A 57,671-nucleotide genomic window follows, 5' to 3' on the forward strand; every position below is an offset into this window, starting at 1 on the left:
CGGCGCCTGCTTACAGTTCTATCTCAGCCGCGCGCCGCGCGCACCCTTCGGCGCTCGTGCTGCGTTTACAGCTAGTAGGAGGCCGGTTTCGGCCATGGCGCGCCCGAAGAGAGGCCCGCAGCATGACGCAGCAATCCACACATACATCCTCGATCAGGCGCCGTGGCTTTTTGGCGGTGCTGCTGGCGCTGGCTGCGCTGCTTGGCGGGCTGGCCGGGCTGGTATTCTGGGCCTACAGCGTGCTCGACGCGCTGCTGGCGCCGCTGCTGGGCGCGCAGCTGTGGCTGGGCGCGCAGAACGTGGCCTACGGGCTGGCGATCGACCTGGTGCCCTATGCCGGCGGGCTGCTGCTGGGCATGCTGCTGCTGGCCTGGCTGCTGGCGCGCTGGGTTGCCCGGCCGCTGCGCCAGCTGATCGCCTCGGCGACGGCGCTGGCCGAGCGCGGCGACGGCGGCCGCCTGCCCGTGCGCGCGGCTGGCGAGGTCGGCGAGCTGGCGCGCAGCTTCGAGGCGCTGGCGCAGTCGTTCGACCAGTCGGCGCGCGAGCTGCGCGACCAGAACCAGTCGCTTGAGGCCAGCGTGCGCCAGCTGGATGGCCTGCTGCGGATCAGCCGCGAGCTGAACGCCTCGCTCGACCCCGACCTGCTGGCGCGGCGCTTCGCGGCGGCGCTGCGCGACACCTTCGGCTACGAGCATGTGGGCGTGGCGCTGGCTGCGGGCGACGTACTGCTGCACCACTTCAGCGACAACGCCGGCGAGCACATGTTCGCGCCGGCGCTGCGCGCCCCGCTTGTCGACACCAACGCGGCCGGGCGTGTGGCGCTCACCGGCGCGCGGCTGCGCATCGGCGACATCCAGCTCGAGCCGGCGCTCGACGCCTCGCCGGGGCTGCCGGCGGCGCGCGCCGAGCTGGCCGTGCCGGTGAGCTACGAGGGCCAGCTCAGTGCGGTGATCGTGCTGCAGAGCAGCCGGCCCTACAGCTTCGGCCCGGCCGACGAGCAGCAGATCGAGCTGCTGGCCACGCCGCTGGCGATCGCGCTTACCAACGCCGGACTGTTCCAGGGCGAGCAGCTGCGCCGCCAGCTGGCCGAGGCGATCTACCGCGTGTCGCAGACGCTGAGCGCCGCGCTGACGCCGGCCGACGTGCCCGAGCTGATCCTCGACCAGCTGGCCCAGGTGCTGCCCTACGACCGCAGCGCCCTGCTGGTGATCGACGGCGACGTGTTCGCGATCGCCGCGACGCGCGGCTACCCGGCCGCCCATGCCGCCGAGCGCACCCGCGCCCGGCTGGAAGATGCGCCGCTGATCGCCCAGATTGCCGAGCACGAGCGGCCGATCATCATCGACGAGGTGCGCCACGACTCGCGCTACCGCCCGATTGTCGGCGGCGCGGCGGCGGGCGAGCCGGTGCGCAGCTGGCTGGGCGTGCCGCTGCTGGGCCAGGGCCGGATCTATGGCGCGCTGATGCTCGAGAGCGAGCAGCCCAACCGCTACGGCGACGAGGAGCTGCGCGCGATCGCCGCGCTGGGCAACCAGGCCGCCGTGGCGATGGGCAACGCCCGCCTGTACGCCGAAGCCCAGGAGCGCACGCTTCAGCTTGAAGTTGTGACCCGCGTGACCCAGGAGGTCAGCACGCGCGATGTCAGCCGCGAGCTGCCCGGCATCCTGCGCACGATTATCCACCAGATCCGCCGGGTAGTGCCCTGCGACTACGCCGCGCTGGCGCTCTACAGCCCCGACGACGACGACTTCGCGTTTGAGACGGTGTACGATTTCGCGGTGCGCGACTGGGCCGAGCTGCCGCCGGGCAAGCGCGAGCCGGCCGAGGGCACGCCCTGGCAGACGGCCTGCCGCACCGGCACGGCGCTGGTGCAGAGCGAGCTGGTGCGCAGCTCGTTCGCCTACGACCGTGGCCTGGCGGCGGGCGGCCTGCGCTCGGGCGTGGTAATGCCGATCGTCGGCGCGAGCCGCGCGCTCGGCACGCTCGATTTCGCCAGCCGCGAGCCGAATGCCTATGGCTCGACCCAGGTGGCCACGCTGCGCGAGCTTTCGCACTACCTCGGCACGGCGCTGCACAACGCGCGCCTTTCGCAAGAGCGCGAGGAAACCGCCGCCAAGCTCGCGCGCACCCAAGAGCACCTCAACCTTGTCGACAAGGTGCGCGCGGTGGGCCAGCTGGCCTCGGGCGTGGCCCACGACTTCAACAACCTGCTGGCGGGCATCCTCGGCAACGCCCAGCTGCTGCTGTTCGAGGCCGCCAGCGACGACCAGAAAGAGATGCTCAGGGTGATCGAGCGCGCCGCCAAAGACGGCGCCGAGACGGTGCGGCGGCTGCAGGGCTTCGCGCGCATGGAGCACGACTCGCCCATGACCGAAGTGCGCCTGGACATGCTGGCGCGCGACGCGATCGACATCACCCGGCCGCGCTGGCGCGACGTGGCCCAGAGCCGCGGCGCGTCGATCGAGATTGTCAAGCAGCTCCAGCCGGTGATGCCGCTGGCCGGCCGGCCGGCCGAGCTGCGCGAGGTGCTGACCAACCTGATCATCAACGCGGTCGACGCGATGCCCAAGGGCGGCAAGCTCACCGTGGCCTGCTACGACGACATGGTTGGCGACGCGGCGGACGGCGCCGGGCAGAGCGTGGTGGTTGAGGTGGCCGACACCGGCGTGGGCATGGACGCCGAGACGCGCGCGCGGATCTTCGACCCGTTCTTTACCACCAAGGGCGAGGGCGGCACCGGCCTGGGCTTGGCGGTGTCGCTGAGCATCGTGCAGGGCCACGGCGGCCAGATCGACGTCGAGAGCGAGCGCGGCGCCGGCACGCGCTTTAGTGTGCGCCTGCCAGTGCGCAACACCGGCCCGGCGGCCAAGAGCGGCCAGCCGCGCCTGCCGCAGCTGGTGCAGCCCGGCCACATCCTGTTTGTCGAAAGCGAGGCCATGATCCGCGACGCCACCAGCCGCCTGCTCTCCCGCTGGGGCCACAAGGTCGAGGCGGCCGAAAATGGCGCCGAGGCGCTGGCCAGGTTCCTGCCCGACACATTCGACCTGGTGATCTCCGACCTGGGCATGCCCGACATGAACGGCTGGGAGCTGCTGGCGCAGATCAAGGCGCGCGACCCGCGCGTGCCGACGGTGCTGATCACCGGGTGGGGCCGCCAGCTCGCCGAAGACGAGGCGCGCGCCGCCGGGGCCGATTTCGTGATCGAGAAGCCGTTCGACCAGGACGATCTGCGCGATATTCTGGCGCAGGCGCTGGGCTAGAAGCTATGCGGTCGGCCTGCCGAGCCGCTGTTCCTCAAATACAGAAGTTTACGCGGTGCGCGTTTTTGCCTTCGGCAGAGCGGTACTTTTTGATGGATGGTGCTCAGATTTTCGCGCAAAGCGCGAAAATCTGAGCACAAAAGAAAGTACAGTACCATGCTGCCGCAGGCTCAATGGTGTATTGGTGCCAGTGCCGGTTTTCGCAAGATACCGGCAATTTTCGGGCCACGCAGCGGCGCCGCGCTACAGCGCCATGCTCGGCCGGGAGGGATGCGATGAGGGCAATGAGGCTAGGCAAGGGCGCGATGGACGGTATCGGGGGCCTCGAAAATACGCCTGGCGTCTGCATCAAGGGCAATCGCGCCCAGTGGCATGCGCAAGAATGCTGTCCACGACGCTTGCGAGCGGTGCCGTGGCATCGATAACGAGCGCGCGCTTGGGAAGGCCCCCTTTTGTCGCATGCTGTAGCCGCGCAAAGGCTTCGCCTTCCTGTGCTGTCCCGCCCCACTCGGTTTCAGGCCGGTTGGTGGGGGTTTGTGGGCGGCTTCGCCGCCCCCAAATTTCTTATTGTGTGGCACGACGTGGCGAAGCTACGTCGTGCCACACAATCGATACGTGATCAAGCGAACAGGGTATTACAGGAGCATAACCTGATAGGGCGGGCCGGCTACACTGGCGCGGGTGCTCCCAGTTGCGATCTCGACGCTTGCCGGCGCCATCTCCGCTGGCTTGTTGGTATCAGGAAACCAGATGCGCCCGCGCTTGACCACAATGAAGAGCCCCGATTCGTCGCCAACCGCAGTAAAGTCATCGCTTCCAGCCCCCTGATAACGCGATACCCCCAGGCGCGTGCACAGGAGATCGACGGTGGCGAGCACGTTGTCCGTTGCGAGCCCAATTTCACTGACACACAACAGGCTCTGCGCGGTGAATGGCGGGGGTGATTGGCTGGCGAGGGTATGCCGGGCGATCAATTCCACAATGTTTCCGGCCGGGTCGGCAAAGTAGAGCGCATGCGCATTCCAAGCCTCAAAATAGAATTCATCTGCGCCAGTATGATCGGTCAGAAGCGCTACCCGGCGTGCTATCCATGCTTTCGCATCAGCAAACTGCTGCTGTGGCACATTGATCGCAAAATGATACCGCTGGGGCGCATCCAATGCTGCTTGGGTGAAGGTGAGCTGTGAGGTACCAATCTGTACGGTCAAACGTTCAGGCGTGGCAATCGATGCAGTGAGTGACAGGGCGTGGATATAAAAGTCGCGTTGCAGAGCGAGATTGCTGGTGACAAGGTGAAGTTCTCGGATTTCCATCTGCTAGCTCCTAGGCGCTGAGGCGTGCGGCGTATCCATACAGCGGTACGCCAAGCTGTCTTTTGTGATGAGACCGGACGGAGCACCTCGGTAAAGATAAACTTATGGCAGGAATTGCGAAAGGCATCCGGTGTTTTCTGCTCTGTGACAGATACCTCACAAGAGGAGGTTGAGCAGCTACGAGGTGAGGATGCCGTCCAACGGGTGGGCGTTTAGCCGCTGCCCGCGCGATCGTGTTCGCCGCGCAGCGGCGTTGGGTGATGCGCTTGTTCGGCGACCTGATCGATCTCCGAGTCAGCGCGCGCGCCGGTAGTGCATGGCGACCACGCCGCTGCGGAGCGGTTTCGCCGAGACCAGCTCGAGCCGTCGCGTGCCAGGGAGCCCGCTCTCGTACAGGGTCGGGCCGTGGCCGGCGATCATGGGGTGGACGAGGAACTTGTACTCGTCGATCAGATCCAGGCGGTCCAGCTCGGTCGCGAGCTTGCCGCTACCGAGGAGCACGCCGTCCGGGGTCGCGTCCTTGAGCTTCTGCACGCCCGCGCGCAGGTCGCCGGCGACGTGGTGGCTGTTGGTCCACGGGAAGTCCTTTCGCGTCGACGACACCACGTACTTCGGCTTGGCCTCCAGCTTGAGCGCCCACTCGCGCATCGCTGGCGGCGCTTCCACGTCGCCACGGGCGACCGCCGGCCAGGAGCTTTCCATCATCTCGTAGGTGACGCGGCCCCACAGCATTGCCCCGCCCTCGTCCATAAGGCGGGTGAAGAAGGCGTGTGTCTCGTCGTCGGCGATGCCTTCCTGGTGGTCGACGCAACCGTCTAGGGTGACGTTGATACTGAAGGTTAAGAGTCCCATGGTGTCCTCCGTTCGAGATACTCGGCGAGCCGCCCGGCCGCCTGGCTCCAGCTGATCGCTGCAAGGTTCCGATTTGGGGTGCAAAAAGCTTAGCTTCTCTAGATTGGAATAACCGTCGAGTTGAAACTATGTTCCAAAACCGGCACGATCTTCCAGCCACGTAGCGGCGCCAGGTGCAAGCGTTGGTTAGGCTGAACTGACATCCAGAAACCAACGGTGGCGATCTTGCTGGAACCCAACTCTTTGGAACAAGGTGGAATGTCCCCGGTGCGTAGATGAGTTACCTGCGGTATCAAAGGGATATGCTTCGATGATCTTGGCACCTTTTGCTTGAGCACACGAAATTGCGCCTTCCAAAAGTGCCTGAGGAACTGCTTTGCCCCGATAAGCTCTGGCAACAAAGAAGCAAAGTATAACCCATGTAGGAATGTCTGCCGGTGTCGCGCGTGGCATTGCGCGGGAGCGATTGAGCCTCAAGTAAGTTTCTCGGGGCGCAATTGAACACCATCCCGCCGGCTTCTCTCCATCGTAAGCAAGCACGCCAACTGGAATGGCCTTTTGCACCAACCGACACATCGCCTCCTTCTTTTCCGGGTTACTCAGATGAGGCTGGCTCGGGAGGCGATAAATCGTGCACCAGCAATAGTGAGGCCCACCGCGAGCTTCAAATAGGGCTACGAAGTCAGCCCAATTTGTGGAAGTGACGGGACAGATGACGAATTCTGCCATTGTAGAGATTCTCTCGATATTCTCGTTTGTTGAAGCACAGGCGCTAAAGGCCACCGCCAATCAAGGCCTACTGATCCTAGCACAGGCGTGCGCAGGATGCAATACACCATACGTGGGCTGTCATGCTGTGTTATACTAACTCCGTTTGATTACTTGTGTTTTCTTGTGCGCCCGGCTTTGCCGGGCGCTGCGAAGAAATTTCGGGGGCGGCGAAGCCGCGAACCCCCACCATAATCCAAGCGATCAGCCGGATTTGGTATTATGGGTAGTGAGGATGGAAGGGAGCCACCGAACACCTGACTGCCAAAATGCGCCTGATGTTGAGTGCATCTACATAGTCAGGTTCGATTGGCGATTGGAATGACCAGTTTCAAGCCCGACCAGGTGGTATCAACAGCGCAAACCTTCACATCGACAAGTCCCTCACTCAGCGCAAGCTGCCGTATCAGATCTTCAGTCAGGTCAGTTGCGATCTTCGCTGCTCGCTTCGGCCACGAGACCCAAATCATGCCATTCGTAACGATCTGCGACTTCACCAAAGGCAATTGTTGTTCAAGCTCGGCAAAGGTGTGGGCAAACAGATGAATACAGTTCAACGCACCTTCGTGTGCTTTGTGAAAGGTTACTGCATCAGGGAGCGGAGCGACCAATGCCGCATAGTTCGCTGGCGGATTGAGCAGAGCGACACGAAAGCCTGGTTTGATACCGAGTTTCTGGGCGAGTGGCTTTGCGGAATAGCCAGCGGTCATATGATCCTCGTCTGACGCGTTCGGGCCGATAGGCTCACCTGTGCGAGTATAGCCGATGGTGAGAGAAAGGCAAGTGCAACAATGGCAAGGCAGTACACATGGATTGGATGGTAGCGAGCTAACAGCTTGGCGCATCAGCCGCCGCGAGTGCGGCACGCAGTTGGATGAAATCGCCGCGATCTCGCGCGCGAAGCGGCCGGCTGATGCGCGTGTTGGGCGGCATCGCTCCTGTTTAGAACTCGCTGGCTTCCTCTTGTGCTAAGGCTCGTATAAAACTTTCCGGCGCGGTGGTATATTTTAGGTTTTTGAAAGCACTGTGGGCCATGTACTTTTCTAAGATGGGTATACTTGCTTCGATATCATTCGTTCTGTTTCCAATAATCGGATCGACTAGTATGTCAAAACCAAAATCAGCATAGAGTTTTATGGCCCGATAGCTCCCCGGCTGGGTGTGCAAGTACACTGGATACTCGTCAGCGTTCAACGCGCTCATCACTCGAGACAAAAGCGCCCGACCAATACCTTTTCCCTCATAGGCTTTGACGACTTTGAGCCAATGGATGGTGGTGAAGGCATCATAGGCTTTCCAGGCAAAGGCAGTCGCAATAGGTCTGTCCTGACTATCACACACAAAAAGGCAACGTTCATAAAAAAGGCGACCTTTTCGTGCATACACTCGCGAAAAATAATCGGTCATAGAGTCTTGGTAGGCCTGTGCCTCGGTTGGCGTATCGAACGGCATAGCTTTCCAGAGCGCTAATTCCTCCTCTCGGCAGGTGCGTATATGATAGTCTCGCGAGAGCGTGCTTAATGCCTGTGGGTTAAGCCGTCGGCATATCATAAACACGTTCGCATCGAGCAGAGAGTCTTCTGTTTGAGGTGCTCGTTGTGGTGCTCTATCTGTCACGGCCGTATCCTTATGGTGTGGTGTATCACAACGCTTGAGGTGTCAGTATAAGAGTGCCGTTCGCATTTGGTCAATACGTTTCACACCTTATTATCTACTCCTATCGCTGTATGAAGCGTAGTAACCGTATGGTACTGGTATAACGGCGACACACCGCCCAACTCACTATGAGACGGACTATTACACCTTTTTCGCCGGACAGTGACGACTATTGCATACTCATGGGTAGAAGTATAAACAGTCGCGCCCTACCGCAACCCCACATGCACTCACTCGGCAAGCGAAACGTTGTGAGCTCACATGGTGATGCGCATTGGGCACGGAGCCAAGCATAGCACGGATTTGCGTCATGGCAAGCGGTATGGTGTAAAGCTCTGCATCGGAAATGGGGGAGCCGGAGGGGCGTATATGGTAGCAAAGCTACCATATACGCCCCTCCGGCTCAAGTATGGGGAAGCTTATGCATCTGTTATATCTTTATCCCACTCACTAAATACATAAGTACACCCCCGCCTTCGTCATATGTTTGTGCTGCGAGCGCCTCTTCCAGTTGTGCTCGTTTTCGTACCTCACGCTCCCAATGCTCTGCGAAGATTGCTGGATCACCTCCGCCTGCACGATACCGCTCTTCTACGGTTTCTCGCGAAAAGTCCAGTGAAGATGCGAACCATGCCTGTTGATCCGCGATCATCGCGCGTTGCTCATCGCTTTGATAGGGCGGATACAGCGGTATTGCTTTGTCGGAAAGGTAGACATGAATGTTTGTAAGCGACGCTTCGGAAAGCAAACGTGGGAGCCGACCCCCTAGTGAATGATTGCCAAGACCAAGCGCGATTGTTCCGCGATGCTGGGCGAGTACAAACGCAAAGCGGTTTGCCTCCTCCGCCAACGATGCAGTATCAACAAGCGCATTTTGGCTGGCAAACGTTCCAAAATTATCTGGCTCAACGCAAAGCAGGAGACCACCGGGAGCTAACACGCGACACATCTCTCTGATAGCTTTTTCTGGCTCTGCTATATGTATAAGAACCGTTTGACATGTCACAAAGTCGAAGCTGTTATCAGGAAATGGTAAAGCAGTCGCATCACCGTACTGAATATGAACCGATACCTGGGAATGGCTCAGATACGTCGGCCAATTCTCGCGTTGTACTGACCATTTCGGGTCACGATCAACTGCCGTGATGTGCGTGCCTGCTGAAAGATGAGGGATAAGAGTGCGGGTCCAATGACCCATACCATAGCCAACGTCGAGGACTTGTCTGCGCGTGGACCACGATAAGCGCGACGCCATAAGCGCAAGAAAATCGTGATTCCACCAGAAATCACGGTAGTCGCCGAAGTAGTCTTCAGAATGTCCGACTTGTTCAGCCATAAAGACGCACTCCGTTCGTGAATGACAAGGCAATCAATTCTACCACGCACCTTTTATTGGGCAGCCACCGAACGCCCGCGCATCAGCCGCCGCGAGCGCGGCACGCAGTTGGTGAAATCGCCGCGATCTCGCGCGCGAAGCGGCCGGCTGATGCGCGGGTTAGCCTGCTCCTCGATAGAAGGCGTTACTGTGCTATTTCACTGGCTGTTGGTGGTGCCTGATCCCATATAGGACGCCGATAGTGAAAGACGCTCCGCAGCCAGCTCACATTCACCTGGGGGAGTTGCTGCTCGACGAGCGTATAGGTTTCCTCGACCAATGCTGTCAATTCACGTGCACCCTCGGCGGGCGCAACTTGATAGACACGGCTGAGGCGATCCACCAAATTGTCTGGTTTAAAGTGGAGTTGAGCGGCAACCACATCGATCCACTTGAAGCCAAAGTAGTAGACCCGATTCAGCCCGAGCAGGACATGGAGAATCTGTTGTTGCACCTGTGCATAGGCATGGTACAGCTGCATCAAGTTGGAACTTCGCGCGAGCCACATCTCCCATCGCCAAAAATGATCGATCAGCGCATAGCGGTTGACGACAGCGATTGCAAGGTCATCGGGGTAGTTGGCCGCGCGTGCTTTCCAGTGGTGCACCAGCTCCGGATGATGGAGCGGCACACCCTGGACGACACCCGCGAGCAGGTTTTGTTTGAGTGGATCAGGGTTGGCGTGCTGGAGTACCGCATCAAAGGTGCGGTTGAGAAAATCCGTGGTGTAGTGGACGACCTCAAGCAAAACGCCACTCCTGGGAAGGCCGGGCTGACGGCGACCAAGCAGAAAATCATCGGACCACACTTCTTCTGCGGGATCGTAGGGATACAGCCGCACCAGATCGCCTGGGATTTGGTTTGCGACTGCCTGACGCTCGGCATCGGTCGGAGGTTGATGCCAAAACACACCGAGTTCAATATCCGAGTAGCGATCGGCGTGACCACGAGCGGTCGAGCCGCCGAGAAGAACGGCGGCGACATGCGGATTGGCAGCGTAGGAAGGGGCAACCTGCCGAGCAAGTGTGGCGCGCCATTGACTAGCGGTATTCATAGCTGCCCTCAGAAGCGAGCAAGAGGTGGTGTGCGCTGAGTGTACCATACCAACAGCATTTTGGGTTGGTGAAGCAATTGATGGTCAGGGCTGGTGCAACGTCGGCCCTCACCCCCCTTCCCCCTCTCCCGCGCGCGGGAGAGGGGAAGAGGTTGCGGTCGCCGCCGCGACCGCACCTCACAGCCAAATCGGGTGGCCAGCCCTGCCAATCCTTCGCGCTCAAATCCCATTGAGCGTTGTGCGTTTCAGATGTGACACAATTGCATCTACGGTGTCGGCTATACTCAAATCAGAATTGTCAAGCCAGTAACCGATGTGCGGCGTTTCCGAACGCAAGAGATGATCGAAAGCGTCTATTGAGGCGCGATCTGGGTAGCCAGTCTTTCCACGGGCTTGGTCGCGCTCTGCAATGATCTCAGGACGTGGGCATAGCACGACAACGCTCAGCTGATATGGACGAAATGCATGTACGATCGCTTGTAACGCCTGGCCAATCACAATATCTTGATAAACCACCAGAAACCCTGCTTGAGTGTAGCGCTTGGCAACCTCGACGGCAAGAGCGTAGCGAAGTTCGAGCTGTCGTTCAGCCTCTGCAGACAACGCAAAGGACATATCAGCACGGCCATTGACAATCATGCGGCGAAAGAGGTCACCGCGCAGATGGACGCTCTTAGGAAGACGCTCGGCAAGCGCTTGGGCAACGCTTGACTTGCCCGAAGCCATATTGCCAGTGATCAACACGATCTGGAGGCGATCGAGAGTATCTTCCATCGTATTTCATTGCCATGGTGAGCGAAGCTTCACTCCCTCGATGAAACATCGCTGATTCGGCATGGAGGGAGCGGAGCGTCGTTCAGCATGACACGGCATTTCTTCGCTTCGAGCGATACAAGGAAACTTTGTTGACAATGTAGTCTTATACTGATAGAACCGAAGCATTTCGGGAGTATGGGTGGTCGCAAGCGTTATCTGTGTCGGCGTGATCGCAATCTCACACATACCTACTCCTTTTTACGTGTGCGGATCGATAGCAATTCTCGCGAAAGAATATAGCACACGTGAGCGAGTAAGGCAATGGGTACGGCAAGCGAAGTGCCTAACGAAGAAGAGTATCTTGGAAGATGCACAGGCATTGCCTCGCTACCGGCCACCGCCTCGCGCATCAGCCGCCGCGAGCGTGTGGGATTACGTTCCAAAATCGCTAGAATCTCGCGCGAAGCGGCCGGCTGCATCCCACCATCACGGCAAGCGTGACTCCCGCACCAGCGAACAGGCCGCCACGCTGGCGCTTTCGCCGACATATCCTCAACAAGACCAGTTATGCCACAGCTGATAAGACGCCGAGGAGCATAGGGCCACACCCTACACAATCCAACCCTCTGTTGACGATCTTGGTACGTTCTATGATGATGTGGCCGTGGCAATGAGCGCTTGCGCCTCGTCGACACACTCCAAGACATAGCCCAGGAATGGCAGCCACTGCACGTATAGCTCCTCCTCCGCTACGCCGAACTGCTGTGCTGCGAACGACCGATTGCCTGGCTTGCACCAGTAGCGGAAAAACCCTGGAAAGATCCGGCCATAATACAGAGCGCACCACCCGACATAGCCGAGCCGAACCTGCCGCACATCGCCTGCCCATCCTGATGCAGCAAGCCCATCGAGATAGCTAGCAAAGGCAATCTGATCAAGTTCCCGGACTTGAGCCGGCGGCCATCCGAAAACCAGGCTGCTGGTACCGACGAGCGCGTTCAGCTCTGCGCCAAGCGGTGCAACACCGCAGTCGGCCCAATCGATCAGAACAACTTCAGGCTGTCCCGCGGCCCCCTCCCGCAACAGCACATTACGGCACTGGGCGTCCAAATGGCCAAATGTGTGCGGGAGCTGCTCGAGCGCGTGTGAGAACCGCTCGCGCTCGTCAAGTAACTGCGTGTGACGTGTACGCAGGCTCGGTGATAGATATTTCTGATTCAGCGGAAATGCCCAATCCTCGGCAGTACTATCGTTCATCACCGTGAGGTAGTGCTGCCTGGCGAGCCACGGCTCTGTGGGACGGCCAATCTGTGCAAGGCACGTACCGTTCCATCGCCCAAGAGCATGGGCCGTTCGGCGAACGTCGTCAGGTGTCCAAGCGCCGCTGCTGGACTGACGCACGCGCTCCATCCAGATCCATACGCCATCGTGGTGCTCATCGATACGATAGAAACGCGGAGAGCGAATGCTCCCCGGAAGCCTGGAAGCAAAGGCAGACTGGGCAAAGTCGACTTCGCGTCTCCAGTACCAGGGATCACTGGGGGATTGCTCGTGTTGCGGGCGGCGGAGGATCTTGATCACCAGCGACCATGCACAGGTATCGTGAGCATCGCGTGCGTGCCCGTCGAGCGACCATAGTCCGCCAGGATTGATAATACCTTTGTCACTTAACGGCTGGACTATCCAGTCGGTAACGATGAGAGAAGCGCGCCGCTGATCTTGCCGGACGACAGAGGTCAACACATCAAGATGGATGTGCTGGAGGCGATCAAGAATATCTTCGATCATGGCTGCATTCTTCGGGTGTCAAGCAGTAGATCGGCAAGGCAGTCGGGCCGATTCTGGTTGTCAAAATCGCCACGGCATCCTCGCCGCAGAGCGGCGTCAGATCCAGCGCCGTGCTGGGCGGCGACGCGGTCGCGTTGAGCGTGTCCCACACCCTTACCATCTTACCATCGGCGGGCCCATTTTGGCGCGGGAGCGGGGCTCGGTTCGGAGGAAGATAGGTCTGCTTCGAACAGCACCTGATGACTAGTCAAATTCCAGATCTGGAGTTTTCCGCTCCGGGTCGCTACCAGCAGGTGTCCATCACGATCCCAATCGGCCCATTGGACGTCAGGCAATAGTTGGATATCTCCATACGCTTCCAGCCAGTAGCTGACACGGAGGCCGTCTATCGCCTGAACGTTACCGAACTCGCCTCCGGCCGAACCGAGGCTTTCCACACAAAGCAGTGCAGTGCCGCCAGGCTGGCGTTTCTGCATGCGGGCGTTGCGACGTTCATCCCATCTGTCCCAGGAGATACGTTGAGGAGAGTCCGGAGCTTCATCCCACCCATGCAGCCGTTCGGTCGCGAATTGAACCACAGGAATGGAGCGCAGCCCATAGAGGATCGGGAGCTTTGCACTGTTGAGGGAGTAGCAATCTTCAGGCTTGGGGATCGGGAGCTTTGCACTCTTGGGGGAGTCGCGATCTTCAGGCTTGGTGAAGTGATAGCCGCGCGTCCATGTGCCATGCGTACGGGAGGCGTGGAGCGCGGTTAGCCAGGGGAGTTTCGACACGGCCACGTATGTCTTGCCGTGTTCCCAGACAGCGGTCGGCTTGTGCGCGAAGTAGCAGAGGAAACGACCGTCGGGAGAAAGGTCGGATCGCCGTGGAAAGATCCGTCCGTGGAACCACGCGCCGGGCTCGTACCGTCTCTCTTCAAGATCCCAGCGGCCCACATGGGACCAATCCGCAGGCCCGCGCCGGAACACCGCCACTATGGGCGCCTGTGTGGCTGGAATACAGTAGATGCGCGGAGCAACTTTTTTCTTCATTGCCGGCGCTCCTTCGCCACCGAACAGCTAGCATCAGCCGTGTGTATGCATTACCCCAACGCACTTTCAGGAAGCGACTCGGGGGCTGGATACACGTTGCGGATCCCGTGAAGGTATGTCAGCGCAGCCCCTTCTGACCCGTGGTATTCACCTGGGTAGATCTCTGTGCTCAGCTTGAGGCATGGGAAGTTTCCGCCTCTCAAGAAATCGATCAGCTGGTGATAGCTCGGAACCTGCTTGCTCTCTAGCTCACCGACAGAGGTATAGAGCCAGATCGGCTCATCTGCGCTTCTAGCAGCCAAACGCTCGGTGTGCTGGATGAGATACGGATAGGCAAGATTCATCACACTTCCACACATATAGCGTTGGAAGGCTTGGGGCTGATGGAATAAGGCATAGAGCGTAAAAAAACCGCTCGCCGAGTAACCGTACAGACAGCGATCGAAGGAGGAGGCCCGATAGTTCGTTTCGATAAACGGGATGATCTCCTGTGTGAGTCCGGTGAGGAAGCGGTCCGCAATGAAATTTGGATCCTCGGGCATCCAATCCACGACGTCAGGAATAAAGAAGTCGCGCCCGCGTACGTCCATCCACTCGGCATAATTCTGCATATCATAGCCAATACCTACGACAATCGCTTCCGGCGTTCCCACGCACCAATGCGAAAGCGGAGTGAGGCCGGCGGCCATACCAAAGAATATATCGCTATCGAGGAGATAGATCACTGGATAAGACTGATTGGAGGTCGCGTATGTTTCGGGCAATGCAACGGAAAGGTGATACTCGCGGCCAGTCGCATCACAAAACAGCGTGCGCTCTTCGGTGTCGAACAAACTTCTTCGTGGAAAGCTCTCTGTCATCACACCCTCCTGTTGTACCGGCGAAACCAGCACCTGATGCACGAAATGGATTACCGCCCAACCGGCCTGCGTCAGCCGCCGCGAGCGCGTGGTATCACGTTCCAAAATCGCCAGGATCTCGCGCGCGAAGCGGCGTCGGACTGTAATGGCGGGTTGGGCGGCTAGTGGCGTGATCACGTACGCTATGATGCTGTGGTACGGCGACGAATGTAGAGTGCCTTTGCCCCTGTGCCAGCGGTTTTTCGTTCTTCGATATCCAGGTCGTTGCCCATGCTCTTGACCAACTCGCTTAATTTCTTGAACCCATAGAGACGAGGATCAAAATCTGGCTTGATCTTGGTGAGGTAATTGCCAAATGCGCCGAGATTGACCCACCCTGCATCATCGTTTTGGGTACTCCCAAGCGCATTGAGAATGAACTTTTTTGGGAGCGCTGGCGGTAATGCTTTTTGTGATACAGATGCATCACTTGCTGGTGATGCACTAGGCTGTGGGATTTGTGGGGCAACTGCTTGGGGCGCGCTGGCAGCTGTCTTTTGTGGTGCGACCGGACGGAGCACTTCGGTAAAGATAAACTTGTGGCAGGCATTCCGAAAGGCATCTGGTGTTTTCTGCTCTCCAAAGCCCAAGACGGTCAAACCTTCTTCACGGATACGCAGTGCTAGGCCGGTAAAGTCGCTATCGCTGGAGACCAGACAAAAGCCATCGAAACGGCGTGTATACAGGAGATCCATGGCATCGATAATCAGCGTACTATCCGTCGCATTTTTGCCGGTTGTATACGCGAATTGCTGCACCGGCTTAATGGCATGCGTTTGAAGCACTTTTTTCCATTGCGCGCTGGCGGTCGCCGTAAAATCGCCATAGATCCGCTTTACCGTGGCCTCGCCAAACGTGGCGATTTCGGCGAGCAGTCCTTCGATAATGGAAGCCTGCGCATTATCGGCATCAATAAGCACTGCCAATTTCAACGTTGGTTCGTCAGCGTCGGGTCGTGCGATACTTTTTGGAACAACTGCCACTCTCGCCTCCAGCGTGAAAAGGCCAGGCTGAAACCGACGGAGGTGGTTTGTTACACCACTTCCTCAGCCCATGTGAGCCAGAGTATACGAGCATACTACGGTCTGTGCAAGGTATCGCAGGAGACGTGGCTCCGAAGCCGCCGAACGACTTGCCGCTTAGCCGCCGCAAGCGCTCAGTACTGCCTGCTAAAATAGCACTGATCTCGCGCGTGAAGCGGTCGGCTGCAGCGGTGGGTTGGGCCGCCTGTCTTCGGTATTATCTTGATCTTGAACATATCTTTGATCGACATATTTAGTAAATGAATGGGATCAAAAATCTCACTTCGTGTTGATAATTAGTATACTGCTGGCCGAATTCAGTAATAAGGAGTTTCTCTTCCATATGGGCCTTTTGCCAAAGGGAAGTGATTGCAAAAGCGAACCCAAGAAGACTTCCAAGTGTTGAGCATACAAGTGCTGTTCCTAATAAAGCAAACAGAATACCTGTGTAGATGGGATGTCGCACAATTGCGTATGGACCGCTCTGAATGAAGTGCTGATCTTCGAGGATGGCTACATCGCGACTCCAATTGTTCTTGAGTAATGTTCGAGACCATATTGCAAAACTAACACCGACGATGGTGAAGACTGTTCCTGTAATATGAATAGAGGCAAATTGAGGTGCAAACAGCAAACTAAGCGAACCCGGAATACTCCGGCCTAGCAAAACCAAAAGAAAGCCTATATAGAGCGCAAAGTTGTTGAGAATGGTGAAAGTACGAGCGGCTTTGCGCCTCGGACGGTGTCTTCGAATTGCTCGGAAAGTCCAATAAACGTAGAATATCATCCAGCTTACGCTGATGATTTCCCAATACGGAACAGGCATATGTTAACACCACTCCCTTTGATGGGATGCCCAACGGTGTAGCTCAGCCGCCGGCTGATGGAGACGGCGATACTTAATGTGCGACTCTTTGGAAGGTTGACCCATTGAGCACTCCCTCCCTAGAATAGCGGTTGCCAGACCCTATTCTGACCGATGGAGGCAATCAATGGATCGCGACGATTTTATCATCACCGTCTACTGCTTGGTCTGCGAGCAGTATCAGTTTATTCAGACGAGCTATTCGCTCCGACGCGGCGGGTTTGCCCCCGCCCTGACCAATGCGGAGGTGATCACGCTCGAAATCTGTGGTGAGTATTTCAAACTGACCACCGATCAGGACATCTTTGACTCCTTTCGTGCCCATTATCGTAGCTGGTTTCTCGCGTTGACTGAGCGCTCGCTGTTTGTCCGTCAAGCCGCCAATCTCTGGCAGGTCAAAGCCGCCATTCAGCACCGTCTCACACTCATCAGCGGTCAAGCCGCCGATCCGGTGCAAGTGATTGATACGCTGCCGTTGCCGGTGTGTGGTCTCACTCGCGCGCCACGCGAGCGCTGTTTCAAGATGCAGGCCGATTATGGCTACTGTGCAGCCAAAGATATGCACCACTATTGTGGTGTTTCTTAACCTGCAATTCAGTCGCGCACCGCTTGATTCGGATGACTTGATCTCTGCCTGAGCGCCTGAAAGTGTTGCACATTAGGTGGCGATGTGTAGTGGTATAGCGCGTAGCACGAAACTGCTTTTCAAAATGGCAGCGATTTAGCCGGTCGGCTGGAGCGCAATGTTGGGCCGCCCGACGTTGAACTCAGCGGCCCTGAGCCGCAGTCTAAGCAGTGCTCCCCGTTAGTCAAACACGACACCCAGCAAGCTGGCGATCACACCCATTTCACCCACATGTTGATACGGATGCGTCAGACCAAAGTTCATCAAACACTTCCCTTTCGTCCAGCCTGTATATGAATCCACAAGATCTCTAGCCTCGCGATACGCTAACCCTTCATCAATGACAATTGCTCGCACGCGCTCTTCTTGCAGCTTGGCGTCCAAATCCACCCGATCGATGTGAGTAACAATTTCACGCGTGCGAGCCTGGACAGCTCGACCATACTCGTGTAAAGCTCCTAAATCGATCCGCTGATTCAAGTCATCTACTTCGGCAAAGTTCATGCCACTGCCATGATGGCGCCAAGGCACATTCAGCTTTTGCAGCCAGGCATCTTGGTCTAAGACTTGGGGATGATCAGCCACAAAGCGGTTCAAGCCGGCATCTTCCACCCGGATCACATGCCACAAGTTCCAAGCGATCGAATTGACTTGGGGATGGGGCCGCTGACGTTTCTTGTCATCAGGCACCATCTCCCAAATACCTCCTAGCCAGAACTCATACAGCACGTCATAGCGTTGCAGAAAGAGTTGAGTAGTATCCATGGTCTCTCCTTCTAAGCAGCGGCTCGCTACATCGATCACGCAGCGCTGCGATAGGTGCTCCAATATGGAAGTCAGTGGATGGACGTTTATCTATTGTACCACGTGGTGGCCTCATGCTGCCGACAGCGGGAAACGACACCCCCGCTGGCTATCCCTTCCCCGACGGCGTTACGGGGTGAGGGCGACCCAACGGATTGGCGTTCAGTTGCCGTGAGTGCAGGGTATCACATTCCAAAATCGCTAGCGTCTCGCGCGCGAAGCGGTTGGGCTGCATGCGCGTGTTGGGCCGGTGCCCATTGGATGTGTTTACTCGTAGCTACGGCGGCTTTCTTGGATACTTTCAAGAATTGTCTCGCGTGTGATTGGCTGACGCAGCTCGACGCCAGGAATATCCAGTGGCGATGCTTTTTGTGTTTCTGGCGTCAAAACAAAACTTTGACCATCGCGGCGCTGAATACGTACAGCTCCATCTCGGCGAGCTTGCTCAAGGATGGCGGCAAAGTTTTGTCGTGCTTCAGAAAACGTATAGCTTTTCATGGTGTGACCTCCACAACGCTGATCTGTGCAGCGCGAGCAGCCGTCTTTAATCCATTATCAAGTGTGATCAGTGGACAGGACTGTTGGCGCGCACAAACGATAAAATAGGCATCGTATGCATATATTTGATGATGCTCAACGACTAGGATTGTTTCGTCAAGCGGAACATCAAGGAAACGGATAGGTATTTTTTGATATTCAAGCAGAGCTTGAAGAGCTTCGGAAAGGGAAATACGCTTACGCTTGCTCATGGCAGAAAGAGCATTCCCGATTTCCCAATGGAGCGAAAGCGGAGCAATCAGTTCAGCACCGGTTGTGAGATTGATAAGTTCAGGCTTGGTCGGTTCATTCAGCACAACGGCAAGGATGACTGATGTATCTACAACCAAGAGCATACGGCACTCCATACTTGTACAATTGTACATAAGTATAGCATGCGAAATGACAAAAATCAAGGAGACTTTTTGGGTGGGGAGGGTGGTTATGCGGCCCAACGCTAGGCTTCAGCGGCGCCGCTGGCGGCTTCTGTAGATCGAGACGAGCGATGGCACGAGACGGCGCGGTAAAAAACCGCCAGATTCAGGGACGCGCCAGCGGCGTCCGCTGCGAGCCATGTTGGGCGGCGGGATTGACAAGGTAGCCGACATTTTGGCTTTACAAAGGGTCTTTTATACTTATCCTGTCAGCACTTATTTGTTCTTGGTTCTCGGCTTTCTAATTGGCAAGTCAAAAGCAGCACCTCTTTTTATATCTAACGCGAAACTATAAAAGAATGGTATTGTCCACATCTCTACTTCTTGTCTAGTTCTTCTATGAATAAAGCCAACTCTCTCTAGTCGTGGAAGTATTTTTTCGTATTCCGAGCCGAGTATACGACGTAATGTTTGCTCGTTATGGTCTGCCTTTCCTCCAGCAAAAGCCTTTATCGGTTCGACTAAATCAGGATATTCAGCATAAATACGCGTTTCTAGATTATCTTGAGCAACCTTTCTTACAGATTTACGCAATGAATCTTCCGTGAATAGCAGTTTTTCCGGTAACGGAATGCGCTCCCTCTCCAGTTGTTCCAACTGGAATACACGAGCCGCCTCAAAAACCGACAAGAGATCTCGAGGAGTAGCCACATTGTTTCCGTCAATAATACGATCATATATCCACTTAAAGCCTTGTGCTGCACGGCCTTTGTCGACTTTGCTTGGAAATAGCTGATAAAAAAGCTTATATCTTTCTATAGTATTACTTACGTCATCGGGATGAACCTCTAGAAGTTTCACAACACATTCGTTAACTAATAAACGTCGGACAACTAAATGAAGTAAGTCGTCTGTCTTCCATTCGATTGGACCTGCTGCTCGACTCCTAATATGGGTAAGAGCAGGAAAGTGGCCCAAAGCAGTTACGCGAGAATATACATCATCGCGAATAAACACCTTTACCCGCAAGCTTATATAATCCGAAACATCACGATATGCCAGTAATAGTCCTTTCAGGACTTGGTTTTCTCGCTCTTCATCTCCCAAAATAATTTCATCAAGGCGATCTAAAATAAGCCATACTCTACGATTTGCGCCTGCCAGAAGTTTGTCGATATCAGACAAGATAGCATTAAAGGGAATTGCAGCAGCACTACCCCCTGCCCGAAGTTCAACCTCACCAAACTCAAGCGATAGGCCTTTAATCCATTGGACATCTAGCTTTTTTAAAGCTCTAGCTTTTGCCAGTGCAAAAGCAAAAGTAGTTTTTAGTGTACCTGAATTATTTGAAATAAGACCGTATTGGGTTAGGGATTTCTCTAAGGTTTTCTTATCACGAGTATCCGGTGTTACTTCATCTGCGGCTTTCCAGAACTGGGATATAAAATACAATCTCCATCCAGTGCGTAATTCCTCTGCATCTGGAAACTCATCTGTTGATATTGCAGCTAAGATATCCCGAAATTCAGGATCTCCTGAAGGATTTGTGACCAATCGAATGTGTACATTATTTAAACTGCTATAGTTGGTTTGTCTATCAACAAATTCCTTCCAGAGAGCCGATTTTCCCGAACCTTTTGCGCCTAACACCAAATCTTTTCTATCGAATAAGATTTCGGACAATACAGGATGGCTAACGAAGCACTGATTTAGTAATCTGTCCTGTTCTGCGACAATTGCGCCTAGATCTAACTCACGCAGAGTATCGATCTTGTTTTGCATCGGCTTGCTTCCTTCTATTTGATTATCGGTTGTACGCTTTTTATATAGTATCGTGGTAAGGTTTTGTTGTCAAGATTTCTCCTGGTATTAAAAGGCGGCAGTCTTACAGAGGCCTCCCAATGCTATACTTAGCTACCTGGCGAGGTGTTTCGGGTTGAGGGCCGCCCAACGGCCTGCCGCTTAGCTGCGCCGCACTCATAGAGCAGAAATGCGCTCGGACCAATGCTAACCTTCAAAATCGGCACGGCATCCGGGCCGCAAAGCGGCGTCAGCTACAGCGGCGTGTTGGGCGGACAGCCCGAGATTAGTTTACGATGAGCTAAACTGATAGTATTCACCTTCGGTCGTACGCTGAAGTGGCAAAATAGCACTGATGCTGATCTTCTGGTATCGTTAGCTACACTCAAGAACAATTGGTTTTGCTTCAGTGTAAAAGCTTATCTCACGATAGGCGGTTCGGATACAATAGCGCACCCCGCCTCCTTCGGGATATTCGTCGAGGCCGATCAGCGTATCGAGGTCACGTGTACCAACCGCTTCATCCGTATCCCACGTATCGGCAAACTGCTGGATGCCGATAAAGAGTACAACGCGTGCAATAGCGCTTTGGTGTGGATCGCGCAGGATGGTGATGATGAGATGGGCGCGATAGCTATCGTAGCCCAGCGCGTGAATGTAGGTCGCACGGCCGTACGTAATGGTTTGCTCAAGCATCACTATGTATGTTCTCTAGCGTCTAGCCAAACAAGCATGGGGAGTGCCGGTTGCCCTAAAGAGCAGCGTACATGCCTTTCGAGAAGGACATGCTTGATTTCGGCAATGGCAATGATAGCTGACCGCCCAACGTCCTGGCGCTTAGCTGCGCCGCACCAATAGATCGGGAAAGCATTCGGCCATTTCTGGACTTCAAAAACGCACCGATCTTGTGGCCGCAAAGCGGCGTCAGCTACAGCGCCCGGTTGGGCGGGCACTTGGTGCCGACGCTTATTCGATAGACTCTGATGAACAGGCTGCAAGAGCGTGTGCGATTTGTTCTCTAGGGTATACTTCTGTTTCCTGTCTCAAGGCGTGTTCGAGAGCAGGATAGGCTTCACACGCTCGGAGCGCGCCAAGCGACCAAGCCGCACTGCCACGCAGTTGAGCTTCCGTTGCAGAAAGTGCGTCGATCAGACGAGAAATTGCTGGGCGGTAGCCAACCGCACCAATCGCTAGTACAAGCATGGCTTGGACATCGATGTCAGATTCACTCGCCAGATGATGCATGAGGATTGGCCCGGTCGCTGGCTGGCGTATTTTGGCAAGGGCATCTGCCGCTTCATAACGCACGCCGGCATCAGGATGAGTGAGGCAGGCGAGCAACGACGGAATCGCGGATCTTGCACGGCGCTGCCCAAGGAGTTCGCACAGGATACGGCACGTATGAGGATGTTGGCATGCTTGTAAACTTTCGACGAGTGTGCGGACGGTTGTGTGCGCCTGTATTTGGCGCTTAAGTATATAGCCGTGTTTCGAATGAAGTTGTCCTGTCTGTCGGAAGTACGGGTTTATTTCAGCGAGATCGCTTGCGGTGGGTGGCTCAAGCAGACGCAACACATCTATAGGTTGATAGGATTTTGTTGGCATGAGAAGCAATCTCAGTTGGTATGAAGAATAGCGATACGATAATCTTACCACGCTGATGGTGCCCGCCCAACCGTCGGCGTTCAGCCGCGCCGCCACTGGTAGATCGGGAACGCTCAAAGCACATGATAGTACATGAAAAACGCTCGATCTCGCTCGACGCGCAGCGGCGTCGGCTGGAACGCATTGTTAGACCGCAGTCTCGTCTATAGTTGGGGCCTGTAAGTGGCGATATTTCTCAGCATAATATTCTAACAAATACCTGTGTATGAAAATGTATCCTCCACCTACTTTCCGCAGTAATATACGTTCAGCGGCGTAATCAAGAGATTTAGCATAGTTCCAGGGGATGGTTTTTTCGCTAGCAAGTGCAAGTCTTAAGCATATATGCTGTATAACTGCATGACCGCCATATTTTAATCCGAGTGGGGTCGCAAATAATAATGAATTTCTAAGCCCACGCGTAAAGCCTATTAGTAATACAAAAAGAATGCCTTTTCCTATGAATGCTAATCCTCCGAATAAGCCATAACCAATACTATAAAGCGCAGTAATGCCGAATATTACTGTTAGAGCATTCTTTGCAGAATTTCTTATACCTTGATTTGGTTTCAGCTTAAATTGCACATCTAATCTTGCAGAACGAAGACCGGCAATAGAACCTTCACTCAATGCGAAGGATATCAGCTTTTTTCTGCGCAGCCACTCTTGCGTCTCCAAAAGATTCCACTCTAATGAATCAACAGGTTGAATTACTTCTTTCGTTTTCCTCCATCCAGTCTTCAGGCCAGAAGTCATAGCAAATTGAATGCCTAAACCTAGCAATAAATAATTAATTCCGGTAATTAGTTCTCCAGAACCAAAAGCAATAGTATTTTGATTAGCTACGAGTCTTATGATAGCCCAAGCCACTAATCCGTAGAAAATGCTGTAAATGGACATAAGATATAGGGCATGTGTTGTTCTAGCGGACTTGGTGCGTATCCAATCTGGTTGGATGTCCTCTATTTGAAAAATAGATTGTGAATTTTCAATCATTTTACTTGCTAAGTAGCTAAGCTGGATATTGATCTGATCGGGTGAATACCAATTTGATACCCTACGCTCTAGCATTCGATGAATATATATGTCGAAAAGATGTTCTCTGAGTGAATCGAGAGAAGCATGCTCGTCTTTTCCCTGAAATAACCTACCTGAAAAGGCGAAGCACATGATGTTTAACATTAAAGGGTTTTTCGCTAATTCCCTATAAAAACCATCTTTACGTAGAGCTTCGAGAACCCCTAAAAGATCGCCACCGCCTTTTCTTATATAATCACCAATTTGCTTTGGCGTAAGTGGTTGTGCTACAATAGCACAACGTAAGTTTAGTTTCCTTGATAGTCTATTATAATCTTCTATACGACTACAAACCACAATTTGAGTAAGGCCGCGATCTCTCATTCGAAATTCATTTATAGCTTCTACACACGCATTGCGATTGTCGGAAGCAACCTCATCAAGGCCATCTAGAAGCGGCAGTATTTGGTCTTTAGCGATCCATTCTTGGCAAACTATTTTAGGTATATTATATCTAATATTCAATTCATCGATAACCCATTTTTCTAGTGATTGATGTTTATTCCAGGAAGAAAGATTTAAAACTACCGGTATAGGAAAGGTCATATCATTATCAGCAAAAGATAGGAGATGACGAGCAAGTTCTAAGAGTAATGTAGTTTTGCCTGAGCCAGGATCTCCTAAAATCAGCAACTCTCCGCACTGCTCAGTGAATATGTCGATGATATTCGTACTAGATGTGGTGTGAATTGAGTGTTGGTGTGGTGGTCGTATTATTGTGCTCCACGGACACAAAACAGCTTCTGGCTTATAATTCAAGCCTAGTTCTATGAATATTGATTTGTAAAGAGATTCTTCTTGAAATCCCTTAATCCATATAGCTCTTACTCTGGCTATAAGTAAGTTGCGGTTCCGCTTTTCGAGATCATTAATAGGCGGAGCTACGTTCTGAATAATATTAACAGTTGCAGTGCCGTGAACCGCCTGAGCGATGTAGCTGCCTTGAGCGTCTTGGTTGATTGTCTGGTTGGTCATAATATACCAAAGCCTAGCTTATTACTCTACACTTTCTTGGGAGGTCCAGCATCATTAATATTGACGCTGGCTGTACTGCCTCTATCTGCTTGTGCTATATTATTTCCAATTGCGGTTTGTCCACCGGTTTTATAGAACCCTTCTCGTTCAGCCAAAGCTTTAAGATCAACAGCGAATTCAGGTGATCGCAAGGCTATATCTGTAAGGACTTGAATGAGAGGTGCTTCAAACAGTTTTGGGTTTTGTCGATAGCCGGTCAATGCTGTTTGTTCGTCATCTCGTCCGTACTTTTGAATTGCCGCTTCAATAACCGGAGCAAGTGATTCTCCTTTCTTTACCTCTTCTGGCTTGGTGGAAGTAGCTTTACCTTGTTCCTCGGCCTGTCTCATTCCAACCCTGTAGGTCATATATGCTGACAAGGCGCTGACCATACCCGTAATCATCTGTCCTACCAACGCTGCTTCCATTGTGATCTCCCTATTACTTTGACTAAATATTCCATACAAAGTATAGCATCCGCCTGGCTCCGTTACAAGTTGCAACGACTCTTCTCTTCAGAATCTACTGTAAATGAGACTGCTTTAATGCTGCGGTCTAACGGAGTGCCACTAAGCTGCGCCGCCATGATACATTGGTATCACGTTGGTGTCGAGATCGGACTGCAAAATGGCCGCAGCCTTCGGGCCGCGCAGCGGCGTCGGCTTGAGTGGCGGGTTGGGCGGCCCGCACCACCGGCGGTATATACTGGTGACACCAGCGCCCGGCGTGTAGCCGCGCGGGGTATGGTGGGGAAGCGCGGCGCGGGGCAGGTGGGGTATGGTGGTGGGGGCGCCGCGCGGGGTGGGCGCGGCGGGGACGAGAGGGCGCGAAGCCTGAACCACCAAGCCTTCACGACAACGACGACTCTGCGGGCCACCCAACGGAGTGCCACAGCTGCGCCGCCATCATACAGCGGAACCACGTTCGTGTTGAGATCATCGCGCAAAATGGCCGGCGTCTGTGGGCCGCGCAGCGGCGTCGGCTTGAGTGGCGGGTTGGGCGGCCCGCACCACCGACGGTATATTTTGGTGACACCAGCGCCAGGCGTGTAGCCGCGCGGGGTATGGTGGGGAAGCGCGGCGCGGGGTAGTGGGGTATGGGGTATGGGTGCGCCGCGCGGGCGGGCAGCAGGGGCGAGAGGGCGCAACGCCGAACAGCTACGCGCTTACTCCGACCACGACGTTTGCGGGCCACCCAACGGAGTGCCACTAAGCTGCGCCGCCATGATACACCGGTATCACGTTCGTGTCGAGATTGCGCACCAAAATGGCCGGCGTGTCTGGGCCGCGCAGCGGCGTCGGCTTGAGCGGCGGGTTGGGCGGCTCGCACTACGGACGCTCGACCGTGCTGACACCAGCGCCAGCTTGTAGGCCGCGCGGGGTAGGGTGGGGAAGCGCGGCGCGGGGTAGTGGGGTATGGGGTTTGGGGGCGCCGCGCGGGGCGGGCGCGGCAGGGGCGAGATCGCGCAACGCCCGAACAGCCACACGTGTACTCCGACCACGACGCCTGCGGGCCGCCCAACGCTCGGCGTTCAGCCGCGCCGCCACCGATAAGTCGGGAAGGCGCTCTAGCTGATTGTAGCACGTAAAATGCGCCCGATCTTGATCGACGCGAAGCGGCGTCGGCTGGAACGCAATGTTAGCCGGCGAGGCTATAGGGTTGCGCTTTTTGAAAAGGCGGATGATATTTCTCGAAAATCTCTAACTCACTCGTTAATTTAATCACACTTAAAGCTCTATTATTTCCATTTCCGAAGTAGGGCAATTTCGGACAAGGCACGACAGCATAGTTGCTAATAGTTACTGTATACGCTAGTTCGCGATAATCCGCGCTCCAAAAATGTAATCCATCCTCACAATCGCAGATACCTATAAGAATAGCAATATCAGCCATCTTATCGTGATACTTATTTCTTCCTCTGATGTTCGAAAAATTGAATCGTTTCGCATTTGTAGTCTTTTGACGAATACGCGACTTCTTTACTTCAAAAATAATCCCGTTCGATATGACATCTCCTTTTCGCTCATAGTATGTACTTGGCGAATGTTCTCGTGTACCTATTACGTATCCTCCTGTTAATATTGCAATACGATATTCCCAATATCTGGCATCGTCATATCGATGATACTTCGGTTCATGAGGTAGAGACGACCAGGTACGATCTAGCCTATTGATGTTTATGCTGATAGAGTGAGGAAGCATAGGATCTCTCATTGAAAATATGTTCTATTTGAGGTTATCATGAGAAGCGAGATACGTCAAGCGTTACCCTACTGCTTTTGTTCGGCTAAACATTTCTGTTCAAGAAACGAGACGATGACGAATATTATGAGTCTGAATAAGAGTAGAGCTAAAATGTAAGCCGGCTAACGACTTGCCACTAAGCTGCGCCGCCATGATACACCGGTATCACGTTCGTGTCGAGATCGCGCGACAAAATGGCCGCAGCCTTCGGGCCGCGCAGCGGCGTCGGCTTGAGTGGCGGGTTGGGCGGCCCGCACTACGGACGCTTGACCATGCTGACACGAGCGCCAAGCTTTTCGCCGCGCGGGGTATGGTGGGGAAGCGCGGCGCGGGGTAGTGGGGTATGGTGGCGGGGGCGCCGCGCGGGGCGGGCGCGGCGGGGGCGAGATCACGCAACGCCCAAAACGCCATACGTGTACTCCTCCCACGACGCCTGCGGGCCACCCAACGACTTGCCGCTAAGCTGCGCCGCCATGATACACCGGTATCACGTTCGTGTCGAGATTGCGCACCAAAATGGCCGGCGTCTTCGGGCCGCGCAGCGGCGTCGGCTTGAGTGGCGGGTTGGGCGGCCCGCACCACCGGCGGTAGATGCGGGTGACACGAGCGCCAGGCGTGTAGCCGCGCGGGGATAGTGGCGGGGAGGCGCGGCGCGGGGTAGTGGGGTATGGGGTTGGGGGCGCCGCGCGGGGCGGGCGCGGCGGGGGTGAGATCGCGCGAAGCCCGAACCGCCACACGTGTACTCCGACCACGACGCCTGCGGGCCACCCAACGACTTGCCGCTAAGCTGCGCCGCCATGATACACCGGTATCACGCTGGTGTCGAGATCGCGTTACAAAATGGCCGGCGTTTGCGGGCCGCGCAGCGGCGTCGGCTTGAGTGGCGGGTTGGGCCGGCTCGGTATGGTATGGCCCTGCCTTGCGCTTCCGAACGTCTGGTGCGTGCCACCGTGCATAGGAGTTTGCTTCCACGGTGTTTGCTCGTCGCCACTGTGCATACGGGTTCGCTTCGACGATGTCTGCGGGTTGTGACGGTGCATGCGCGCTTCCTTCGACGGTGTTTGCAGGTTGAGACGGTGCATACGCGTTCGCTTCGATGATGTCTGCTCCTGGCCACTGTGCATATGGGTTCGCTTCAACGGTGTCTGCTCCTCGCCACTGTGGATAGGGATTTGCTTCGACGGTCGCTGCGGGTTGCGACAGTGTGTACTCGACCGCCACCCACAGCAGTGTCACGCAAGCGCGCATACTCGAACGCCACGAGCGCGGCTTCCTGACGCAGGAACTGGCATTGATCGGCGAGACGGCCCAACGGATTGCCGCTAAGCTGCGCCGCCATCATACAGCGGAACCACGTTCGTGTCGAGATCGGGCTGCAAAATGGCCGCAGCCTTCGGGCCGCGCAGCGGCGTCAGCTTGAGTGGCGGGTTGGGCGGCCCGCACTACGGACGCTTGACCGTGCTGACACGAGCGCCAGGCGTGTAGCCGCGCGGGGATAGTGGTGGGGAAGCGCGGCGCGGGGTAGGCGGGGTATGGTGGCGGGGCGCCGCGCGGGGCGGGCGCGGCGGGGGCGAGATCGCGCAAAACCCAAACCATACAAGCGTTCACCACAGCCACGACGCCTGCGGGCCACCCAACGCCTTGCCGCTAAGCTGCGCCGCCATGATAGCGCGGAACCGCGCGTGTGTCGAGATCGGGCGGCAAAATGGCCGGCGTTTGTGGGCCGCGTAGCGGCGTCAGCTTGAGTGGCGGGTTGGGCGGCCCGCACCACCGGCGCTCTATGCGGGTGACATCAGCGCCAGCTTATAGGCCGCGCGGGGATAGTGGTGGGGAAGCGCGGCGCGGGGTAGGTGGGGTATGGTGGCGGGGGCGCCGCGCGGGGGAGGGCGCGGCGGGGGTGAGATCGCGCAACGCCCGAATGACCACGCGCTCACTCCGACCACGACGACTCTGCGGGCCACCCAACGCTTGCGCATCAGCCGCGCCGCTCTGATAGATCGGGGACGCGGTCGAGCCGAATGCAGCGTTCAAAATCGCCCCGATCTTGTCGACGCGTAGCGGCGTCGGACTGCATGCGCTTGTTGGGCCGCCCATTTTCACGTGATTTTGAGCGATTTACGTCTCTTCACTGGATAGATTTGCATCTACCGCAAATAAAAAACGTTCGATCGTTTCTATTGTCTCCTCACAGAATTCTCTGCTTAACAAGATTTCATTGTTTATGTCTAATGATATAGTGCTCTTATTACGCAAATATCGGGCCAATTTCTCTCGATGCTCGACATTTTCATCTAGTACTCCTTGATTATGTACAATGCAATTACGAAGTTGCCTGTAGTTTTGAATATCTGACCATTCCCGACTCGTTCCTCTTGAGAATTTTATGCGAACAACTTTCTCTAAATATAGCATGGATCGCTCTAAGCCTGATTTAGCCATATCCTTTAAGTCAATTGTGATACCTATACGCTGCCGTTGCCATTGGCACCGATGCATTAAACTGGTTTCAAGATATGTGTAAAGGCTTACAAAGCAAGACTTCCACAAGATATTTGAGAAATGTTCGAGCATTTGCAGGCGATAGAAATCATAATCCATCTGAGCAGGAATCTGAGTCGAGTCATTAAGAATAGGCTTTATCTCTCCGCGCCGTATGCGCTCGTCTATCACATCAATACTCTCATTATGCTGCCTTGCTTCGGCTTCCAGGAAAGCCTCCATGCTCAAGAGGTAATCACGAAATATGCCAATTTCAGGATTCATCATAGACCACCACGGGTCATCAGGGCTCTGCACCATATCCAACCTCTGAATCTTGTTATTTAGAGTTTCGAAAGTTGTTGCCAGGCATTTTACACGATCTCTGTAAATGCAACGACGGCTGTAGATCATGAGCGGCCCAACGGATTGCCACTAAGCTGCGCCGCCATGATACAGCGGAACCACGTTCGTGTCGAGATCGGGCTGCAAAATGGCCGGCGTCTTCGGGCCGCGCAACGGCGTCAGCTTGAGTGGCGGGTTGGGCGGCCCGCACCACCGGCGCTCTATGCGGGTAACACCAGCGCCCGGCTTGTAGGCCGCGCGGGGTATGGTGGGGAAGCGCGGCGCGGGGTTGCTGGGGTATGGTGGCAGGGGCGCCGCGCGGGGCGGGCGCGGCGGGGGCGAGAGGGCGCAACGCCCGAACAGCCACACGTGTACTCCTCCACGATGCCTGCGGGCCACCCAACGGATTGCCACTAAGCTGCGCCGCCATCATACACCGAGACCACGCTGGTGTCGAGATCGCGCGACAAAATGGGCGCAGCCTTCGGGCCGCGCAGCGGCGTCGGCTTGAGTGGCGGGTTGGGCGGCCCGCACTACGGACGCTTGACCATGCTGACACCAGCGCCAGCTTGTAGGCCGCGCGGGGATAGTGGCGGGGAAGCGCGGCGCGGGGTAGTGGGGTATGGGGTTTGGGGGCGCCGCGCGGGGCGGGCGCGGCGGGGATGAGAGGGCGCGAAGCCTGAACCATCAAGCGTTCACCACCGCCACGACGCCTGCGGGCCACCCAACGACTTGCCACTAAGCTGCGCCGCCATCATACAGCGGAACCACGCGCGTGTCGAGATCATCGTGCAAAATGGCCGCAGCCTTCGGGCCGCACAGCGGCGTCCGCTTGAGTGGCGGGTTGGGCGGCCCGCACTACGGACGCTTGACTATGCTGACACGAGCGCCAGGCGTGTAGCCGCGCGGGGATAGTGGTGGGGAAGCGCGGCGCGGGGTAGGCGGGGTATGGTGGCGGGGGCGCGGCGCGGGGCGGCGCGGCGGGGGTGAGATCGCGCGAAGCCCGAACAGCCACGCGCTTACTCCTTCCACGACGTTTGCGGGCCACCAACGACTTGCCGCTAAGCTGTGCCGCCATGATACATCGAGACCACGCCCGTGTCGAGACCGCGCACCAAAATGGCCAGCGTCTGTGGGCCGCGCAGCGGCGTCCGCTTGAGCGGCGGGTTGGGCGGCCCGCACCACCGGCGGTATATACTGGTGACACAAGCGCCCGGCTTGGAGCCGCGCGGGGTATGGTGGGGAAGCGCGGCGCGGGGTAGTGGGGTATGGTGGCGGGGGCGCCGCGCGGGGCGGGCGCGGCGGGGGCGCGATCACGCAACGCCCAAAACGCCATACGTGTACTCCTCCCACGACGCCTGCGGGCCACCCAACGACTTGCCGCTAAGCTGCGCCGCCATGATACACCGGTATCACGCTCGTGTCGAGATTGCGCACCAAAATGGCCGGCGTGTCTGGGCCGCGCAGCGGCGTCGGCTTGAGCGGCGGGTTGGGCGGCCCGCACTACGGACGGTATATACTGGTGACACCAGCGCCAGCTTGTAGGCCGCGCGGGGTATGGTGGGGAAGCGCGGCGCGGGGTAGGCGGGGTATGAGGTGTGGGGGCGCCGCGCGGGGCGGGCGCGGCTGGGGGCGAGAGGGCGCGAAGCCCGAACAGCCACGCGCGTACTCCGACCACGACGTTTGCGGGCCACCCAACGACTTGCCACTAAGCTGCGCCGCCATGATAGCGCGGAACCACGCGCGTGTCGAGATCGCGCGGCAAAATGGCCGCAGCCTTCGGGCTGCGCAGCGGCGTCGGCTTGAGTGGCGGGTTGGGCGGCCCGCACTACGGACGCTTGACTATGCTGACACCAGCGCCAGCTTGTAGGCCGCGCGGGGTATGATGGGGAAGCGCGGCGCGGGGTCGCTGGGGTATGGTGGCGGGGGCGCCGCGCGGGGTGGGCGCGGCAGGGGCGAGATCGCGCAACGCCTGAACAGCCACACGTGTACTCCTCCCACGATGCTTGCGGGCCACCCAACGGATTGCGCTTCAGTTGCGCCCCACCAATAGATCGAGACGACAGTCTAGCCAAAAGCTACTTTCAAAAAACGTACGATCTCGCTCGCCGCTAGCGGCGTCAACTGCAAGCGCGTGTTGGGCAGGCCAGCGCATGCCGGTTGTATCTCGGGTAAATCTTCAAGTTTGTTTCTATTTTATGGGGTTCGTACGAGCAAAATGTGCTTCAGTGTTAGTCCTTTTGTCCGAAGCCGTGGCAAACCACCGATGAAATTAAACGTTGTCAATCCGGCCATTCCCAGCAGAAATATGCCGAGTTGTATCCATAACCAGGTTTCCATTTGGCTGCCGAAACCGCCAATCAGCAGGTTGGTTAACGGAATAGACACGCTGATGGCTAAGAGTAGAACGCTTACGGCCAGCAGGCCAAGGATGCGCTCTCGATAGCGGATGGCGGCAATGGCGCTTGTGACAGCGGTCCATAGGCAAGCAGCAATGACTGAGATACTCAAAATGACGCCAAAGCTAAACATAGAAGCATACTTTCTACGACGTAATGATAGCGAACATGCTGATAGCGATGAACAACACAGCTACTATCACAATTCTCACATAATGCGGTCATCTGCACAAGAGTAAGGCGCGGTCAAGAGTATTGCCGATTGGCAACCAGTTTGATGTGGCCGGCCCAACGCTCGGCGCTTAGCTGCGCCGCAAAGATAGATCGGGAACGCTGTCGAGCAGAATCCAGCACGTAAAATCGCCCCGATCTCGTCGACGCGCAGCGGCGTCAGCTACAGCGCCATGTTGGACGGCACCTCGGCACGAGCTTATGGGTTGCTCTCTTATGCTGCGTTGTCTTGTGCTGGCTTTTCTTGTGTGCTCTCGGCTTCCATCTCACGCCAGAAATCATCATGGGGAATACCGCCAGTCGTCCGAAGTTGCTCGCGAGCCTCCTGGAGTATCGTTTGAAATCGTCGCGAGTATGCCAGCGTAAGACGCTCCAATTCATCATCATCTTTCATTGGCAAGAGGACTGCCACTGGCTTGCCGTTTTTGGTAATGACGACGAGTTCGTCTTCACTGGCCTTGATGTAGGCACTCAGATTGGCCTTTACATCTGCAACGGATGCTATCTTCATAGTTGTATTTCCTCTCCGCCGATTATGATCCGATTGCCGTGTTTATAGCCGATTGCAAGGATAGAGACGAGTTGCTGATCCAAGTCGACATCGTAGTAGACACGAAAACGGTTCTGCGGACCGAATCGGATTTCCCAAGTGGCCATAAACATGACGGGCCGTTTGAGTGGTTTGCGGTTCCGTGTTTCTATAGTCGGCTCGAACGATAGCTGCTCGTTGATCGCATTGCGAATGAGTGAGTAATATTTGGCCTCAATCGCACGCAAATGATCTTTCGTGAGCGAAGCATACACGAGGGTAAAGGGCTGTGACTCGTTCGGCATAACCTCCCCCAGTTACCGAAATGCTGACTATGATTATAGACATATACGAGGAGGTGTCAAGTGGCGTTTTCGGCTTGAGATCCGCTGAGGTACCGACAGAGGCAAAAGCAGATGTTGGTGTAGTGAATCGTTGCCGTCCAACGACTTGCCACTAAGCTGCGCCGCCATGATACATTGGTATCACGTTGGTGTCGAGATCGGACTGCAAAATGGCCGCAGCCTTCGGGCCGCGCAGCGGCGTCGGCTTGAGCGGCGGGTTGGGCGGCCCGCACTACGGACGGTATATACTGGTGACACCAGCGCCAGCTTGTAGGCCGCGCGGGGCATGCTGGGGAAGCGCGGCGCGGGGTAGTGGGGTATGGTGGCGGGGGCGCCGCGCGGGGCGGGCGCGGCGGGGGTGAGATCGCGCGAAGCCCGAACAGCCACACGTGTACTCCGACCACGATGCCTGCGGGCCACCCAACGGATTGCCACTAAGCTGCGCCGCCATGATACACCGAGACCACGCCCGTGTCGAGACCGGGCTTCAAAATGGCCGCAGCCTTCGGGCCGCGCAGCGGCGTCGGCTTGAGTGGCGGGTTGGGCGGCGCGCACCACCGGCGGTAGACTTTGGTGACACGAGCGCCAGCTTGTAGGCCGCGCGTGGTATGGTGGGGAAGCGCGGCGCGGGGTAGGTGGGGTATGGTGGTGGGGGCGCCGCGCGGGGTGGGCGCGGCGGGGACGAGAGGGCGCGAAGCCTGAACCACCAAGCCTTCACGACAACGACGACTCTGCGGGCCACCCAACGGATTGCGCATCAGCCGCCGCGAGCGCGTAGGATCGCGTTCCACAATAGCTAGGATCTCGCGCGCGAAGCGGTCGGCTGGATCCCACCATCACGGCGAGCCGTGCCTCCCGCACCTGCGAAACTCCCCGGACATCCACCAGCGCGCCTCCACCAGTATGACACAGTGCGGCCAGCAGTCAAGACCCGAACACTCGCTGGAGCTCTCAAGCCCTTGCTGGACAATCGTCGTATCGTCAGTCATAGGGTAGATGTGCAATCGCACCTGCGATTGATACCGAGTTATCAGGGCATTCAGGTGGCAATTGGTTGCTTGACCATCAAGATAGCAGTTTTTTGGATGAATACGACCATATCCTTGATTAATCCGTTTGCTAAAGGAATCACGGCAGCGTCCAAGATACTGAAGGGTGGTATTCGTGGCAAAAGCATACAGCCCTTTTTGCTTGAGCTGAATCGGATCATCCATCGCGAAGTTCGAGAATATCTCATCGCCATACGGGTTAAGAAAGCGGCGATAGAACGGGTTCTGCCCGGTTTTCAGTTGGGAAAGGAAGAGACCAAGCGGCATATCCAGATAGGCCGGATAGTGCTGGAGCACGTCTGCTTGAAGACGCGCGTACCGCTTGTGTCTCACGGTTTCACCAAGCGTTCGGTTGTTCTTCTGCGCGAAGACATTCACCAGGTGCGCTTCGTAAAAACGGAGCACCACTGGTTCAAATAGAAGCGGTTGTGTGTTGATGGACAGATGCATACTCGTGCCAAGTGGTTCAGTGGAATGGCGTATGTCGACTGATAATCGAGAACGTGTCAAGGTGGTATGGGTCTAGAAAGATGCCAGCTAATGACTTGCCACTAAGCTGCGCCGCCATGATACACCGGTATCACGTTGGTGTCGAGATCATCGCGCAAAATGGCCGCAGCCTTCGGGCCGCGCAGCGGCGTCGGCTTGAGTGGCGGGTTGGGCGGCGCGCACCACCGGCGGTAGACTTTGGTGACACGGCGCCAGCTTGTAGGCCGCGCGTGGTATGGTGGGGAAGCGCGGCGCGGGGTAGTGGGGTATGGGGTATGGGGGCGCCGCGCGGGGTGGGCGCGGCGGGGACGAGAGGGCGCGAAGCCTGAACCGCAAGCCTTCACGACAACGACGACTCTGCGGGCCACCCAACGACTTGCCGCTAAGCTGCGCCGCCATGATACATTGGTATCACGTTCGTGTCGAGATCGGACTGCAAAATGGCCGGCGTCTTCGGGCCGCGCAGCGGCGTCGGCTTGAGTGGCGGGTTGGGCGGCCCGCACCACCGGCGGTAGATGCGGGTGACACGAGCGCCAGGCGTGTAGCCGCGCGGGGATAGTGGCGGGGAGGCGCGGCGCGGGGTAGTGGGGTATGGGGTTGGGGGCGCCGCGCGGGGCGGGCGCGGCGGGGGTGAGATCGCGCGAAGCCCGAACCGCCACACGTGTACTCCGACCACGACGCCTGCGGGCCACCCAACGCCTTGCGCGTCAGCCGCCGGCTGGAGGGAACGGTAGTGATAGATCGAGAGGGCTTTCTTTCTGCACCTGGATGCCAAAATCGCCCCGATCCAGCCGGTCGGCTGCACGCGCTTGTTGGGCCGCCGATGTAGTGCTATACGAATCTACGTGTCAATACATTAAAAATATGTTCTCATCACAGCACCATATACGAGTAGTGCTATTATTATAAACTGAATAATGCATAAACCTAGCAGGAAGTAAAAGAAACCATCATATCGAGAACGATACACCTCACGCCAAGCATTCTGAAATTCGATATCCATTTTCATCCTTCTCATCATGTCACGATCATCGTCTATTTTTGGATAGCGAACTGACACTCTGGTGTCAAAACTACCGAACCTCCGAGCGGCAACTTGAATAAGCTTGTCGGCTTCTTCGCGAATTAACTGAATACTGTCGGAAAAGTCTTTGAACGATGACACAATTTCATAAGCCGAGAGAATGGCACCAAAGATAATAATCAAACTACCCGATTGTATTGTCTTGATGTTAATTTCCACCCGTATACCAAAAGCCACCTCAAGATCTCTAGGCAAATTTGTCGTTAAAGTTTGTATAACCGCTTCCTGAATTTGGCGATATTGTTCACTTGATTCTGACAGCAGTATCTTTTTGGGGGAACCATACTCATTCCCGTATTCGATTGTTGCCTGGAATATTATCTCTCTCCTTCTCCACGGCAATTGACGCCCTCGAATACTCATAGGTTGCCTCCGTTTTATCGACTGCTAATCTCTAGAGTAGCAAAGTTATGAAACATCAGAAGTTCCTTCTGTAGTATAACACCTTTGATCATGATCACGGGTGCGATTGGATTGAGAATTATTAGATCATATGTTCTATCTGATGTTTGTCGTATTAATAAGAAGCAGCTACACGATGCTTATTCTATCGGGTTCTGATGCGCGGTGTGAGCTTTAATGATGGCGGCCCAACGCCTTGCCGCTAAGCTGCGCCGCCATGATAACGCGGAACCACGCGCGTGTCGAGATCGCGCGGCAAAATGGCCGCAGCCTTCGGGCTGCGCAGCGGCGTCGGCTTGAGTGGCGGGTTGGGCGGCCCGCACTACGGACGCTTGACCGTGCTGACACCAGCGCCAGACTTTTTGCCGCGCGGGGATAGTGGTGGGGAAGCGCGGCGCGGGGTAGGTGGGGTATGGTGGTGGGGGCGCCGCGCGGGGCGGGCGCGGCAGGGGCGAGAACGCGCACCGCCCGAAAGGCCACGCGCTCACTCCGACCACGACGCCTGCGGGCCACCCAACGACTTGCCGCTAAGCTGCGCCGCCATGATACACCGGTATCACGCCCGTGTCGAGATCGCGTCACAAAATGGCCGCAACCTTCGGGCCGTGCAGCGGCGTCCGCTTGAGCGGCGGGTTGGGCGGCAGCTTTGTTGCAGGAGCGCAGAGGTTCCGCTCATCCGTCGAAGCATCCACCAAACGGGTGTCGTGGTTCGCCACGGTCGATACCGCACAGTCTTCTGGTGTCGTGGTTCGCCACGGTCGATACCGCACGGCATGAGGCTTTCGTATTCGCCACCGTCAGTACCGCACAGGAGCCGCCCAACGCCCTGCGCTTCACCCGCGCCGCACCGATAGATCGAGATGTGGTTCGAGTGCATCTGGATGCCAAAATAGCTACGATCTTGTCGACGCGCAGCGGCGTCGGGTGCAAGCGCTTGTTCGGCGGCAACGCCGAGGAAGATTTATGGATTGCCAGATGGCTGGAGCCAGACACTCTGGCATTCAAGGCGAAATCGACACCCACTCACCGTCGTGATCGTATGCTGCTGGATACCATTTGTTGATGATGTATTCACCGCCCAATCATCAATCGTTGGCATTGCCGAATAATTGCTATGCAGGATTGTCTGAACATCACCCACATTACGGAAATAGATCGTGACCTGACGGCTAGTAAGACCGAACGCCGCTAGGGAACCAATATCTTCTTCGGGATTGAGGACAGTCGAATACATGCCGGTTACTTCGCCGTCCGCATCCCATACGAATTGGACGCGTTCAAGATCAGCATCATGCCACAAGCCAGTCAGGGTCAAGTCAGTCAAAGCAACCATTGGTATTGATACTCCACTCTGCTATCGAACAGAGTATATCGTAAAAGGGGAAACCGCACATTGCTGGAGATGGACAGGTGGCGCGCCACAGGGTGCGATGAGCAATAGGCGTCCATTCGGGTTTCGCTTGATCTGGAGTCTGTGCCGTTGAGGCGAAAACACCTTAAACACGCGCACAGGCGCGAATAGTTGCCGCCGAACGACTTGCCACTAAGCTGCGCCGCCATGATAGCGCGGAACCACGCGCGTGTCGAGATCATCGTGCAAAATGGCCGCAGCCTTCGGGCCGCACAGCGGCGTCAGCTTGAGTGGCGGGTTGGGCGGCCCGCACCACCGACGGTATATACTGGTGACACCAGCGCCAGCTTGTAGGCCGCGCGGGGATAGTGGTGGGGAAGCGCGGCGCGGGGTAGTGGGGTATGGTGGCGGGGGCGCCGCGCGGGGTGGGCGCGGCGGGAGCGAGATCGCGCGAAGCCTGAACCGCCACACGTGTACTCCGACCACGATGCTTGCGGGCCACCCAACGGTCAGGGTTCAGCCGCCCGCTTGCCCCTCGCCAACGCCACCGACCTAGGGGAGGGCATGTGTTCCAAAACGCAAAAAACCCCGATCTTGCGCCGCGCAAGCGGGTCGGCTGCAACCCGATGTTGGGCCGCATGGCTTTCATATGCGGTAAACGGTGTTACGAGGGGCTTTGGGCGTTGTTTTACGCAGCCGCAGCGAATTCAGCCACGGCGACCGGTCGGGTGGTCGCCAGCCGTTGGCGCTCGCGTTTAATCCGCTCGATCGCGTGCAATGTCTGCGCGGTCAGATAACTCTCGCCGCAGCTTGGGCAACTGATGATCGGGACATTCTCGATCACCAAGAGTTGATCTCCTTTGCCATAACTGCGCGTTACATACCGAAGTCGCGCCCCTGGTTTGCCGCAGTTGTCACAGATCCGCAGCTCATCTGGTTGTGGGTTATTCGACATAGACCGTAATGATCACGACCCTATCGATCGGGCTGAGTTTTGCTACCACTATCACGTCAAGTCCGTCGTCCGTCTGCCCGTTGATGAGATACTTCCAAGCTTCGGTGTTCCGGTCGCGTTGCCGTTCGACAATCTGCCCAGTCAGGATGACCTGTTCCACATCCAGGATAGTCAGTGCGTCATCATCCATCTCCTCATCGGCGTGAATGGTCATGACGTAATCAAGCGCCATACATAACATTACTTGGATAAAACGAATATCATAACACGAGTTACTTCATTGTTTCATTCTCCCTGGAGTAATAATTACAGTTCCGAGCGATTCTGGAGGATTGCCAGGGGCATCTATACTAATGGCTTGGATATCATACAGAGATAGCTTTGTCATCAGACCTGTGTCAACTATCTCGCCTGATAAATAGGTATCTCTTATATTTATTGCTTCGCCATTGTAAATTTCAAATGCAGGCTTGCTTCCGCTTTTCGGTAGGGGAAGATACGTACCAATTTCGCAGCGGATAGTTTCTTTATTCCGTAGAGTAACAGTTGCATCAAGAAATCGAATATCCCAGTGCGCAACTTCTGGATGCTGGCGCTTAGAGGGTTGCATCGTAATACTGGCAATGTCTCCAAAAGATATCTCTGTTTTTGCACCACCAGCAATAATCACCGGCAACTTGTTCACTGTTATAGTAGCCTCCTCACCGCCGAGCATGTACCCCCTTCTATCCAAATAATCGTAGACCAAATGAACATTCTGGAGAGTGATTGTGGTTACTGTAGGCGTTGGTGTCGGTGGGACTGGTGTTGGTGTCGGTGTCGGCGGCTTTGGAGTTGGCGTTGCTGTCGGGGGGATAGGCGTTGCTGTCGCAGGAACAGGTGTTGCTGTCGCAGGGACAGGCGTAGCCTGTAATGTGATCGTAGGAGTACCGCACCCTGCCAGGGACACAACAGTTAGCACCAGGCTGATAACGAGGTGCAGTAATCTGTGACGATTCATGTTCTGCTCCTTTCTGTTGTGAAGGATCGTGCCTGTTCTCCGTATGTATTAAACCACCTTTATGGGAAAAGAGCAACTGACGGAGAAAAATTACGTTCGGTGTGAAGGTGTGCTAGTTGGGGTTGATTTTCATACACCACGGGAGCGGCCCAACTCATTATTAGACGGACAAGTCCATACACCTTGGAGCTGCACTGTTGCGACTATTGCATACACCTTGGAGCTGCACTGTTGCGACTATTATATACACATGGGTAGAAGTATAAACAGCCGCGCCCTACCGCAAAGCCACATGTTCTGACTCGGCAAGCGAAACCTCGTGTACACACATAGTGATGCGCATTGGGCACGGAGCAAGCATAGCACAGATTCGCGTCATGGCAAGCGGTATGGCGTAAAGCTCTGCGAATTGGCGCAGAGCTGCGAGCGCCTGCGAGCCAGGCTTGATTTCAACGATCTGTTGCTGCACCCCAGCGATACGCGTCGCACCGGGCGCTTGTGCTTCGAGCGCCTCGATCGGCTGCGCGCCGTGGATATACTGCGCGGCGATGGTCGCCTTCGCGCCGATGATCGCACGCTGGAACGCCCAGCCGGCCTCGCTCCCCGCTGATTACGTTTACCTAAACTTCTGCAGATGTGTACCGGCAAGCTGTAGCAAGTGCCCAGGCTACGGGCCGCGCCAGCAGCGCAGGCGTGCGCGGCATAGTTGGGCTGACACGTTGCAAGAGCGTGGGTTGTTCTCGATTAACAATGCTAGTACTGAGCTGAATTTCTTGGTTGCTAGCGGTTAAGATTTAGGAAAGACTATCACATATTTGGACTCCAGTAATAGTATTGTCATTTTTGGCACGTATAAATAAGCTACTTGTATGATCATAGCCCATGGCACGAGGGAAGCCTACGCGATGAGTATTCAGTCACTTGAGCGCACGGTTTGCGCTCCTGGCTCTACACATAGCAGTGTTAGCGAGAGTATCCGGTTTGATTTTATTGATGGATTACGCGGGCTTGCAATCTTGCTCGTGCTTCTGCGCCACTACTACATGGATACGTATATAGCGGGGCTTCCACGCTGGTTTGATACACTTGGTCTTGGCTACCTTGGGGTGCATCTCTTCTTGCTGCTATCGGGCTTCTGTATCGCCTGGCCATACCTCGGCCCAGCTAAGCGCCAATTTGCTATACGCGATTTCCTGGTTCGTCGCTCGGTACGTATTCTTCCCGCCTACTATGTTGCCCTGCTTATTGCCCTGGTACTCGCGCTGCCGATGGGTAGCCGAGAGATCCTCATCCAGCTGATGACCCACATAACAATGACGCATAACTGGTTCACGTCTACAGTGCTGGCATTGAACGGGCCGTTTTGGTCTCTCGCATTAGAATTTCAGCTGTATCTTTTGTTCCCTCTGATGCTGTGGGCGTATCGCCGGTTTGGTCTATTGCCGATGCTCGGCGTCGTGCTCATATCGCAAGTCTGCTACCGTTCGATTATAGCCCTCAACTATGGAACCGAATACACAGATGCGACCTTTACACTTACCTGGAGTGCTTTTGGCTGCATGTTTGATTTTGCTTTAGGGGTTTTTGCTGCCAGCGTGTTTGTTAGCCCACGCTATCTGTCCATCCTCAAGAGATGGCATCCGTATTTGGCACTTCTCTCGGTATTGTTGATCGGATGCGCCGTTGTTGCGAAAAGATACCTGGGCGAGACTGCGCCTGCCACCGACTTGCTGTGGTCGGGGGCTTTTTTGTGTATCCTGCTGATCTCAAGCCAGTCAAACACGATTATCAATCGCCTGATGTCGAGCCGCCCTATTGTGTGGCTAGGGGCTATTTCCTATAGTGTGTACCTGGTGCATACGCTACTTATGCGGTATTTCACTACACCTATACGCGGTTGGCAGCAGCCGTCTCTTGTGATGATATTCACTCTCCCTATCATCATTATCACTACTCTCTGCTGTTATGGATTTTATTGGCTGGTTGAGAAGCCCGCAATGCAATACTTTACGCGGCGGCGTCAACGAACGGTGGTTCGCCCGCGTGCCGAGCCATCGTAGAGCCTGTATTCCTTGGACGCTACAGTATCGCTGCCGCCTCCAAACCTGCCCGATTGCGCGAGCCGAACAGGGCAGCGGCGTACGTTAGAGCTGTTTTCGTGCTGCTACTCACCGCCCCACCAATCCCCCGCCAGTTCTGTTTGCCCATAGCCTGTCGCCGCGCAGGCTGATAGGGCGAGCATCCACAGATTGCACCGATGACACACATGACGATCGCGCTTACGCCAAGGGTTGGCGTGGCTTGGACAGCCTGTTTCCAATCGCTCTACGCGACTCGCCGGCCGGCCGGGAGTTTTGTGTGGGCTTTTCTTCCAACCATGTAGCAGTTCGTTCCAAAGAAGTTGGCCGGTCTTCCAACCATGTAGCAGTTCGTTCCAAAGAAGTTGGCCGGTCTTCCAAACAAGTTGGCGCTCGTTTCAAACGGATCGGGCTTACCGACAGAACATGGAGACGGGCCGTGATCATTGGTGCGCGCGGTGGATTCGTGCGCGTGCGCGGCATTCCAGCGCGGCGGCGGCACACAGCGGCGAGCGGCGGGCCAGGGCGCAGCGCCCTGGCAGGCGCCGGCATGCACGGCACGGATTTTGAGATACATCGTTCACCCAGGGCGCTTGCGGCGCGGCGGCGGGCTGGCTATACTGCCTGCGCATGCCCGCAGTCGTACTATGTGAGGAGAGAACGCATGCTATTCCGATCTCTGCGCGCCGGGGGCGCGCTGCTGCTGGCCCTCGTGGCGGCCACGGCCATTGCCGCGCCGGCAGCAGCCACGGCCGTGCCGTCGGGCTTCGCCGACGCGCTGGTGGCCAGCGTGCCCGCGCCCACCGCAGTTGCGTTCGTCGCGCCCACGCGCATGCTGGTGGCCTCGCAGGGCGGCCAGCTGCGCGTCATCCAGAACGGCCAGCTGCTCGGCCAGCCCGCGCTCGACCTGACGGTTGGCGACCGGGTGTGCACCAACTCCGAGCGCGGCCTGCTGGGCGTAGCCGTCGACCCGAACTTCGCCAGCAACCACGCCATCTACCTGTACTACACCTACAAAAAGTTCGGCGTGTGCCCCACCGGCCAGCCGACCAACCCGCAGGTGCCGGTGAACCGCGTCGCGCGCTACACCCTCTCGGACGCGAACGTCGCCAGCGGCGAGACGATCCTGATCGACAACATCCCCTCGCCCAATGGCAACCACAACGGCGGCGACCTGCACTTTGGCGCGGATGGCTACCTGTACATCAGCGTCGGCGACGGCGGCGCCGACTACGCCGGCGACAGCGGCGGCGCCGGGGCGAACGACGCCACGCGCGACCGCTTCATCCTGCTGGGCAAGATCCTGCGGATCACGCGCGACGGCGGCATCCCGGCCGACAACCCGTTTCAGGGCGCGGGCACTGCGCGCTGCAATGCCGACGGCCGCACCGCCGCCACGAATATCTGCCAGGAGACGTTCGCCTGGGGGCTGCGCAACCCGTTCCGCTTCGCCTTCCGGCCGGGCAGCAGCCAGTTCTTCATCAACGACGTCGGCCAGAACGCGTGGGAAGAGATCGACCAGGGCCAGAGCGGCGCCGACTACGGCTGGAACTGCAAGGAGGCCACGCACCCCAACAGCACCAGCGGCAAGTGTAGCCCCGCGCCGCCAAACATGGTCGACCCGATCTACGAGTACGACCACAGCACCTGCAGCTCGATCACCGGCGGCGCGTTTGTGCCAGCGGGCGCGTGGCCGGCGCAGTACGAGGGCGCATACCTGTTTGCCGACTACGTATGCGGCAAGATCGTCGCGCTGAAGCCGCAGGGCAACAGCTACGTCGCCAGCGACTTTGCCACCGGCATGGGCGCCAACAGCGCCACCTCGCTGCTGTTCGGGCCATACAACGGCGGCCAGGCGCTGTTTTACACCACCTACGCTGGCGGCGGCCAGATCCGCCGCATTGCCGCGACCGCCGCGCAGAACCGCGCGCCCAGCGCGGCGATCGGCGCCAGCCCGGCGTATGGCGCGGCGCCGCTGACGGTGAGCTTCAGCGCGGCGGGCAGCAGCGACCCCGACGGCGACGCGCTGGCGTACGACTGGAACTTTGGCGACGGCTCGGCGCACGCGAGCGGCGTAAGCGCGAGCCACGAGTACGCCGCCGGCACCTACACCGCCACGCTCACAGTGAACGACGGCAAAGGCGGCGTCGCCAGCGCCACGCAGCGGATCGACTCGGGCAACACCCCGCCGCAGCCGAGCATCGACGCGCCGCCTGTAAGCGCGCGCTTCGCCGTCGGCCAGAGCATTACGCTGCAGGGCAGCGCCAGCGACACCGAAGAAGGCGCGGTGCCGGCGGCGCGGCTGAGCTGGCGCGTGCTGCTGCACCACAACGCCCACACTCACCCGTTTGCCGGCCCGGCGAGCGGCGCGAGCCTGACGATCAGCGCGCCGCCGCCCGAAGACCTGGCCGCCACCGAAACCAGCTACCTCGAAGTGCAGCTCAGCGCCAGCGACTCGACCGGGCTCACCGGCGTGATCACGCGCGAGCTGCGGCCAAACCTGGTGAATGTGACGCTCGACACCAGCCCGGCCGGCCGGGCGCTGCTAGTGAACGACGTGGCGATCAGCGCGCCGCGCACGCTGGTGTCGTGGGAAGGGTATAATCTCACGGTCAGCGCGCCGGGGCAGCGCGACGACAGCGGCGCCTGGATCATGATTGTGGGCTGGGCCGACGGCCCGGTGGCCACGCCGGCCGCGCGCACGATCGTCACGCCTGGCGCGGCGGCGAGCTACACTGCAGTGTTCGGCCCGGCGAAGGTACGCTACCTGCCGCGCATTACGCAGCCGTAGGGGCGTGATATGTGCGGTTTTCCGCGCCCGGTGCGGAAAACCGCACAAAGCATGGGAATTGCCGGAATTGCAAGGGCGCGACGTATCGCGCCCGTGAGGAGCAAGCATTGAGCCGAAAACAGCACCGCGCCGCCGGCGTGCAGCCGCCCGACCTAGCCGGCGTGCCGCTCGAGCACCAGGCCGCCGTCGAGCTGGCGCCGCGCGCCGGCTACGCCCGCCAGGCGTGGAGCAACCTGCGCTTCGACGCGCAGGAGGCCGAGGACGTATCGCTCGAGCAGCTCGACGTGCGCGGCAGCAGCTTCAGCCAGGCCAGCCTGCCGCTGGTTCAGCTGGCCGACTGCCGCTTCGACACCTGCGACTTCGCCGGCTGCCGGCTCGACAAAGCCTACCTGCGGCGCGTCGAGCTGCTCGGCTGCCGGCTGGTGGGTGTCCAGATCGGCGACGCCGACCTCGCCGACGTGCGCTTCGCGCACTGCAACGCCCGCATGGCGCGCTACTGGTCGGCGAGCCTGAAGCAGGTGCGGTTTGAGCACTGCGCGCTGCAGGAGGCCTCGTTCGACGGCTCGAACCTCGCCGGCGCGGTGTTCTGGAAGTGCGACCTGACCGGCGCGGATTTTCGCAACGCCAAGCTGAGAGGCGCCGACCTGCGCGGCTCGACGATCGCGGGGATCCGCGTCGAGAGCAAAGACCTCGCCGGCGCGATCATCGACCCGGCGCAGGCGCTTGAGCTGATCCAGCACTTTGGCCTGGTCGTGCGCGCCGAGGATAGCGCGGCCGAGGGCTAGAGCGGTTGAGCGTGGGAGCGGAGAGCGTGCGAGCGTGCGAGCGCATTGCCCGGTGTAGGGCGCGCATCGTGCGCGCCTCCACAGGGAAGAAGTGCGTGCCAGTGGCCACGTCAGGCGCGCATGCCTTGTGGCGTGCAGTGACGTGTCGGTTTGCCACGAGGCATGCGCCACAGGCGTAGCGAGAGCGACAGCATTCTTTACGGGGCCTGGGGCAGCGCCCCAGCGCGGGAGTGCAGAGGGCGGGCGGGCGCCCTCTGCCGCGGGGCACGGGGGCGCGTAGCCCCCGAAAGCCCTCACGGGGACGGTGCGCGGGGCACGGAGGCGCGCAGCCCCCGAAAGCCCTCACGGGGACGGTGCGCGGGGCACGGGGGCGCGCAGCCCCCGAAAGCCCTCACGGGGACGGTGGTGCAGAGCGAGTAAGCGAAAACAAAGGAACTAACCAATGGACAGCATACGGATCCTGATCGCCGACGACCACCCGCTGTTTCGCGACGGCCTGCGCGCGCTGCTGAACTCGCTCGCGGGCACCGAGGTGGCCGGCGAGGCCACCAGCGGCGACGAAGCGATCGCCAAGGCCGCCGCGCTGCAGCCCGATATTATTCTGATGGACATCAACATGCCCGGCGTGAACGGCATTGAGGCCACTCGCAAGATCCTGCAGACCAGCCCGCATATCGGCATTCTGGTGGTGACAATGTTTGAAGACGACGACTCGGTGTTCGCGGCCATGCGCGCCGGCGCGCGCGGCTACATGCTCAAGGGCGCCGACCAAACCGAGATGCTGCGCGCGATTCAGGCGGTGTCGAGCGGCGAGGCGATCTTTAGCCCGGCGATCGCCACCCGGCTCATGCACTTCTTCAGCCGCCCCGCGCCGGCCGCCATAACGCAGGCCTTCCCCGAGCTTACCGAGCGCGAGCGCGAGATCCTTACGCTGATCGCCCAGGGCCACAACAACGGCGACATCGCCGCCAAGCTGGTGATCAGCCCCAAGACCGTGCGCAACAATGTTTCAAATATCTTCAGCAAGCTGCAGGTGGCCGACCGCGCCCAGGCGATCGTGCGCGCGCGCGCGGCCGGGCTGGCCACCGTTTAGCCGGCATTCGAGAAAACTTAATCATAAATAATCCCCGCCGGGGTCGGCCGCGCGCGCGCGACCGGCCTGTTGTTTGCGGGCCGCCAAGCGGCGCAGATGCGCTGTAGCTCAGCAGAAAGCGCTATTCACACCGCCGGCCGCGCGCGCGCCGTGTGCACCAAAATTGAGATCTTGACAAACATTTAATCTTATGATACTATCGCGCCGTAATCAATCATTCACCGAAGCTTATATGATTTTTTATGATTGTTTCAGGCGCCCGCCTGAAGCAGTTGCCTCGTGCACGCGGGCCTTGTATTGGCAGCAGGTGTAAGCCCTATTGCCGCGAACGTGCAGCCGCCGCTGGATCGGCCGGCCGATCCGCCAGGAAAGGAGCGCTCAACGCCGAGCAAAAAGACAACGTAGTCGGCCCACGCCCGGCGCCCGCGCGCCGGCCCGCCCGGAACCCCTAGTGTGTTGGTAGCAGATTGCTAAAGAAAGGTAACTGCTCATGAGCTCGCGCGAACAGATTTCCCGGCGCAAATTCCTCAAGGCTGCCGCGCTCTCCAGCGGCGGCGCGGTGATCCTGGCAGCATGCGGCTCGTCGGCCGCGACCACAAACCCAACTGCGGCCCCGGCGCCCGAGGCGCCCACTGCGGCCCCGGCGGCGGCCACTGCGGCCCCAGCGCCTACCGCTGCGGCGGCGGCCCCCACCGCTGCGGCGGCGGCCGGCGGCTCGGCGGCGGGCAACCCGCTGAACGTGGCGGCGGGCGAAGTCGATGGCGTGTTCTTCGCCGGCGGCTTCGGCGACGACTACATCAAGTACGCCGGCCAGCTGGTCGAGAAGGCCCACCCCGACGTCAAAGTCAAGATCCAGAGCATCCAGAAGGTCACCGAGGCGCTGCAGCCGCGCTTCATCGCCGGCAACCCGCCCGACGTGATCGACAACTCGGGCGCCAACATGATCCCGATGGCTGACCTGATCGGCGAGGACCAGCTGCTTGACCTGGCGCCGCTGCTGGCTGCCCAGTCGTGGGACAGCGAGGGCAAAACATTTGGCGACACGCTGTTCCCCGGCTCGCAGACCAGTGCGATCTTCGGCGGCAAGCAGTACGGCATCAACATCGCCTATACCATCTCGGGCATCTGGTACTCGAAGCCGGCGTTCGAGAAGGCCGGCTACACCTACCCGAAGACCTGGGCCGACATGCTGGCGCTGTGCGAGCAGATCAAGAAAGAGGGCAAGCAGTCGCCCTGGACGTACCAGGGCAAGTACCCGTACTACATCTGGGGCATTGTGTGGAACATGCTGGTGTACTACGCCGGCGGCGACGACGTGTTCAAGAAGCTCGACAACCTCGAGCCGAACGCCTGGAGCGACCCGGCGATCAAGCGCGCCACCGAAGACCTGTACCAGCTGTGGGATAAGGGCTACATCCTGCCCGGCACCGCCGGCCTGACGCACACCGAGTCGCAGACCGAGTGGCTCAAGGGCAAGGCCGTGTTCATCCCGTGCGGCAACTGGCTCGAGAACGAGATGAAGACGGTGACCCCGGCCGACTTCAACATGACCGTGGCGAACATCCCCGGCTACGCCGACGGCAAGGGCGACCCGAACGCCGTGAACGCCAACGGCGGCGAGACGTACGTCGTGCCGGCCAAGGCCAAGAATACGGCCGGCGGCATGGAGTACCTGCGCGCGCTGCTCTCGAAAGACTCGGCCAAGTACTTCGCCGAGAACGTGCGCGCGATCATGCCGGTGGTCGGCGGCACCGAGGGCGCCAAGCTCTCGGAGGGCATGAAGGCCGGCGTGGCCCTGGCCACCGCCTCGAAGGGCGTGGCGATCAACATGAACTTCACGAACTGGTACAGCGCGCTCAACAAAGAGATCGAGCAGCGCACCGGCGAGCTGATGACCGGCGTGATCAAGCCCGACGAGTTCATTAGCATCATGCAGAAGAAGGCCGACGAAGTCGCGGCCGACCCGGACACCAAGAAGTTCAAGCGCTAGCCGTCACCCAGTCGGCAGTCAACGGCCAGCAGTACGCGATCTTCCCTCGGGCCCCTCGTGACTGCCGACTGCCGACTGCCGACTGCTCTATATCTAAGGTGGAGTCAGCTCTATGAACCGAGGTAAAAACGGCCTGATCGTGTCGTTTCTGGCGCTGCCGCTGGCGTTGTACACCCTGTTTGTGCTCCTCCCCTACTTCTCGGCCATGATCTTCGCCTTTACCCGCTGGAGCGGGCTCTCGGCCAACATCCGCTTTAATGGCGCAAACAACTTCATCAAGCTCTACGCCGACGAAAAGTTCTGGAACGCGCTCAGCCACAACGGCATCGCGCTGGTGGTGCTGCCGCCGGTGATCATCGCCCTTGGCCTGTTCTTCGCGTTTCTGTTCACGCAGGGCATCAGCCTGTCGCGCTTCTTCCGGATCGCGTTCTTCTTCCCGCAGGTGATGTCGGTGGTGGTGGTGGCGGTGCTGTGGAGCTTTATCTACCACCCGACGATCGGCCTGCTGAACGGCTTCCTCGGCGCGATCGGCCTCACGCAGTTCGCCAGCTTCCCGTGGCTGGGCGACCGCGGCACCGTGTTCGGCGCGGTGCTGGCCATGGTGGTGTGGCAGTCGGTCGGCTTCTACATGGTGCTGTTCGTGGCCGGCATGCAGGGCATCCCCAACGACTACTACGAGGCCGCCGAGATCGACGGCGCCAGCTCGTGGGTGAAGTTCTGGAACGTGACCGTGCCGCTGCTGTGGGACACCATCCGCACGGCGATCGTGTTTCTGGCGATCGGCGCGATGGACCTGTTCGCCCAGGTGACGGTGATGACCAATGGCACCGGCGGGCCGAGCCGCGCCGCCGACGTGGTGCCGACCTACCTGTACTCGACGGCGTTCAGCCAGGGGCAGTTCGGCTACGCCACCGCCATGGGCCTGGTGCTGCTGATCCTGGTGTTCATCCTTTCGGTGGTGAGCCTGCGCTTTACCGCGCGCGAAGCGTTCGAGTACTAGCGCGAAAGGAGCGCGTGTAGATGGCGACTGTATCGACCCAACCCACCGCGCACTCGGCTGTGGCGCACGGCCCGCGCCCGCTCGCGATCGTCGGCAAAGCACTGATCTACCTGATCCTCGGCGCATGGGCCATCCTGGTGATCTTCCCCATGGTCTGGGCGATCATGACCTCGTTCAAGACCGACCAGGAGATCTTCTTCAGCCCGTGGGCGCTGCCCGCCAAGCCGATTTTCGACAATTTCGTACGCGCGTGGACCACCGCGCGCATCGGCGAGTATTTCATCAACACCCTGATCATTGTGCTGCCGTCGCTGTTCCTGACGCTGCTGCTCTCGTCGATGGCGGCGTACGTGCTGGCGCGCTTTGAGTTCCGCGGGCGCAACCTGATCACCTACCTGTTCCTGATCGGCATGATCTTCCCGCTGTTCCTGGCGCTGGTGCCGCTGTACTTCGTGACGCAGAAGCTCGGCCTGCTCGACACCTACCCCGGCCTGATCCTGGTGTACGTGGCCTTCTCGCTGTCGTTCACGATCTTCTTCCTGATCAACTTCTTCAAAACCCTGCCGAAAGAGCTTGGCGAGGCCGCGCTGATCGACGGCGCCAGCCAGTACGACATCTTTTTCCGCGTGTACCTGCCGCTGGCGCGGCCCGGCCTGATCACCATGGGCATCTTTAACTTCCTGGGCCAGTGGAACCAGTACATCCTGCCCAACACCCTGATGATCACCAACGACGACAAAAGCACCCACTATGTGCTCTCGCAGGGGCTGTACTACCTGCAGGCCAAGCAGTTCTACGGCAGCGACTGGAGCGGCCTGTTCGCGGCGGTGACGATCGTGATGATCCCGACGCTGGTGGTGTACCTGATCTTCAACGACCGGATCGAGAAGGGCATGACCGCCGGCGCGGTGAAGGGCTAAGGAACCCGTATGGAGCCGGTTCGCCTGATTGTGCTTGGCGCGGGCAGCCGCGGCAGCCAGTACGCGCGCTATGCGCAGCTGCACCCCGAGGCCGCCAGGATCGTGGCGGTGGCCGAGCCGCGCGATTTCCAGCGCGAGCAGCTGGCGCAGCAGCACGGCCTGAGCGGCGACCAGGTGGTGCGCGACTGGCGCGCGCTGGCCGAGCGGCCGCGCTTCGCCGACGGCGCGATCATCGCGACGCAGGACGCCATGCACGCCGAGCCGGCGATCGCGCTGGCCGAGCGCGGCTACCACATCCTGCTCGAGAAGCCCATGGCGCCCAGCGCGGCCGAGTGCCGCCAGATCGTCGCGGCGGTGCAGCGCGCCGGCGTGATCTTCGCGGTGTGCCACGTGATGCGCTACACCCGCTACACTCAGGCGCTCAAGCGCCTGCTCGACGCCGGCCGCGTCGGCACGATCGTGAGCATGCAGCACCTCGAGCCGGTGGGCTTCTGGCACCAGGCGCACTCGTTTGTGCGCGGCAACTGGCGCAACGAGGCGCTGTCGTCGCCAATGCTGCTGGCCAAATCGTGCCACGACCTCGATTGGATCCGCTACATCATGGGCCGGCGCTGCACCCAGGTGAGCTCGTTCGGCAGTCTGCGCCACTTCCGCGCCAGCGAGCGCCCGGCTGGCGCGGCCGACCGCTGCCTGGAGTGCGCCGTCGAGCCGGCGTGCCCGTACTCGGCGCCGCGCTTCTACCTTGGGCGCGTGCGCGCCGGCCTCACCGGCTGGCCCGTCGACGTGATCACCACCGACCGCAGCGAGGCCGGCGTGCTGGCCGCGCTGCGCGAAGGGCCCTACGGCCGCTGCGTGTACGCCTGCGATAACGACGTTGTCGATCACCAGGTGGTGAACATGCAGTTCGAAGACGGCGCGACCGCCGCGTTCACCATGACGGCGTTCACGCGCGGGCGCGGCCGCGAGACACATATCTTTGGCACGCACGGCGAGATCTTCGGCGACGGCGAGCGCGTGGAGGTGCACGACTTCCTGAGCGGCGCCAGCGAGACGATCGAGGCCGGCACCGGCGCCGACGGCTCGATCCTCAGCGGCCACGGCGGCGGCGACGACGGGCTGATGCGCAGCTTTGTGGCAGCGCTGGCGCGCTCCGACCCCGGCCAGATCCTGTCCGGCCCCGACGAGACGCTCGAGTCGCACCTGATGGTGTTTGCCGCCGAGCAGGCCCGCCACGAGCGCCGGGTGGTTGACCTGGGCGACGACGCGACCGACCAGCCGCGGCATTGAGTTCGGCCAGTTCTAGCGCTTGTGGGGCACCAATGACCGTGGTACGCATCGAAACCCTGACGATCCCCGGCGCGCCGCTCGGCGGCGAGAACCCGCTGCCGTTCTTCCGCGACGCGCAGGCCGACCTGCCGGTGCGCGCGCTGCCGAGCGTGCCGGCGGCCAAGCGCGAGGGCTTTGGCGCGCAGGCGGGCTTCCGCGTGCTGCCCTACCGCATGCAGGACGACTACGGCCGCGCGCGCGCGCCGCTCGATCTCAAGGCGCTCGTGCTCGAGAACGATTTCCTGACGGCCACGTTTCTGCCCGAGCTGGGCGGGCGGCTGTACTCGCTGCTGCACCGGCCCAGCAGCCGCGAGCTGCTGGCACGCAACCCGGTGTTCCAGCCGGCCAACCTGGCCATCCGCAACGCCTGGTTCTCGGGCGGGGTCGAGTGGAACATCGGCCAGTTCGGCCACACCTTCGGCACCTGCGCGCCGCTGTTCGCGGCATCCATCCGCGGCGAGCGCGGCGAGCCGGGCCTGCGCCTGTACGAGTTCGAGCGCTGCCGCGGCCTGCTGTGGCAGCTCGACTGCTACCTGCCGCCCGAATCGCCGCTGCTGCTGGTGTACGCGCGCGTGGTGAACCCCGGCCAGGCCGCCACCTCGATGTACTGGTGGACAAATACCGCGGTGCCCGAGGCGCCCGGCGTGCGCGTGCTGGCGCCAACCGACGCGACGCTGTACCTCGGCGATTTTCGCGAGCTGAGCTTTGGCGCCGCCGACATGCCCGAGCTGCCCAGCCTGCCCGGCCGCGACGCCAGCTACGCGCTGAACTTCCCGTTCGCCAACGAGTTTTTCTTCCAGTGCGAGGCCGCCGACATGCCCTGGGAGGCCGCGCTCGACGCATCCGGCGCCGGCCTGTTCGAGGCATCGACGCCGCGCCTGGCCTACCGCAAGCTGTTCTGCTGGGGCACCCACGCCGGTGGCCGGCGCTGGCAGGAGTTCCTTTCCGAGCCGGGCCAGGCATACCTCGAGATCCAGGCTGGCCTGGCGCCAACCCAGCTGCACAGCCAGCCTATGCCGGCCGGCGCGGTGTGGGACTGGACGCAGGCGTTCGGGCTGCTCGAAGCCGACCCGGCGCGCGTCCACGCCGCCAGCTGGCCCGACGCGCGCCACGCCGCCGACCAGGCGATCAAGGCGCTGATCGACCCGGCGCGGCTGGCGGCGATCGAGGCTGGCTGCCGTGCCCGCGCCGACGCGCCCGCCGACGAGCTGCTGCACGCCGGGGCCGGCTGGGGCGCGCTCGAGGCCGCCCGCCGCCAGGCCGCCGGCGCGCCGGCCTTCCCGGCCGCGTACGATTTCCCCGCCGCAACGCTTGGCGCCGAGCAGGAGCGCTGGCTGGCACTGCTGCGCGACGGCCGCCTGCCCGAGCACTCGCCGAGCGCCCTGCCCGGCGAGTGGATGACCCAGCCCGAGTGGGAGGCGCTGCTCGAGGCCAGCCTGCGCCGCGCCGACGGCCGCCACTGGTACAGCCTGCTGCACATCGGCGTGATGCGCATGGAGCGCGGCGACGAGCTTGGCGCCGAGGCGGCCTGGCACGAGGCCAACGCCCGCACACCCTCGGCCTGGGCCTACCGCAACCTGGCGGCGCTGGAGCGGCGCCGCGGCAACGCCGAATTCGCGCGCGAGTACTACGCCACGGCCTGGGATCTCGCCGCCGGTGGCGGCGCGCCGCCCGCCGCGCTGGCCCAGGAGTACCTGCAGCTGCTGTGCGCCACGGGAGAGTTCGCGCGCGCCCACGCGGTGTACGAGCAGCTGCCCGCCAGCCAGCGCGCGCGCGACCGCATCCGCATCCTGCGTGGCCGTATCGCGCTGGCGCTCGGCGACCTCGACGAGGCCGAGCGCGCCCTCCAGCACGAGTACGCCGACATCCGCGAGGGCGAAACCGAGCTGACCGATATCTGGTTCGAGCTGCGGGCCAGGCGCCTGGCCGCCGAAACCGGCCGGCCGCTCGACGCCGCGCTGCGCGCCGAGGCCGAGAGCCGCTACCCGCCGCCGCCCGCGATCGACTTTCGTATGAACAACAGCCCCGAGAAAGCGTGAGAAGGAATGCGTATGGAGCGTGGCACCGAGCCGGCGATCTCGAGCATTGAGCGCCAGGCACACCTGCTTCAGTTCATCGAGCAGCGCCAGCGCGTCACAGTCGGCCAGATCTGCGACTCCTTCGCGATCAGCCCGGCTACGGCCCGCCGCGACCTCGACACGCTGGCCGAGCGCGGCAAGATCCAGCGCGTGCACGGCGGCGCCATCCCGCTGCGCCAGGCCCCGCCCGAGCTGCCTGTGGTCAACCGCCTGGCCGAGCAGTCCGATGAGAAGCAGCGGATCGGGCGCGCCACCGCCGACCTCGTCGCCGACGGCGACACGATCTTTCTCGGCAACGGCACCACCGTGCTGGAAGTGGCGCGCAACCTGCTCTCGCGCAAGAACCTGACCGTGATCACCAACTCGCTCATGGTGCTGAACCTCATGGCCGACTCGGCCGATACTACGCTGATCAGCCTGGGCGGCCAGCTGCGCCGCGCCGAGCTTTCGATGATCGGCCATATCACCGAGCAGGCCCTGGCCGAGCTACGCGCCGATAAGGTCATCATCGGCGTGCACGCGATCGACGCCAAGCACGGCCTGACCAACCAGTACCTGCCCGAGACGATGACCGACCGGGCGATCCTGAAGATCGGCCGCAAGGTGGTGGTGGTGGCCGACCACACGAAGTTCGGCAGGATCGCTACCGCGTTTCTCGCGCCTGTCAGCACCGCCGACCTGATCGTCACCGGCCGCGCGCTAGACTCCGAGATCGAGGCCGCGCTCGCCAGCCAGGGCGCGCGCGTGCTGAAGGCCTAATTCCATGGATACCACTCCACAGTTCGACCTGCTGGTGGTCGGCGAGATTAACCCCGACCTGGTGCTGCGCGGCAATGTGACCCCGGCGTTCGGCCAGGTCGAGCAGGCCGTCGACGATGCCAGCCTGACGATCGGCAGCTCGTCGGCGATCTTCGCGTGCGGCGCGGCACGGCTGGGGCTGCGCGTGGCCTTCGCCGGCGTGATCGGCGACGATATGTTTGGCCATTTTATGCGCGATCAGCTGGCCGCGCGCGGCGTCGACACGACGGCCGTGGTGATCGACCCGGGCCTGCGCACCGGGCTCAGCGTGATCCTGTCGCGCGGCGCCGACCGGGCGATCCTGACCTACGCCGGCTCGATCGTGGCGCTGCGCTACGACCAGATCGACCTGGGCATGCTCGGCCGGGCGCGGCACCTGCACCTCGGCGCCTTCTTCATGCTCGACGCGCTGCGCCCCGATGTGCCACGCCTGTTCGCCGAGGCCAAAACCCGCGGCCTGACGGTGTCGCTCGATACGAACTACGACCCGGCCGAGCGCTGGGACGGCGGCCTGGGCGCGGCGCTAGCGCACGTCGACCTGTTTCTGCCAAACGAGACCGAGCTGCGCGCGATTGGTGGCAGCGACGACGACGACGAGGCGCTCGGCCGGCTGGCCGAGCGGCTGCCGGTGGTGGCCGCCAAGCTCGGCGCTCGCGGCGGTGTGGCGCGCCAGGGCAGCGCTACCACCCGCGCGCCCGCCTTGCCAATGCGCGTCGTCGACACAACCGGCGCCGGCGACTCGTTCGACGCCGGGTTTGTGTATGGCTTTCTCAACGGCTGGAGCCTCGAGCAGTCGCTGCGGCTGGCCTGCGCCTGCGGCTCGCTCTCGACACGCGCGGCCGGCGGCACAACCGCGCAGCCCACGCTGGCCGAAGCGCGCGAGGCGCTATGATCCTGTGCATCACCCCCAACCCGGCCGTCGATCGCACGCTGCTGGTGCCGGGCCTGCGCCTGGGCGAGCCGCAGCGCGCCGCCAACTCGATCGTGGCGGCGGGGGGCAAGGGCCTGAATGTGGCGCGGGTGGCGCGCGCGCTCGGCGGCGCGGTGGTGTGCGCCGGCTTTCTGGGCGGCCACAGCGGTCGGCTGGTGGCCGACCTGGCCGCGCGCGATGGCCTGATCGGCGACTGGACGTGGATCGCCGGCGAAACCCGCACCTGCACGATCATCGTTGGCGGGCGCGCCCACGACGCAACGGTGATCAACGAGCCAGGCCCGGCGGTAGCCTCGGACGACTGGGCGCATCTGGCCGACCAGGCCGTCCACAAGGCGCTCTCTGCCGCAGCCGTGTGCGTCAGCGGCAGCATGCCCCCCGGCTCGGCGCCGGCCGACTACGCGCTGATGCTGCGCCAGCTGCGCGACACTGGCTGCCCAGTGTGGGCCGATACCAGCGGCCCGGCGCTGGCCGCCGCCCGCGCGGTCGGCGGGGTGAGCCTGAAGGTCAATGCCGCCGAGGCCGCCGAGCTGCTGGGCCGAAGCATCGCGACACCGGCCGAGGCGCACATCGCCGCGCGCGAGCTGCACAGCCAGGCGGGCGCAGCGGTGGTGCTGACGCTTGGCGGCGCGGGCGCGGTTCTGGCCGGCGCCGAGGGCAGCTGGCACGCCCGGCCGCCCGAGGTAGCGATCGTCAGCACTGTCGGCAGCGGCGACGCATTTCTGGCCGGCCTGGTGGTGGCGCTGACGCGCGCGCTGCCGCCGCCCGAGGCGCTGCGCTACGCCGTGGCCGCAGGCGCCGCCAATGCCATGTCGGTCGGCGGCGGCCGGATCGACCTGGACTGCTTCCGCGAGCTGCTGGCGGGCAGCCTCTGCGAGCCACTACGATGAAACAACATAGCGCCGCAATCACCCCGAGCGAGCAGGCGCTGGCCGACGCGGTTGGCCAGAAGCTGATGCTGAGCTTCGAGGGCGCCACGCCTGCGCCCGAGCTGCTGGCCACGCTCGAAAGCCACGAGGTCGCCGGCGTGACGCTGTTCCGCGCCAAAAACGTGGTGGACGCCGCCCAGGTGCGCGAGCTGACCGCCGCGCTGCAGCGCGCCGCCGCGTCGGCTGGCCGCACGCCGCTGCTGATCGGCGCCGACCAGGAGGGCGGCCAGCTAATGGCGATCGACGGCGGCATGACGCGCTTCCCCGGCAACCTGGCGCTCGGCGCCACCGGCTCGGCCGAGCTGGCCTACCGCAATGGCCTGGCGCTCGGCCGCGAGCTGGCCGCCGTGGGCGTGAACGTGAACTACGCGCCAAGCTGCGATGTGAACAGCAACCCGCGCAACCCGGTGATCGGCATCCGCTCGTTCGGCGAAGACCCAGCAGCGGTTGGCGCGCTCGCGGCGGCTATGGTGCGCGGCATGCAAGCGGCCGGCGTGGCCGCCACAGCCAAGCACTTCCCCGGCCACGGCGACACCGCCGGCGATACCCACGACGGCGCGGTGGTGCTGCCGCACGACGCCGCGCGGCTGCGCGCGGTGGAGCTGCCGCCATTCGCCGCAGCGATCGGCGCGGGCGCGCGGCTGGTGATGAGCGCGCACCTGGCCACACCCGCGCTGAACCAGGGGCTCGCCATCCCCGCCACGCTCTCGCCGGCGCTGCTGAGTGGCATCCTGCGCACCGAGCTGGGCTTCGCCGGCCTGGTCATCAGCGACGCGATGGACATGCACGCGATCGCCCAGGACGAGCGCCTGGCGATCGATGCAATCGCTGCGTCGAGCGCGGGCGTCGATCTGCTGCTGCTCGGCGCCGACCCGGCGCGCCAGCGGCTGGTGGCCGAAGGGCTGCGCCACGCCGCGCGGCGCGGGCTGCTGCAGCCGGCCGCGCTGCTGGCCTCGGCCGCGCGCGTGCTCGAGCTGAAGCGCTGGCTGGCCGCGCAGCCTCAGCCCGATTTCACGCTGGTAGGCTGCGCCGAGCACCGCGCGCTGGCGTTCGAGATCGCCGCGCGCGCCGCCACGCTGGTGCGCGACGACGCCGGGCTGCTGCCGCTGCGCCTGGCGCCCGAGCAGCGCGTGGCGGTGATCGTGCCCCGGCCGATCGACCTGACCCCGGCCGATACGTCGTCGTACATTCGGCCCGCGCTGGCCGCCGCGCTGCGACGCCACCACCCGGCGGTCGGCGAGATCGAGCTGCCGTTTGAGCCAAGCGCCAGCGATATCGCAGGCGCGCGCGCCTGGGCCGCCAGCTACGATCTGGTGATCGTCGCGACGATCAGCGCCGCGCCGGGCGGCGCGCAGGCCGCGCTGGTGCGCGCGCTGCTGGCCGGCCCAGCGCCGGTGGTGGCGCTGGCGCTGCGCACGCCCTACGACCTGGCGGCCTACCCCGAGGCGCCAACCTACGCCTGCAGCTACGGCATCCTGCCGCCGTCGATCGAGGCGCTGGCGCTGGCGCTGCTCGGGCACATCCCATTCGGCGGGCGG

Annotated in this window: 46 protein-coding genes (1 of these 46 running past the window's edge); 15 read left to right on the top strand and 31 right to left on the bottom strand. The window is 59.8% G+C overall.

Features of this window, described 5'->3' with window-relative positions:
* The first annotated feature begins 122 nt into the window (after window positions 1–122).
* Window positions 123–3,260, top strand: coding sequence for a GAF domain-containing protein (locus U0177_RS22240; protein ID WP_409572865.1), 3,138 nt, complete (start codon window positions 123–125; stop codon window positions 3,258–3,260).
* A gap of 635 nt (window positions 3,261–3,895) precedes the next feature.
* Here U0177_RS22240 and U0177_RS22245 read toward each other — a convergent pair.
* From U0177_RS22245 to U0177_RS22305, 13 genes are all read right to left on the bottom strand, one after another.
* Window positions 3,896–4,573 carry a VOC family protein gene (locus tag U0177_RS22245; RefSeq protein ID WP_409572866.1) on the bottom strand — a complete coding sequence of 226 codons (678 nt, stop codon included), beginning with the start codon at window positions 4,571–4,573 and terminating at the stop codon, window positions 3,896–3,898.
* 294 nt (window positions 4,574–4,867) lie between these two features.
* On the bottom strand, window positions 4,868–5,425 hold the full coding sequence (locus U0177_RS22250; protein WP_409572867.1) for a dihydrofolate reductase family protein: 558 nt from the start codon (window positions 5,423–5,425) through the stop codon (window positions 4,868–4,870).
* Window positions 5,426–5,611: 186 nt separating this feature from the next.
* A complete protein-coding gene (locus U0177_RS22255) occupies window positions 5,612–6,154 on the bottom strand; it encodes a GNAT family N-acetyltransferase (RefSeq protein ID WP_409572868.1) in 543 nt (180 codons plus the stop codon).
* 338 nt (window positions 6,155–6,492) lie between these two features.
* The gene (locus U0177_RS22260; RefSeq protein ID WP_409572869.1) at window positions 6,493–6,903 is read right to left on the bottom strand and encodes a DUF3052 domain-containing protein; all 411 of its coding nucleotides are present in this window, start codon (window positions 6,901–6,903) and stop codon (window positions 6,493–6,495) included.
* A 232-nt stretch (window positions 6,904–7,135) separates the two neighbouring features.
* Window positions 7,136–7,810, bottom strand: coding sequence for a GNAT family N-acetyltransferase (locus tag U0177_RS22265; RefSeq protein WP_409572870.1), 675 nt, complete (start codon window positions 7,808–7,810; stop codon window positions 7,136–7,138).
* A gap of 469 nt (window positions 7,811–8,279) precedes the next feature.
* Window positions 8,280–9,185, bottom strand: coding sequence for a class I SAM-dependent methyltransferase (locus tag U0177_RS22270; RefSeq protein WP_409572871.1), 906 nt, complete (start codon window positions 9,183–9,185; stop codon window positions 8,280–8,282).
* 184 nt (window positions 9,186–9,369) lie between these two features.
* Entirely contained in the window at window positions 9,370–10,278 is a 909-nt protein-coding gene (locus U0177_RS22275) for a hypothetical protein (RefSeq protein ID WP_409572872.1), read from the bottom strand.
* Between the two features lie 219 nt (window positions 10,279–10,497).
* Window positions 10,498–11,052, bottom strand: coding sequence for an AAA family ATPase (locus tag U0177_RS22280; protein WP_409572873.1), 555 nt, complete (start codon window positions 11,050–11,052; stop codon window positions 10,498–10,500).
* A gap of 630 nt (window positions 11,053–11,682) precedes the next feature.
* A complete protein-coding gene (locus U0177_RS22285; protein ID WP_409572874.1) occupies window positions 11,683–12,822 on the bottom strand; it encodes a hypothetical protein in 1,140 nt (379 codons plus the stop codon).
* Between the two features lie 161 nt (window positions 12,823–12,983).
* Window positions 12,984–13,853, bottom strand: a complete 870-nt coding sequence (locus U0177_RS22290) for a hypothetical protein (RefSeq protein WP_409572875.1) — start codon at window positions 13,851–13,853, stop codon at window positions 12,984–12,986.
* A 50-nt stretch (window positions 13,854–13,903) separates the two neighbouring features.
* Window positions 13,904–14,890 (bottom strand): alpha/beta hydrolase, encoded by a 987-nt coding sequence (locus U0177_RS22295; RefSeq protein ID WP_409572876.1) that lies wholly within the window; start codon window positions 14,888–14,890, stop codon window positions 13,904–13,906.
* A 5-nt stretch (window positions 14,891–14,895) separates the two neighbouring features.
* The gene (locus U0177_RS22300) at window positions 14,896–15,735 is read right to left on the bottom strand and encodes an NYN domain-containing protein (RefSeq protein WP_409572877.1); all 840 of its coding nucleotides are present in this window, start codon (window positions 15,733–15,735) and stop codon (window positions 14,896–14,898) included.
* A 292-nt stretch (window positions 15,736–16,027) separates the two neighbouring features.
* Window positions 16,028–16,600, bottom strand: coding sequence for a methyltransferase family protein (locus tag U0177_RS22305; protein WP_409572878.1), 573 nt, complete (start codon window positions 16,598–16,600; stop codon window positions 16,028–16,030).
* Between the two features lie 166 nt (window positions 16,601–16,766).
* Between U0177_RS22305 and U0177_RS22310 the strand changes: the two genes are divergently transcribed.
* Window positions 16,767–17,225, top strand: coding sequence for a hypothetical protein (locus U0177_RS22310; RefSeq protein WP_409572879.1), 459 nt, complete (start codon window positions 16,767–16,769; stop codon window positions 17,223–17,225).
* 219 nt (window positions 17,226–17,444) lie between these two features.
* On the opposite strand, the gene U0177_RS22315 is transcribed toward U0177_RS22310, so the two are convergent.
* From U0177_RS22315 to U0177_RS22400, 18 genes are all read right to left on the bottom strand, one after another.
* On the bottom strand, window positions 17,445–18,029 hold the full coding sequence (locus tag U0177_RS22315; protein ID WP_409572880.1) for a DinB family protein: 585 nt from the start codon (window positions 18,027–18,029) through the stop codon (window positions 17,445–17,447).
* Window positions 18,030–18,335: 306 nt separating this feature from the next.
* A complete protein-coding gene (locus U0177_RS22320; RefSeq protein WP_409572881.1) occupies window positions 18,336–18,566 on the bottom strand; it encodes a type II toxin-antitoxin system Phd/YefM family antitoxin in 231 nt (76 codons plus the stop codon).
* Window positions 18,563–18,961 (bottom strand): type II toxin-antitoxin system VapC family toxin, encoded by a 399-nt coding sequence (locus U0177_RS22325; protein ID WP_409572882.1) that lies wholly within the window; start codon window positions 18,959–18,961, stop codon window positions 18,563–18,565. Before U0177_RS22325 ends, U0177_RS22320 begins: the two co-directional genes overlap by 4 nt.
* Window positions 18,962–19,255: 294 nt before the next feature.
* On the bottom strand, window positions 19,256–20,761 hold the full coding sequence (locus U0177_RS22330; protein WP_409572883.1) for a P-loop ATPase, Sll1717 family: 1,506 nt from the start codon (window positions 20,759–20,761) through the stop codon (window positions 19,256–19,258).
* A 393-nt stretch (window positions 20,762–21,154) separates the two neighbouring features.
* A complete protein-coding gene (locus U0177_RS22335) occupies window positions 21,155–21,475 on the bottom strand; it encodes a hypothetical protein (protein WP_409572884.1) in 321 nt (106 codons plus the stop codon).
* Between the two features lie 270 nt (window positions 21,476–21,745).
* Window positions 21,746–22,384 carry a HEAT repeat domain-containing protein gene (locus tag U0177_RS22340; RefSeq protein WP_409572885.1) on the bottom strand — a complete coding sequence of 213 codons (639 nt, stop codon included), beginning with the start codon at window positions 22,382–22,384 and terminating at the stop codon, window positions 21,746–21,748.
* A 186-nt stretch (window positions 22,385–22,570) separates the two neighbouring features.
* A complete protein-coding gene (locus U0177_RS22345; RefSeq protein ID WP_409572886.1) occupies window positions 22,571–24,475 on the bottom strand; it encodes an NACHT domain-containing protein in 1,905 nt (634 codons plus the stop codon).
* A 26-nt stretch (window positions 24,476–24,501) separates the two neighbouring features.
* The gene (locus tag U0177_RS22350; RefSeq protein WP_409572887.1) at window positions 24,502–24,942 is read right to left on the bottom strand and encodes a hypothetical protein; all 441 of its coding nucleotides are present in this window, start codon (window positions 24,940–24,942) and stop codon (window positions 24,502–24,504) included.
* Window positions 24,943–28,873: 3,931 nt separating this feature from the next.
* Entirely contained in the window at window positions 28,874–29,524 is a 651-nt protein-coding gene (locus tag U0177_RS22355; protein ID WP_409572888.1) for a hypothetical protein, read from the bottom strand.
* A 2,253-nt stretch (window positions 29,525–31,777) separates the two neighbouring features.
* A complete protein-coding gene (locus tag U0177_RS22360) occupies window positions 31,778–32,113 on the bottom strand; it encodes a hypothetical protein (RefSeq protein WP_409572889.1) in 336 nt (111 codons plus the stop codon).
* 312 nt (window positions 32,114–32,425) lie between these two features.
* Window positions 32,426–32,722, bottom strand: a complete 297-nt coding sequence (locus U0177_RS22365) for a type II toxin-antitoxin system Phd/YefM family antitoxin (protein WP_409572890.1) — start codon at window positions 32,720–32,722, stop codon at window positions 32,426–32,428.
* On the bottom strand, window positions 32,719–33,045 hold the full coding sequence (locus U0177_RS22370; protein ID WP_409572891.1) for a type II toxin-antitoxin system RelE family toxin: 327 nt from the start codon (window positions 33,043–33,045) through the stop codon (window positions 32,719–32,721). Before U0177_RS22370 ends, U0177_RS22365 begins: the two co-directional genes overlap by 4 nt.
* A gap of 875 nt (window positions 33,046–33,920) precedes the next feature.
* A complete protein-coding gene (locus U0177_RS22375) occupies window positions 33,921–34,583 on the bottom strand; it encodes a hypothetical protein (RefSeq protein WP_409572892.1) in 663 nt (220 codons plus the stop codon).
* Between the two features lie 895 nt (window positions 34,584–35,478).
* Complete coding sequence (locus U0177_RS22380) at window positions 35,479–36,069, bottom strand: hypothetical protein (protein WP_409572893.1); 591 nt, start codon at window positions 36,067–36,069, stop codon at window positions 35,479–35,481.
* A gap of 1,000 nt (window positions 36,070–37,069) precedes the next feature.
* The gene (locus tag U0177_RS22385) at window positions 37,070–37,441 is read right to left on the bottom strand and encodes a hypothetical protein (protein ID WP_409572894.1); all 372 of its coding nucleotides are present in this window, start codon (window positions 37,439–37,441) and stop codon (window positions 37,070–37,072) included.
* Window positions 37,442–38,147: 706 nt separating this feature from the next.
* On the bottom strand, window positions 38,148–38,414 hold the full coding sequence (locus U0177_RS22390) for a type II toxin-antitoxin system MqsA family antitoxin (RefSeq protein ID WP_409572895.1): 267 nt from the start codon (window positions 38,412–38,414) through the stop codon (window positions 38,148–38,150).
* Window positions 38,404–38,646, bottom strand: coding sequence for a DUF4258 domain-containing protein (locus tag U0177_RS22395; RefSeq protein ID WP_409572896.1), 243 nt, complete (start codon window positions 38,644–38,646; stop codon window positions 38,404–38,406). Before U0177_RS22395 ends, U0177_RS22390 begins: the two co-directional genes overlap by 11 nt.
* 45 nt (window positions 38,647–38,691) lie before the next feature.
* On the bottom strand, window positions 38,692–39,414 hold the full coding sequence (locus tag U0177_RS22400) for a hypothetical protein (RefSeq protein WP_409572897.1): 723 nt from the start codon (window positions 39,412–39,414) through the stop codon (window positions 38,692–38,694).
* Window positions 39,415–40,283: 869 nt separating this feature from the next.
* On the opposite strand from U0177_RS22400, the gene U0177_RS22405 reads away from it, so the two are divergent.
* From U0177_RS22405 to U0177_RS22465, 13 genes are all read left to right on the top strand, one after another.
* On the top strand, window positions 40,284–41,474 hold the full coding sequence (locus U0177_RS22405; protein ID WP_409572898.1) for an acyltransferase family protein: 1,191 nt from the start codon (window positions 40,284–40,286) through the stop codon (window positions 41,472–41,474).
* A gap of 682 nt (window positions 41,475–42,156) precedes the next feature.
* Entirely contained in the window at window positions 42,157–44,283 is a 2,127-nt protein-coding gene (locus U0177_RS22410; RefSeq protein ID WP_409572899.1) for a PQQ-dependent sugar dehydrogenase, read from the top strand.
* A gap of 107 nt (window positions 44,284–44,390) precedes the next feature.
* Window positions 44,391–45,068, top strand: coding sequence for a pentapeptide repeat-containing protein (locus U0177_RS22415; RefSeq protein ID WP_409572900.1), 678 nt, complete (start codon window positions 44,391–44,393; stop codon window positions 45,066–45,068).
* Window positions 45,069–45,510: 442 nt separating this feature from the next.
* Window positions 45,511–46,161 (top strand): response regulator, encoded by a 651-nt coding sequence (locus tag U0177_RS22420; RefSeq protein ID WP_409572901.1) that lies wholly within the window; start codon window positions 45,511–45,513, stop codon window positions 46,159–46,161.
* A 490-nt stretch (window positions 46,162–46,651) separates the two neighbouring features.
* Entirely contained in the window at window positions 46,652–48,151 is a 1,500-nt protein-coding gene (ngcE, locus tag U0177_RS22425) for an N-acetylglucosamine/diacetylchitobiose ABC transporter substrate-binding protein (RefSeq protein ID WP_409572902.1), read from the top strand.
* Between the two features lie 112 nt (window positions 48,152–48,263).
* A complete protein-coding gene (locus tag U0177_RS22430; RefSeq protein ID WP_409572903.1) occupies window positions 48,264–49,151 on the top strand; it encodes a carbohydrate ABC transporter permease in 888 nt (295 codons plus the stop codon).
* A gap of 20 nt (window positions 49,152–49,171) precedes the next feature.
* The gene (locus U0177_RS22435; RefSeq protein WP_409572904.1) at window positions 49,172–50,071 is read left to right on the top strand and encodes a carbohydrate ABC transporter permease; all 900 of its coding nucleotides are present in this window, start codon (window positions 49,172–49,174) and stop codon (window positions 50,069–50,071) included.
* A gap of 9 nt (window positions 50,072–50,080) precedes the next feature.
* Window positions 50,081–51,358: a Gfo/Idh/MocA family protein gene (locus tag U0177_RS22440; RefSeq protein ID WP_409572905.1), complete on the top strand. Its 1,278-nt coding sequence runs from the start codon at window positions 50,081–50,083 to the stop codon at window positions 51,356–51,358.
* A 32-nt stretch (window positions 51,359–51,390) separates the two neighbouring features.
* A complete protein-coding gene (locus tag U0177_RS22445) occupies window positions 51,391–53,436 on the top strand; it encodes a DUF5107 domain-containing protein (protein WP_409572906.1) in 2,046 nt (681 codons plus the stop codon).
* Window positions 53,437–53,448: 12 nt separating this feature from the next.
* A complete protein-coding gene (locus tag U0177_RS22450) occupies window positions 53,449–54,234 on the top strand; it encodes a DeoR/GlpR family DNA-binding transcription regulator (protein ID WP_409572907.1) in 786 nt (261 codons plus the stop codon).
* Between the two features lie 4 nt (window positions 54,235–54,238).
* On the top strand, window positions 54,239–55,165 hold the full coding sequence (locus tag U0177_RS22455) for a carbohydrate kinase family protein (protein WP_409572908.1): 927 nt from the start codon (window positions 54,239–54,241) through the stop codon (window positions 55,163–55,165).
* Window positions 55,162–56,094 (top strand): 1-phosphofructokinase family hexose kinase, encoded by a 933-nt coding sequence (locus tag U0177_RS22460; protein WP_409572909.1) that lies wholly within the window; start codon window positions 55,162–55,164, stop codon window positions 56,092–56,094. The genes U0177_RS22455 and U0177_RS22460 overlap by 4 nt, the downstream gene beginning before the upstream one ends.
* Window positions 56,091–57,671 carry the 5' portion of a glycoside hydrolase family 3 protein gene (locus tag U0177_RS22465; RefSeq protein ID WP_409572910.1) on the top strand. The gene runs 84 nt beyond the window's last position, so the window shows 1,581 of its 1,665 coding nt (coding positions 1–1,581); the start codon lies at window positions 56,091–56,093; its stop codon lies off the right edge, out of view. The genes U0177_RS22460 and U0177_RS22465 overlap by 4 nt, the downstream gene beginning before the upstream one ends.

This window comes from Kouleothrix sp. (genome assembly GCF_046328425.1).
Taxonomy (GTDB): domain Bacteria; phylum Chloroflexota; class Chloroflexia; order Chloroflexales; family Roseiflexaceae; genus Kouleothrix.

What these genes read in the sequence shown, in the direction of transcription:
- U0177_RS22240 (WP_409572865.1), top strand. Translation starts at nt 123, where the DNA reads ATGACGCAGCAATCCACACATACATCCTCGATCAGGCGCCGTGGCTTT.
- U0177_RS22245 (WP_409572866.1), bottom strand. Translation starts at nt 4,573, where the DNA reads ATGGAAATCCGAGAACTTCACCTTGTCACCAGCAATCTCGCTCTGCAA.
- U0177_RS22250 (WP_409572867.1), bottom strand. Translation starts at nt 5,425, where the DNA reads ATGGGACTCTTAACCTTCAGTATCAACGTCACCCTAGACGGTTGCGTC.
- U0177_RS22255 (WP_409572868.1), bottom strand. Translation starts at nt 6,154, where the DNA reads ATGGCAGAATTCGTCATCTGTCCCGTCACTTCCACAAATTGGGCTGAC.
- U0177_RS22260 (WP_409572869.1), bottom strand. Translation starts at nt 6,903, where the DNA reads ATGACCGCTGGCTATTCCGCAAAGCCACTCGCCCAGAAACTCGGTATC.
- U0177_RS22270 (WP_409572871.1), bottom strand. Translation starts at nt 9,185, where the DNA reads ATGGCTGAACAAGTCGGACATTCTGAAGACTACTTCGGCGACTACCGT.
- U0177_RS22275 (WP_409572872.1), bottom strand. Translation starts at nt 10,278, where the DNA reads ATGAATACCGCTAGTCAATGGCGCGCCACACTTGCTCGGCAGGTTGCC.
- U0177_RS22280 (WP_409572873.1), bottom strand. Translation starts at nt 11,052, where the DNA reads ATGGAAGATACTCTCGATCGCCTCCAGATCGTGTTGATCACTGGCAAT.
- U0177_RS22285 (WP_409572874.1), bottom strand. Translation starts at nt 12,822, where the DNA reads ATGATCGAAGATATTCTTGATCGCCTCCAGCACATCCATCTTGATGTG.
- U0177_RS22290 (WP_409572875.1), bottom strand. Translation starts at nt 13,853, where the DNA reads ATGAAGAAAAAAGTTGCTCCGCGCATCTACTGTATTCCAGCCACACAG.
- U0177_RS22305 (WP_409572878.1), bottom strand. Translation starts at nt 16,600, where the DNA reads ATGCCTGTTCCGTATTGGGAAATCATCAGCGTAAGCTGGATGATATTC.
- U0177_RS22310 (WP_409572879.1), top strand. Translation starts at nt 16,767, where the DNA reads ATGGATCGCGACGATTTTATCATCACCGTCTACTGCTTGGTCTGCGAG.
- U0177_RS22315 (WP_409572880.1), bottom strand. Translation starts at nt 18,029, where the DNA reads ATGGATACTACTCAACTCTTTCTGCAACGCTATGACGTGCTGTATGAG.
- U0177_RS22320 (WP_409572881.1), bottom strand. Translation starts at nt 18,566, where the DNA reads ATGAAAAGCTATACGTTTTCTGAAGCACGACAAAACTTTGCCGCCATC.
- U0177_RS22325 (WP_409572882.1), bottom strand. Translation starts at nt 18,961, where the DNA reads ATGCTCTTGGTTGTAGATACATCAGTCATCCTTGCCGTTGTGCTGAAT.
- U0177_RS22330 (WP_409572883.1), bottom strand. Translation starts at nt 20,761, where the DNA reads ATGCAAAACAAGATCGATACTCTGCGTGAGTTAGATCTAGGCGCAATT.
- U0177_RS22335 (WP_409572884.1), bottom strand. Translation starts at nt 21,475, where the DNA reads ATGCTTGAGCAAACCATTACGTACGGCCGTGCGACCTACATTCACGCG.
- U0177_RS22340 (WP_409572885.1), bottom strand. Translation starts at nt 22,384, where the DNA reads ATGCCAACAAAATCCTATCAACCTATAGATGTGTTGCGTCTGCTTGAG.
- U0177_RS22345 (WP_409572886.1), bottom strand. Translation starts at nt 24,475, where the DNA reads ATGACCAACCAGACAATCAACCAAGACGCTCAAGGCAGCTACATCGCT.
- U0177_RS22350 (WP_409572887.1), bottom strand. Translation starts at nt 24,942, where the DNA reads ATGGAAGCAGCGTTGGTAGGACAGATGATTACGGGTATGGTCAGCGCC.
- U0177_RS22355 (WP_409572888.1), bottom strand. Translation starts at nt 29,524, where the DNA reads ATGATGAATCCTGAAATTGGCATATTTCGTGATTACCTCTTGAGCATG.
- U0177_RS22360 (WP_409572889.1), bottom strand. Translation starts at nt 32,113, where the DNA reads ATGTTTAGCTTTGGCGTCATTTTGAGTATCTCAGTCATTGCTGCTTGC.
- U0177_RS22365 (WP_409572890.1), bottom strand. Translation starts at nt 32,722, where the DNA reads ATGAAGATAGCATCCGTTGCAGATGTAAAGGCCAATCTGAGTGCCTAC.
- U0177_RS22370 (WP_409572891.1), bottom strand. Translation starts at nt 33,045, where the DNA reads ATGCCGAACGAGTCACAGCCCTTTACCCTCGTGTATGCTTCGCTCACG.
- U0177_RS22375 (WP_409572892.1), bottom strand. Translation starts at nt 34,583, where the DNA reads ATGCATCTGTCCATCAACACACAACCGCTTCTATTTGAACCAGTGGTG.
- U0177_RS22380 (WP_409572893.1), bottom strand. Translation starts at nt 36,069, where the DNA reads ATGAGTATTCGAGGGCGTCAATTGCCGTGGAGAAGGAGAGAGATAATA.
- U0177_RS22385 (WP_409572894.1), bottom strand. Translation starts at nt 37,441, where the DNA reads ATGGTTGCTTTGACTGACTTGACCCTGACTGGCTTGTGGCATGATGCT.
- U0177_RS22390 (WP_409572895.1), bottom strand. Translation starts at nt 38,414, where the DNA reads ATGTCGAATAACCCACAACCAGATGAGCTGCGGATCTGTGACAACTGC.
- U0177_RS22395 (WP_409572896.1), bottom strand. Translation starts at nt 38,646, where the DNA reads ATGGCGCTTGATTACGTCATGACCATTCACGCCGATGAGGAGATGGAT.
- U0177_RS22400 (WP_409572897.1), bottom strand. Translation starts at nt 39,414, where the DNA reads ATGAATCGTCACAGATTACTGCACCTCGTTATCAGCCTGGTGCTAACT.
- U0177_RS22405 (WP_409572898.1), top strand. Translation starts at nt 40,284, where the DNA reads ATGATCATAGCCCATGGCACGAGGGAAGCCTACGCGATGAGTATTCAG.
- U0177_RS22410 (WP_409572899.1), top strand. Translation starts at nt 42,157, where the DNA reads ATGCTATTCCGATCTCTGCGCGCCGGGGGCGCGCTGCTGCTGGCCCTC.
- U0177_RS22420 (WP_409572901.1), top strand. Translation starts at nt 45,511, where the DNA reads ATGGACAGCATACGGATCCTGATCGCCGACGACCACCCGCTGTTTCGC.
- ngcE (WP_409572902.1), top strand. Translation starts at nt 46,652, where the DNA reads ATGAGCTCGCGCGAACAGATTTCCCGGCGCAAATTCCTCAAGGCTGCC.
- U0177_RS22430 (WP_409572903.1), top strand. Translation starts at nt 48,264, where the DNA reads ATGAACCGAGGTAAAAACGGCCTGATCGTGTCGTTTCTGGCGCTGCCG.
- U0177_RS22435 (WP_409572904.1), top strand. Translation starts at nt 49,172, where the DNA reads ATGGCGACTGTATCGACCCAACCCACCGCGCACTCGGCTGTGGCGCAC.
- U0177_RS22440 (WP_409572905.1), top strand. Translation starts at nt 50,081, where the DNA reads ATGGAGCCGGTTCGCCTGATTGTGCTTGGCGCGGGCAGCCGCGGCAGC.
- U0177_RS22445 (WP_409572906.1), top strand. Translation starts at nt 51,391, where the DNA reads ATGACCGTGGTACGCATCGAAACCCTGACGATCCCCGGCGCGCCGCTC.
- U0177_RS22450 (WP_409572907.1), top strand. Translation starts at nt 53,449, where the DNA reads ATGGAGCGTGGCACCGAGCCGGCGATCTCGAGCATTGAGCGCCAGGCA.
- U0177_RS22455 (WP_409572908.1), top strand. Translation starts at nt 54,239, where the DNA reads ATGGATACCACTCCACAGTTCGACCTGCTGGTGGTCGGCGAGATTAAC.
- U0177_RS22460 (WP_409572909.1), top strand. Translation starts at nt 55,162, where the DNA reads ATGATCCTGTGCATCACCCCCAACCCGGCCGTCGATCGCACGCTGCTG.